Source organism: Leminorella grimontii ATCC 33999 = DSM 5078 (genome assembly GCF_000439085.1).
Taxonomy (GTDB): domain Bacteria; phylum Pseudomonadota; class Gammaproteobacteria; order Enterobacterales; family Enterobacteriaceae; genus Leminorella; species Leminorella grimontii.
Map to the genome: position 1 here is coordinate 1 of NZ_AUUA01000015.1, position 57,671 is coordinate 57,671.

Consider the following 57,671-nt stretch of genomic DNA (forward strand, 5'->3'; position numbering starts at 1 on the left):
TTCTACTTCCGTACGACTGACGTGACAGGCACCATCGAACTGCCGGAAGGCGTAGAGATGGTAATGCCAGGCGACAACATTCAGATGACCGTAAGTCTGATTGCGCCGATCGCAATGGACGAAGGTCTGCGCTTCGCAATCCGCGAAGGCGGCCGTACCGTTGGTGCGGGCGTTGTCGCCAAGATCGTCAAATAAGATTGACGTAACGGGCTTTAAAAGGGCATCATTTGATGCCCTTTTTCAACGTTGCAAAAAAAAGAACCTATCTCATCAGGTTTTTTGACCGAAATTCTTATTAGAAACGGGTCTGAGAATCAGGGTGAGATAGGCTCATATCTTACGGCATAGCTGTGATATAGCTACGATTAGATGCCGAAGATAAGGGCGTTCGGCTTGGTTGCTCTGCTATAATGCGGGGTAAAGTTTATTTAAGTCATAATGACAGGTTGGTTTATGAGTGCGAATACCGAAGCTCAAGGAAGCGGTGGAAAACTGGATACCGTTAAGTGGATTATCGTCGCCGTGCTGGTGCTTGCTGCGATCGTCGGTAACTTTTTGTATCGGGAATACAGCGTTCTTCTGCGCGCAACGGCCGTCGTTGTCGTTATTGGGATAGCCTTCGTCATTGCGATGCTTACGGCAAAAGGCAAGGCGACGCTCGAGTTTGCTCGCGCCGCGCGCATTGAGATGCGCAAGGTGATCTGGCCCACGCGTCAGGAAGCCCTGCACACGACGCTTATCGTTGCCGCCGTAACCGTCGTTATGTCTCTGATCCTGTGGGGGCTGGATGGTATTCTGGTCCGTTTGGTCTCATTTATCACTGGCCTGAGGTTCTAAAATGTCTGAAGCCCCTAAGAAGCGTTGGTACGTGGTTCAAGCATTTTCCGGTTTTGAAGGCCGCGTCGCCCAGTCCCTGCGTGAGCACATCAAGCTGCACGAAATGGAAGATCAGTTTGGCGAAGTAATGGTGCCGACTGAAGAAGTTGTAGAGATTCGCGGCGGCCAGCGCCGTAAGAGCGAGCGCAAGTTCTTCCCTGGCTACGTGCTGGTGCAGATGGCGATGAACGACGCGACCTGGCACTTGGTGCGCAGCATTCCTCGCGTGATGGGCTTTATCGGCGGCACGTCTGACCGACCCGCGCCTATCAGCGACAAAGAAGTCGACGCTATTATGAACCGCCTGCAGCAGGTTGGCGACAAGCCGAGGCCGAAGACGCTGTTTGAACCGGGTGAAATGGTTCGCGTTAACGACGGTCCGTTTGCTGACTTTAACGGCGTGGTGGAAGAAGTTGACTACGAGAAGAGCCGCCTGAAAGTATCCGTTTCTATTTTTGGTCGTTCAACGCCGGTCGAGTTGGACTTCAGCCAGGTAGAGAAAGGCTAAACCGTCATCGGTTAATTTAAAGTCGACGCGCCAAGCGTTGACCTCTTGAAAGAGGTGCGAAGTTATTTTATAATTTCGCGCCTTTTATTTTTTTGTTTTTTATAAACTGAATCGGGGAGCCTCTACGAGGCGCTATAACCCAAACTGAGGAAATCTCAATGGCTAAGAAAGTCCAAGCCTACGTTAAGCTGCAAGTTGCAGCCGGTATGGCTAACCCAAGTCCGCCGGTTGGCCCCGCTCTGGGTCAACAGGGCGTTAACATCATGGAATTCTGTAAGGCATTCAACGCTAAAACTGACAGCATTGAAAAAGGCCTGCCGATCCCTGTTGTTATCACCGTTTACGCTGACCGTTCTTTCACCTTCGTAACCAAGACTCCTCCTGCAGCCGTTCTGCTGAAGAAAGCTGCTGGCATCAAGTCTGGTTCTGGTGTACCGAACAAGACCAAAGTGGGCACTGTAACCGCGGCTCAGGTTCGCGAAATTGCTCAGACTAAAGCAGCGGATATGACGGGTGCTGACATCGACGCCATGGTGCGTTCGATCGAAGGTACTGCGCGTTCCATGGGCCTGGTAGTGGAGGGTTAATCGATGGCTAAGCTAACCAAGCGCATGCGCGTTATTCGTGAAAAAGTTGATGCAACTAAGCAGTATCCGATTACTGAAGCCGTTGCGCTGCTAAAAGAACTGGCTACCGCCAAGTTCGTTGAGAGCGTCGACGTAGCCGTTAACCTCGGCATCGATGCTCGTAAATCAGATCAAAACGTACGTGGTGCTACCGTACTGCCGCACGGCACCGGTCGTTCCGTTCGCGTTGCCGTATTTACTCAGGGCGCTAACGCTGAAGCAGCTAAGGCTGCCGGCGCTGAACTGGTAGGTATGGAAGATCTGGCCGATCAGATCAAGAAAGGCGAAATGAACTTTGACGTTGTTATCGCCTCTCCGGACGCAATGCGCGTTGTTGGCCAACTGGGTCAGGTTTTAGGTCCTCGCGGCCTGATGCCGAACCCGAAAGTCGGCACCGTAACTCCGAACGTTGCTGAAGCGGTTAAAAACGCTAAGGCCGGTCAGGTTCGTTACCGCAACGACAAGAACGGCATCATCCATACCACTATCGGTAAGGTTGACTTTGACGCCGTTCAACTGCAAGAGAACTTAGAGTCTCTGCTGTCCGCGCTGAAGAAGGCTAAGCCTTCTACCGCTAAAGGCATCTTCGTTAAGAAGATCAGCCTGTCCACTACTATGGGCGCGGGCGTGGCTATCGATCAGGGCAGCCTGAGCGCAGCAGCGAACTAATTCACTGCTTTACTACGGGGCTGGATTCGTCTAGAATTTAGCCCCTTAGATTTTCCGGTTGGAGCCTGGCCTTATCCAGGCCTCCGTCCAAGACCGCAGGCGTATGGCGACATACTTAATTACGCGTTCTTTTTTAAAAAGAACAACGGCCTGCGTAGACGGTGAGAGAGCCTAAAAATGTCTTTTAAAGAAATTTTTGCTGGATTCTACTCACCGTGTTTCAACGCCCGCTTCCTAAACGCCTTTGGGAACTAAGGTTCGGGTGAAAAGTGAGTTCCGGGAATTTTCCCGGCTTAATCCAGGAGCAAAAAGCCAATGGCATTAAATCTTCAAGACAAACAAGCGATTGTTGCTGAAGTGAGTGAAGTAGCCAAGGGCGCGCTGTCTGCCGTCGTTGCGGATTCCCGTGGCGTTACCGTAGACAAAATGACCGAACTGCGTAAAGCAGGCCGTGAAGCTGGCGTTTACATGCGCGTTGTTCGCAACACGCTGATGCGTCGCGTCGTTGAGGGTACTCAGTTCGAGTGCCTGAAAGACACGTTCGTCGGTCCAACCTTAATTGCATTTTCTCATGAGCATCCGGGCGCTGGCGCTCGTCTGTTCAAAGCGTTCGCTAAGGACAATGCAAAGTTTGAGGTTAAAGGCGCAGCCTTTGAAGGCGAGTTTATCCCAGCGGCCCAAATCGACCGCCTGGCAACTCTGCCAACTTACGAAGAAGCTATCGCGCGCCTGATGTCGGCCATGAAAGAAGCCTCTGCAGGCAAACTGGTCCGTACTCTTGCGGCACTGCGCGACAGCAAGCAAGCGGCTTAATCGCCACGTTGTATTTGCTAACGTATAAACTACTTTCTACATTCAGGAATAATGATTATGTCTATCACTAAAGAGCAAATTCTGGACGCAGTTGCAGAAATGTCCGTAATGGACGTTGTTGAACTGATCTCCATGATGGAAGAAAAATTCGGCGTTTCTGCTGCCGCTGCCGTAGCTGTTGCTGCTGGCCCGGCCGTTGAAGTTGAAGAAAAGACTGAATTCGACGTCATTCTGACCAGCGCTGGCGCTAACAAAGTAGCTGCTATCAAAGCAGTTCGTGGCGCGACCGGTCTGGGTCTGAAAGAAGCGAAGGATCTGGTTGAAGCAGCTCCTGCAGCCGTTAAAGAAGGCATCAGCAAAGATGAAGCTGAAGCTCTTAAGAAGTCTCTGGAAGAAGCAGGCGCGACCGTTGAGGTCAAGTAAGACTTTTTTCCAGTTTGCAGCCTGACTTAAAAGGCTGATGGCTGGTGACTTTTTGGTCACCAGCCTTTTTGCGCTATAGGGTGTCAGTGGGATTTCACACTGTTTGTCCACTGAACAACCCCAATATTTCTTTCTATTGACGACTTAATATACTGCGTCCCCTGCTTTGAGCTAACGGCCTAAGTACAAGCGCAATGAAATGATTTAAGAGTAATAGAAATGAGTATTGCGGAGGTTTTCTCCGCCTCCGATCGAAGTAAATAGTGTTCGTATGAAGATGAAGAGCTGCCCCTGTTCGGGCGGGCGGCATGGGTCGACTTGTCAGCGAGCTGAGGAACCCTATGGTTTACTCCTATACCGAGAAAAAACGTATTCGTAAGGATTTTGGCAAACGTCCGCAGGTTTTGGACGTTCCATACCTTCTTTCAATCCAGCTTGACTCGTTCCAGAAGTTTATCGAGCAAGATTCGGAAGGCCAACACGGCCTGGAAGCAGCATTCCGCTCCGTGTTCCCTATCCAAAGCTACAGCGGCAGCTCTGAGCTGCAGTATGTCAGCTATCGCCTCGGTGAACCTGTATTCGACGTCAAAGAGTGTCAAATCCGCGGTGTCACCTTCTCTGCGCCTCTGCGCGTGAAGCTGCGTCTGGTCATTTACGATCGTGACGCGCCGGCGGGTACCGTAAAAGACATCAAAGAGCAAGAAGTCTACATGGGCGAAATTCCGCTCATGACCGATAACGGAACGTTCGTGATTAACGGCACTGAGCGCGTTATCGTTTCCCAGCTGCACAGAAGCCCGGGCGTGTTCTTTGACAGCGATAAGGGCAAGACCCACTCATCGGGCAAGGTGCTTTATAACGCACGCATCATTCCTTATCGCGGTTCCTGGTTGGACTTTGAGTTCGACCCGAAAGACAACCTGTTTGTCCGTATTGACCGTCGCCGCAAGCTGCCAGCGACGATCATTCTGCGCGCCTTGAACTTTACCTCAGAAGAAATTCTGGGCCTGTTCTTCGACAAAGTCGTCTTTGAAATTCGCGACAACAAGCTGCAGATGGAGCTCGTTCCTGAGCGCCTGCGCGGTGAAACGGCTTCTTTTGATATCGAAGCCAACGGCAAGGTCTATGTAGAAAAAGGCCGCCGTATTACCGCTCGCCATATCCGCATGCTGGAAAAGGACGGCATCGACAAGATCGAAGTGCCGACCGAGTACATCATCAGCAAGGTGGCCGCGAAAGACTATATCGATGAAGCCACCGGCGAAATCATTTGCCCAGCCAACATGGAGCTGACGCTGGATCTTCTGGCCAAGCTGAGCATGGCGGGCCACAAGCGCATCGAGACGCTGTTTACCAACGATCTCGACCACGGCGCCTATATGTCTGAAACGCTGCGCGTGGATACCACGACCGACCGCCTGAGCGCGCTGGTCGAAATCTATCGCATGATGCGCCCAGGCGAACCGCCGACGCGCGAAGCGGCTGAAAACCTGTTTGAGAACCTGTTCTTCTCGGAAGACCGCTATGACCTTTCTGCGGTAGGCCGCATGAAGTTCAACCGCTCTCTGGGCCGCGACGAGATCGAAGGTTCCGGCATTCTGAGCAAAGAAGACATTATCGACGTCATGAAAAAGCTCATCGGTATCCGTAACGGTATCGGTGAAGTGGATGACATCGACCACCTGGGCAACCGCCGCATCCGTTCCGTCGGCGAAATGGCCGAGAACCAGTTCCGCGTAGGCCTGGTTCGCGTTGAGCGCGCGGTGAAAGAGCGCCTGTCTTTAGGCGATCTGGATACCCTGATGCCTCAGGACATGATCAACGCCAAGCCGATTTCGGCGGCGGTGAAAGAGTTCTTCGGCTCAAGCCAGCTGTCCCAGTTTATGGACCAAAACAACCCGCTGTCAGAGATTACGCACAAGCGTCGTATCTCTGCCCTCGGCCCAGGCGGCCTGACGCGCGAACGCGCGGGCTTTGAAGTTCGAGACGTTCACCCGACCCACTACGGCCGCGTGTGTCCTATCGAAACGCCTGAAGGTCCGAACATCGGTCTGATTAACTCTCTGTCCGTGTACGCACAGACCAACGAGTACGGCTTCCTCGAGACGCCTTACCGTAAGGTGACTGACGGCGTTGTGACCGACGAAATTCATTACCTGTCTGCCATTGAAGAAGGCAACTTCGTTATCGCTCAGGCGAACTCCAACCTGGATGACGAAGGCCACTTCATTGAAGACCTGGTTACCTGCCGTAACAAGGGCGAATCCAGCCTGTTCAGCCGCGATCAGGTTGACTATATGGACGTTTCGACCCAGCAGGTAGTTTCCGTCGGCGCCTCGCTGATTCCGTTCCTTGAGCACGACGATGCTAACCGCGCCCTGATGGGTGCGAACATGCAACGTCAGGCGGTTCCGACCCTGCGCGCCGACAAGCCGCTGGTAGGTACCGGTATGGAGCGCGCCGTTGCCGTTGACTCGGGCGTTACTTCTGTCGCAACGCGCGGCGGTACCGTTCAGTACGTCGACGCATCTCGTATCGTTATCAAAGTTAACGAAGACGAAATGATGCCGGGCGAAGCGGGCATTGATATTTATAACCTGACCAAGTACACCCGTTCCAACCAGAACACCTGTATCAACCAGATGCCGTGCGTGGCGCTGGACGAGAAGGTTGAGCGCGGCGACGTGCTGGCCGACGGCCCGTCTACCGACCTCGGTGAACTGGCTCTGGGTCAGAACATGCGCGTAGCGTTCATGCCCTGGAACGGCTACAACTTCGAAGACTCCATTTTGGTGTCCGAACGCGTGGTTCAGGAAGACAGATTTACCACCATCCACATTCAGGAACTCTCCTGCGTGTCTCGCGACACCAAGCTGGGGCCTGAAGAGATCACCGCTGACATCCCGAACGTCGGTGAAGCAGCGCTCTCCAAGCTGGATGAATCCGGTATCGTTTACATCGGTGCGGAAGTGACCGGCGGCGACATTCTGGTCGGTAAGGTAACGCCGAAAGGTGAAACCCAGCTGACGCCGGAAGAGAAGCTGCTGCGTGCAATCTTCGGTGAAAAGGCGTCTGACGTTAAGGACTCCTCGCTGCGCGTACCGAACGGCGTATCCGGCACCATTATCGACGTGCAGGTATTTACCCGCGACGGCGTAGAGAAGGACAAGCGTGCGCTTGAAATCGAAGACATGCAGCTTAAGCAGGTAAGAAAAGACCTGACGGAAGAGCTGAAGATCCTCGAAGCTGGCCTGTTTGCCCGTATCCACGACGTGCTGGTCGCCGGCGGTATCGAAGAAGAGAAGCTTTCCAAGCTAACCCACGACAAGTGGCTGGAAATCGGCTTAAGCGACGAAGAGAAGCAAAACCAGCTGGAGCAGCTGGCCGAGCAGTACGACGAGCTGAAGTCCGAGTTTGAGAAGAAGCTGGAAGGCAAGCGCCGCAAGATCACCCAGGGCGACGACCTCGCACCGGGCGTGCTGAAGATCGTCAAGGTCTATCTGGCCGTTAAGCGTCAGATTCAGCCGGGCGATAAGATGGCAGGCCGTCACGGTAACAAGGGCGTTATCTCTAAGATCAACCCGATCGAAGATATGCCTTACGACGAGAACGGCACGCCGGTCGACATCGTACTGAACCCGCTGGGCGTACCGTCTCGTATGAACATCGGTCAGATCCTGGAAACTCACCTGGGTATGGCTGCAAAAGGCATCGGCGACAAGATCAACGCCATGCTCAAGCAGCAGCAGGAAGTGGCCAAGCTGCGCGAGTTCATCCAGAAGGCATACGATCTGGGCGATACTACCCGTCAGACCGTAGACCTCAACACCTTCAGCGATGAAGAAGTGCTGACGCTGGCTGAAAACCTGCGTAAGGGTATGCCGATAGCGACTCCGGTGTTTGACGGCGCCAAAGAGAAAGAAATTAAAGAGCTGCTGACGCTGGGCGGCTTGCCGACCTCAGGTCAGATCACGCTGTTTGATGGACGTACCGGTGAGAAGTTTGAGCGTCCGGTTACCGTTGGCTACATGTACATGCTGAAGCTTAACCACCTGGTTGATGACAAGATGCATGCACGCTCTACCAGTTCTTATAGCCTGGTTACTCAGCAGCCGCTGGGTGGTAAGGCGCAGTTCGGTGGACAGCGCTTCGGTGAGATGGAAGTGTGGGCGCTGGAAGCCTATGGCGCAGCGTACACGCTTCAGGAGATGCTGACCGTCAAGTCCGACGATGTCAACGGCCGTACCAAGATGTACAAAAACATCGTGGATGGCAACCATCAGATGGAGCCGGGCATGCCCGAGTCTTTCAACGTATTGCTGAAAGAAATCCGTTCGCTGGGTATCAACATCGAGTTGGAAGAGGAATAAGTTCCTCATACCGTAAGCCCCGGTTCGCCGGGGATGGTTGCAGGTACAGGGGCGCTTAACCCCTTAAACGATAGTTTCATAGTTTAAGACAGGCTTAAGCGCCCAACAGGTTTAACTCCGACAGGAGCCGATCCGTGAAAGACTTACTGAAGTTTCTGAAAGCGCAAACCAAGACCGAAGAGTTTGACGCCATCAAAATCGCGCTGGCTTCGCCAGACATGATCCGTTCTTGGTCTTTCGGCGAAGTGAAAAAGCCGGAAACCATTAACTACCGTACGTTCAAGCCTGAGCGTGACGGTTTGTTCTGCGCCCGTATTTTCGGGCCAGTAAAAGACTATGAATGCCTGTGCGGTAAGTACAAGCGTTTAAAACATCGCGGCGTTATCTGTGAGAAGTGCGGCGTTGAAGTGACCCAAACTAAAGTGCGCCGTGAGCGCATGGGCCACATCGAGCTGGCGTCTCCGACCGCCCACATTTGGTTCCTCAAGTCGCTGCCGTCTCGTATCGGCCTGCTGCTTGATATGCCTCTGCGCGACATCGAACGCGTGCTGTACTTCGAATCTTACGTTGTGGTCGAAGGCGGCATGACCAACCTGGAAAAGCGCCAGATCCTGACCGAAGAGCAGTATCTGGACGCGCTGGAAGAGTTCGGTGACGAATTCGACGCCAAGATGGGCGCCGAAGCTATTCAGGCTCTGCTCAAGAACATGGATCTGGAGCAAGAGTGCGAACAGCTGCGCGAAGAGCTGAACGAAACCAATTCAGAGACCAAGCGTAAGAAGCTGACCAAGCGCATCAAGCTGCTGGAAGCGTTCATTCAGTCCGGCAACAAGCCTGAGTGGATGATCCTGACCGTGCTGCCGGTGCTTCCGCCGGACCTGCGTCCGCTGGTTCCGCTGGACGGCGGCCGCTTTGCGACTTCTGACTTAAACGATCTGTATCGTCGCGTCATTAACCGTAACAACCGCCTGAAGCGCCTGCTGGATCTGGCCGCGCCGGACATCATCGTGCGCAACGAAAAGCGCATGCTGCAAGAAGCGGTCGACGCCCTGCTGGACAACGGCCGTCGCGGTCGTGCGATCACCGGCTCTAACAAGCGTCCGCTGAAGTCTCTGGCCGACATGATCAAAGGTAAGCAGGGTCGTTTCCGTCAGAACCTGCTCGGTAAGCGCGTTGACTACTCCGGTCGTTCTGTAATCACCGTAGGTCCATACCTGCGTCTGCACCAGTGCGGTCTGCCGAAGAAAATGGCGCTGGAGCTGTTCAAACCGTTCATCTACGGCAAGCTTGAGCTGCGTGGCCTCGCCACCACCATCAAAGCCGCCAAGAAGATGGTTGAGCGCGAAGAAGCCGTCGTTTGGGACATCCTGGACGAAGTTATCCGCGAACACCCAGTACTGTTGAACCGTGCGCCAACCCTGCACCGTTTGGGTATCCAGGCGTTTGAACCGGTTCTTATCGAAGGTAAAGCCATCCAGCTACACCCGCTGGTTTGTGCGGCGTACAACGCCGACTTCGACGGTGACCAAATGGCCGTTCACGTACCGCTGACGCTGGAAGCACAGCTGGAAGCGCGTGCGCTGATGATGTCTACCAACAACATTCTGTCTCCGGCGAACGGCGAGCCTATCATCGTTCCTTCTCAGGACGTTGTTCTGGGTCTGTACTACATGACCCGCGACAAGGTTAACGCCAAAGGCGAAGGCATGGTGCTGAACGGGCCGAAAGAAGCCGAACGCGTTTATCGCGCCGGCCACGCCGAGCTGCACGCTCGCGTTAAGGTTCGCATCACTGAATACGTGAAAAACGCCGAAGGCGTAATGACGGAAAAAACCGGCCTGGTGGATACCACCGTTGGTCGCGCCATCTTCTGGATGATCGTGCCGAAGGGGCTGCCTTATTCCATCATTAACCAGGCGCTGGGCAAGAAAGCCATTTCCAAGATGATTAACACCTGTTATCGCATCCTGGGGCTGAAGCCGACCGTTATTTTCGCTGACCAGACGATGTACACCGGCTTTGCCTACGCGGCGCGTTCAGGCGCCTCCGTTGGTATCGACGACATGGTGATCCCGGCTAAGAAAGCGGAAATCATCAACGAAGCCGAAACCGAAGTTGCGGAAATTCAGGAGCAGTTCCAGTCCGGTCTGGTGACCGCGGGCGAACGCTACAACAAAGTTATCGACATCTGGGCTGCCGCCAACGAGCGCGTAGCCAAGGCGATGATGGAAAACCTCTCTTCCGAAACGGTGATTAACCGCGACGGCGAAGAAGAGAAGCAGGTTTCCTTTAACAGCATCTTTATGATGGCTGACTCCGGTGCTCGTGGTTCTGCCGCTCAGATCCGTCAGCTGGCCGGTATGCGTGGCCTGATGGCGAAGCCGGACGGCTCCATCATCGAAACGCCGATCACCGCAAACTTCCGTGAAGGTCTGAACGTACTCCAGTACTTCATTTCAACTCACGGTGCGCGTAAAGGTCTGGCGGATACCGCGTTGAAAACCGCGAACTCCGGTTATCTGACTCGCCGTCTGGTTGACGTGGCTCAGGATCTGGTGGTTATCGAAGACGACTGCGGCACCTATGACGGCATCATCATGACGCCGGTTATCGAGGGCGGCGACGTTAAAGAGCCGCTGCGTGAGCGCGTACTGGGCCGCGTTACGGCCGAGGACGTGCTGAAGCCTGGCACTGCCGACATTCTGGTTCCGCGCAATACGCTGCTCAACGAGAAGTGGTGTGACCTGCTGGAAGAGCACTCTGTCGACATCATTAAGGTGCGTTCTGTCGTTACTTGTGACACCGATTTCGGCGTGTGCGCCAACTGCTATGGTCGTGACCTGGCGCGTGGCCACATCATCAACAAGGGTGAGGCCATCGGCGTTATCGCGGCACAGTCCATCGGTGAACCGGGTACCCAGTTAACCATGCGTACGTTCCACATCGGTGGTGCGGCATCGCGTGCTGCGGCTGAATCCAGCATTCAGGTGAAGAACTCAGGTAGCCTGAAGCTGAAGAACGCCAAGTTCGTGGTTAACGCAGCCAACAAGCTGGTTATCACCTCTCGTAACACCGAGCTGACGCTTATTGACGAGTTCGGCCGCACCAAGGAAAGCTATAAAGTGCCTTACGGCGCAACGCTTGCCAAGGGCGACGGCGCAAACGTCACCGGCGGTGAAATGGTCGCCAACTGGGATCCGCACACCATGCCGGTTGTGGCTGAAGTCAGCGGCTTCATTCGCTTCACCGATATGGTTGACGGCCAGACCATCACCCGTCAAACCGACGAATTGACCGGCCTGTCCTCTATCGTTGTTCTGGAAGGCGCCGAGCGTACCGGCAGCACCAAGGACCTGCGTCCGGCGCTGAAGGTTGTCGACGCTAAGGGCGATGACGTGCTGATCCCTGGTACCGACATGCCGGCTCAGTACTTCCTGCCGGGTAAAGCGATTATCCAGCTGGAAGACGGCGTTGAAATCAACCCGGGCGACACGCTGGCGCGTATTCCGCAGGAATCCGGCGGTACTCGCGATATTACCGGTGGTCTGCCGCGCGTTGCCGACCTGTTCGAAGCGCGTCGTCCGAAAGAACCCGCAATCCTGGCTGAAGTCAGCGGCGTGGTTTCCTTCGGTAAAGAGACCAAGGGCAAGCGTCGTCTGGTGATCACGCCGATGGACGGCAGCGAGCCGTACGAAGAGATGATTCCGAAGTGGCGTCAGCTTAACGTATTCGAAGGCGAACTGGTCGAACGCGGCGACGTGATTTCCGACGGTCCGGAAGCGCCGCACGATATCCTGCGCCTGCGCGGCGTTCACGAAGTGACTCGTTACATCGTGAATGAAGTGCAGGAAGTTTATCGCTTACAGGGCGTTAAGATTAACGATAAGCACATTGAAGTTATCGTTCGTCAGATGCTGCGTAAGGGCACCATCATGCATGCAGGCAACACCGAGTTCCTGGAAGGCGAGCAGGTGGAATACTCCCGCATCAAGATCGCCAACCGCGCTCTGGAAGCCGAAGGCAAGCTGGGCGCAACGTTTGCTCGCGATCTGCTGGGTATCACCAAGGCCTCTCTGGCGACCGAGTCCTTCATCTCTGCGGCATCGTTCCAGGAAACGACCCGCGTGCTGACGGAAGCCGCCGTTGCCGGCAAGCGCGATGAACTTCGTGGCCTGAAAGAGAACGTCATCGTTGGTCGTCTGATCCCGGCGGGTACTGGCTATGCCTACCACCAGGACAGAGTCCGCCGCCGTCATGCGGAAGACGTGACCTCTGCGCCGCAGGTGAGCGCGGAAGAAGCGTCGGCTAACCTGGCTGAGCTTCTGAACGCAGGCTTGGGCAACAGCGACGACGAATAATCGACGCAGGCCTTTAGGCTAACGCTGTGACAGACAAACGCCGATCGAGGCTATCGATCGGCGTTTTTTTTATTTGTTATCGTGGATAAAAAAGCGCCGTCCGTGAAGGGCGACGCTTTTTGTCATTTAGCCTTGAAGGTCGAATTAGTGTGAAACGCTCCCTGATGCACCGTAGCCGGTCTGTGAGCGGATGAACTGCGGGTCGAACAGCAGCCTTTCCTGGACGGCGTTTTCCGACGTGTCAGTAATCGAGAAGAACCAGGTGCTGACGAACGCAATCAGCATTGAGAACAGCGCCGGGTACTCATAGGGATAGATAGGCTTCGCGTGTCCGAGGATCTGCACCCAGATAGTCGGCCCTAGGATCATCATAGTGACGGCGCTCACAAGCCCCAACCAGCCGCCGACCATTGCCCCCCGCGTCGTCAGCTTTTTCCAGTACATGGAAAGAATGATGATGGGGAAGTTACAGCTGGCGGCGATGGAGAAGGCGAGTCCGACCATAAAGGCGATGTTTTGCTTTTCAAACAAAATGCCCAGCCCAATGGCGACGAAGCCGAGCACCACGGTGGTGATTTTAGAGACCTTAAGTTCGTCTCGCTCGGTGGCGCTACCCTGCTTAATCACGTTAGCGTACAGGTCGTGAGATACCGCCGACGCTCCTGCCAGCGTTAATCCCGCGACGACAGCCAGTATGGTGGCGAAGGCGACCGCAGAGATAAACCCTAAGAAGAAGCTGCCGCCGACGGCGTTAGCCAGGTGAACTGCCGCCATGTTGGTGCCGCCGATAAGCGCTCCGGCGGCGTCTTTGAAGGCCGGGTTGCCGCCGACTAAGAAAATCGCTCCAAAGCCGATGATAAAGGTCAATATGTAGAAATAGCCGATAAACCCGGTGGCGTAGAACACGCTTTTACGCGCTTCCTTCGCATCGCTGACGGTAAAAAAGCGCATGATGATGTGCGGCAGGCCTGCGGTGCCAAACATCAGCGCCAGCCCGAGCGACAGCGCCGAGATGGGATCGGAAACCAGCCCGCCGGGGCTCATGATGGCGCCGCCTTTCGGACTCACCTTAATCGCCTGCACGAACAGCTCGTTAAAGTTGAAGTTGACCGACTTCATCACCATGATGGCCATAAAGCTTGCGCCCGACAGCAAAAGCACCGCTTTGATAATCTGTACCCAAGTGGTGGCCAGCATGCCGCCGAACAGGACGTACATCACCATCAGGATGCCGACCAGAATGACCGCCACGTGGTAGTTAAGGCCGAACAGCAGTTGAATAAGCTTCCCTGCGCCAACCATCTGCGCTATCAGATACAGCGCTACCACCACCAGTGAACCGCAGGCGGAGAGGGTACGGATCTCTTTTTGCTTCAGGCGATAAGAGGCGACGTCTGCAAAAGTGTAGCGCCCAAGGTTTCTTAATCGCTCGGCGATGAGAAACAGGATAATGGGCCAACCGATGAGAAAGCCGATGGAGTAAATAAGGCCGTCGTAGCCTGAAGTGTATACCAGCGCGGAAATGCCTAAAAACGACGCGGCGGACATAAAGTCGCCCGCGATCGCCAGGCCATTTTGCAGGCCGGTGATCTTACCCCCGGCGGTGTAATAGTCGGAGCGAGAGCGGGTTCGCTTTGAAGCCCAGTAGGTAATGTAGAGCGTCAGGCCGACGAACAGCACGAACATCACGATGGCTTCTACGTTCAGCGGCTGACGTTTGACTTCGCCGTTAACGGCTTCGGCCAGCGCTAAAGGGGCGTTTGAGAGCGCAAGCAGCGCAAGGAGCAGGCGGCTTTTCATTGGTGGGCCTCGTTCAATATCTGGGCGTTAAGCTCATCGAACTCACGGTTAGCGCGATAAGTGTAAATGCCGGTTAAGACAAAAGAAGCAACGATCAGGCCCATACCGATAGGAATGCCCCGCGTGATGCTGGAACCTTCGGTTAACGGGGTGCCGAGCCACTGGGGCTCGAAGGCGATGAGTAGGATAAAGCCGACGTAGAGCGCCAGCGTAATGGCCGACAGCGTCCAGGCAAAGTTGTCGCGTCGGCGCACCAGTTCTTTAAAGCGAGGGTTACTTTCAATCCGTTGATAGATCTGTTCGTTCATAGGAGTATCTCCTGTGAGATAGACTCGCCATACTTCAAGCCGCAGACGCGTTGACGGCAAACGTTACTCGACCTATCCGTGGGACTTGCCCCTTTTTCAGGGGCAGCGTCTGGCGCCGTTCAAACGCCGACGGCGTTTGTTCTACAGCTCGAATTATTTAGAGTTAAACGGTTGAATATCGCCGCGCGAGGCGGCGAAGACTATGATGCCGCTTTCATTGCCGCTTTTTCCTGTAGCAGCTTTTCTACGACGCCGGGATCGGCAAGCGTAGAAGTGTCGCCCAAATTGCTGGTGTCTCCGTCGGCGATTTTCCTGAGTATTCGACGCATGATCTTCCCTGAACGCGTTTTAGGCAGGGTCTGCGTCCAGTGCAGAATGTCTGGTGTAGCAATAGGACCAATTTCTTTACGCACCCATTTGATGACTTCGTCATAAAGCTCATCGCTGGGCTGTTCGCCGTGGTTTAGCGTGATGTAGGCGTAGATAGCCTGTCCTTTGATGTAGTGAGCTATGCCCACCACCGCCGCTTCGGCGATTTTAGGATGGGAGACCAGCGCCGATTCGATTTCAGCGGTGCCTAGCCGGTGGCCGGAGACGTTTAATACGTCGTCGACGCGCCCGGTGATCCAGTAGTCGCCGTCTTCATCACGCCTGGCGCCGTCGCCGCTGAAGTAATAGTTTTTGAATGACGAAAAGTAGGTTTGCTCAAAACGTTCATGGTCGCCAAACAGCGTCCGCGCCTGCCCCGGCCAGGAATCGGTTATCACCAGGTTGCCCTCGCAGGCGCCGTTCAGTATTTTCCCGTCGTTGTCTACCAGCGCCGGCTTAACGCCGAAGAACGGCTTGGTGGCCGAGCCCGCCTTCAGCTCGGTGACGCCGGGCATCGGCGTAAGCATGAATCCGCCGGTCTCCGTTTGCCACCAGGTGTCGACGATCGGACATCTACCGTCGCCGATAGTGTAGTAGTACCACTCCCAGGCTTCGGGGTTAATTGGTTCGCCGACGGAGCCCATAATACGCAGGGAGTCGCGGCGGGTGCCCTCAATGGCAAGGTCACCCTGAGCCATCAGAGAGCGAATGGCGGTCGGTGCGGTGTAGAGAATGTTGACCCGGTGCTTGTCGACGATTTGCGACATGCGGTTAGGGCCAGGCGACGTCAGCAGCCCTTCAAACAGCAGGGTGGTCGCTCCGTTGCACAGCGGGCCATAGAGCGCATAGCTGTGGCCGGTTACCCAGCCCATATCGGCGGTACACCAGTAGATCTCGCCGTCGTGGTAGTCGAAGACGTATTTGAACGTCAGGGCTGCGTAAACCAGATAGCCGCCGGTGGTGTGCAGCACGCCTTTGGGCTTCCCCGTAGAGCCGGAGGTGTAGAGAATAAACAGCGGCGTTTCCGCCGGGAGTTCGATCGGCGGGCAGTCGTCCTCTTCCCGCTCAAGCAGCTCGTGCCACCACAGGTCGCGATGTGGATGCCAGGCAATCGCTCCCCTGGTTCTTTGGAATACAATAGTGTGTTCGACGCTTTTTACGCCTGGGTTAGCCAGCGCGTCGTCTACATTCTTTTTCAGCGCAATGGTTTTACCCGCGCGCAGACCCTCGTCGGCAGTGATAACCAGTCTGGCGCTTGAGTCTATGATGCGCCCGGCGATGGCTTCAGGGGAGAAGCCCGCGAAGATAACCGAATGGATAAGCCCCAATCTGGCGCAGGCCAGCATGGCGACGGCGGTTTCCGGCACCATCGGCATATAGATAGCGACAACGTCGCCCTGTTTGAGGCCGAGTGACTTAAGCACGTTGGCGAAGCGGCATACGCGCTGGTGCAGCTGGCGGTAAGTGATAGTTTGAGTTTGTTCACCGCTATCGCTTTCCCATATAATCGCCGTCTGTTCGCCGCGTTCGGCCAGATGCCTGTCCAGACAGTTAGCGGACAGGTTTAGCGTACCGTCTTCAAACCAGCGGATGGAGACGTTTCCCGGCGCGAAGGAGGTATTTTTTACCTTCTGGTAAGGCTTCACCCAGTCAACTATTTTTCCCTGCTGGCGCCAGAACTCATCGGGAGTCTCTACCGACTGCCGATACATCGTCTCATACTGCTGCCTGTTTATCAGCGCATTGTCCGCAATGGATGCAGGAACGGGATGTTTATGAACAGTGCTCATTATTGACCCCTCAAAATTGTTAACATTATGTAATGTAGTTGTTGAGGAAAAATTGCGCACTTTTTATATCTCTTTTTTGAGCGGAGGATCACGCTTCGTCTTAGAGGATAATGGCAAAAGGGTCGATAAGCCGCAGATTATTCGAACTAAAGGACTGGCATCACCAATAATGGTGGACTTTTATGCTGAATCGATATTTTAGGCTTCAACGCGTCCAGCAGGTCAGGGTGAGGCCTAACATTATGAATAAAAAAGCGTTTAGTCTGAATGTATAGAGAATGACCGTGATGTATGCAAATTAGGCAGTCGAAACGTTGAATAGGGAAAAATTTCGCCATATCGTAATTTTTATATCCGGTTTTCGGCCGTTGGGGCAAAAATCTTTATCTAAGATAGAATTTATTAATTAAGGGACATTTTTAGCCCTATTCTACACTTAATAGGTATATCAATATTTTGACAATGAAAATCTTATATTCATTTTAAAAATTAAACAGTTAATCTATATATTCCAACGTAATTTCGCTAAGAAACATAAAAAACATAAACGGCAATTTGATTAAATATTAATCTATTGTTTTTACAGGCAAGATGGCCGATAACCTCCCTATTTAGTAGTGTTTTCATCTGAATTGCATCCATTACGTAAAGAAAAATGTAATTTTGCTTCATAAAATGCTAAAAAGAGCGTCTGCGGTTTTTTATCTGCAGATTTTTATCCATTAAGAAATTAGGAAGAGGAATACATATTCAAAGAGCATGACGCTCGAAAAAGAGAATGCCTGATTGACAGGCGGCGCCCGGTCGTGGGCGTTAAATGAAAGTGAAGGAAATCAAGTCATATGAATGGTTTTAAAATTACCCTAGCCTGGCAGATCCTCATTGCGCTGATTCTTGGAGTTATTGTTGGCTCCGTTATGCATGGATCGGACTCTGTCGACTGGCTGGTCATCAACTTCTTTAAGCCTGCGGGCGATATCTTTATCCGCCTTATTAAAATGATCGTTGTGCCTATCGTGGTCTCCACGCTGGTAGTCGGCATTGCGGGCGTAGGCGACGCGAAAAAGCTTGGCCGCATCGGATTGAAAACCATTATCTACTTTGAAATTATCACCACCGTCGCCATTATTATCGGCCTGACGGCGGCTAATGTTTTTCAACCCGGTCACGGTATTGATATGTCTCAGCTGAGCGCGGTGGACATTTCTCAATATAAAGCGACGACCCAAGAGGTGCAGAGCGGCGCCCATAGCCTGGTGATCACCATCATGTCGCTCATTCCCACCAACATCTTTAAGGCTCTGGCGTCTGGCGAGATGCTGCCTATCATCTTCTTCTCGGTGCTGTTTGGTTTGGGGCTGTCCTCGCTACCCAAGGAGACGCGCGCGCCGCTGCTGAACGTGTTTAAAGCGATGTCTGAGACGATGTTCCGCGTGACGCACATGATCATGCGCTACGCGCCCGTCGGCGTTTTTGCGCTGATCTCCGTGACCGTCGCTACCTTCGGTTTCTCGTCGCTTATACCGCTGCTAAAGCTGGTCGTGCTGGTTTATGCGGCCATCGTGTTCTTTGGGCTAGTGGTGCTCGGCGCCGTTGCGCGCCTCTGCGGCCTGCGCATCTGGACGCTTATCCGCATCCTGAAGGACGAACTGATCCTGGCTTACTCTACCGCCAGCTCCGAAACGGTGCTGCCGCGCATTATCGAAAAAATGGAAGCCTACGGCGCGCCGAAGGCGATTACCGGCTTCGTGGTGCCTACCGGCTATTCGTTTAATCTGGACGGCTCTACGCTTTATCAGAGCATTGCGGCAATCTTTATCGCCCAGCTGTACGGCATTGAGCTGTCGCTAATGCAGGAAATCACGCTGGTGCTGACGCTGATGGTGACCTCCAAGGGCATTGCCGGCGTTCCGGGCGTATCCTTCGTTGTGCTGCTGGCGACGCTGGGCAGCGTGGGTATTCCTCTCGATGGCCTGATGTTCATTGCCGGCGTCGACCGCATCATGGACATGGCCCGTACGGCGCTGAACGTGGTCGGCAACGCGCTGGCGGTGCTGGTTATCGCCAAGTGGGAGCGCCAGTTCGATGAGAAGAAGTCTCGCGAATACGAGCAGGAGATGCTGGGCAAAGGCCGCGTAGAGGCTGAGGCCTGATGGATTAACTTCTAGGTTTTCTGTGACAAAAAATGAAACCCCGCTCTTGCGGGGTTTTTTTATGCCCAACGTTTTTCGGCGTGAGTGATAGTTTAAATCTTAGAAAAAAGCGTTGGATCTTTCATTCATGCGCAAGTAATATGAACATTCGTTCAAATTGAACGATTGATCAACACTGAAGGGGTAGGGGAGAGCGTACCGATGTCCTATATGGCAAAAGACGAACGTCGCGCGGCGATCGTTGAAGCGGCGACCACCGTGGCGCTTCGAGATGGACTCATGAATATCACCACCCGAAAGGTGAGTGCTGAAATGGGCGCCGCAACGGGGATTATTCATCACCACTTTTCGTCGACGGCCGAGCTGAGAAGAGAGGTGTTTCAGCACTTTTGCCAACGGGAACACCGACGCGCCTGCGAACGAATTCAGGGCCTGACGCCCGCAGGGCAGCTCCTTTCGCTGTTGGACTATTCAGGAAGTTCGGCGGACGACCCCGACTCCCGGCTCTGGAACGACGCCTGGACGGAAGCGGTACGCGATAAGGCGTTTGGGCAGGCCTACGCGCAGTCGCTGCAGGCGCTGCATGAAGAGACGGTTCGCATCATCGAAGAAGGATGCCGCAGCGGCGCGTTCTGCCCCGCTCTGAACATCGACGACGTTTCGGCCAGAGCGTGGCGCCTGATGGCCATAGGTTTTGGCGTTATTTCCATGTTTGACATCAGTGCGGACATCCTGCTGCCGGCGACGGCAGCGAGCCTGCTGAAAAACGGCATTATCAATGAGCTTGGCGCCGATCCTGCGTCGTTTTAAGGCTCAAACAAGACATCACTGTAGGTGAAATATGTTATCAGATACGCGCATAGGGGCGCTTTTCGCCCGTTATGCCGTTCCGGCGCTGATCGCGATGCTTGTGAGCGGCACTTATCAAATCATTGCTGGCTTTTTCGTTGGCCGCTATATCGGCAGCGACGGGCTGGCGGCGATTAACCTCGCCTGGCCGATGGTTGGCGTTCTGCTGGCCGTGGGCCTGATGGTAGGCATCGGCATCGGCAGCCACGTGTCCCTTTCCCGGGGCGCCGGCAAGGGGAAACTAGCGGCCGCCTATATTGGCCAGCTTCCTTTGTTGATTATTATCCCTGGCCTGCTGCTAAGCGTGGCGCTGTTCTACGGCGGAAGGGCGATGCTGGCGCTTCAGGGAGCAGAAGGGCGGGTGCTTGACTATGGCCATGATTTTCTGAACGTTATTGCCTTTGGCGCGCCGCTGGTGCTCGGCAGCATTGCCGTGCCTTACCTGATGCGTAACCTGAACGCGCCGCGTCTGGCGACGACGTTTATGGTCATCGGCGCGCTAATGAACATTGCGCTGGACTACCTGTTTATCGTCATTTTAAAAATGGGGCTGTTCGGCGTGGCGCTGGCGACGCTGATTGCCGAGTCCACCGCGATGGTGCTGGCGCTGTGCTACGTTTTTAGCCGACGCAGCCCGGTTCGCATCGCGAAGAGCGATTTCACGACTCGCGGCGATCTGTGCTGGAAAATCTGTAAAAACGGCTCATCGAGCCTGTTTATGTACGTATATATCAGCGTCATCATTGTTGCCTATAACTTTATGCTGCTTAAGCACGGTGGAGCGATAGAGGTGGCTGCATATGCAATCGTTGGCTATTTGCTGACGTTCTACTACCTGCTGTCAGAAGGGCTGGCGCACGGCATGCAGCCGCTGGTGAGCCGCTTTTTTGGCGCCAGGGACGTCGCCTCGACCGGCAAGATTTTGAGGCTGGCTTTGATGTACAGCGTGGGCGGAGGGATTGTCTATACGCTGGCCATGCTGCTGTTTCCAACGGCGTTCTCCGACTTCTTCGCAGGCGACGATCGCGCGTTGTCTGAGGTGACGGCGGTTGCTATCCGCCTGTCTCTGTTCATGCTGTTTACACAGGGGTTCTTCGTTATCACCGAAGCGTTTTTCCAGTCTATCGGCGAAGGGCATAAGGCGCTGGTCATCACTATCTGTAATATGGTGATTCAGCTGCCGTTTCTGTTCATTTTGCCGCACTTTTGGGGCGTTAACGGCATCTGGCTCGCGATGCCAATATCGGCAGTCGTGCTGGCTGTACCGGTCTTTTTCCTGCTGCTTAAGCAGATAAGGCTGATTAATCGTCGCGCTATGCCTATCGAGACGACTGTTTAATCGTCAACGAGTTCGATGTGGTAGGTGCCTTTACCTTCCTGCTTAGCTCGGTACATGGCCTTATCTGCGCTGGAAAGCAAGGCTTCCGGCGTAAGGTTTTGCGTATTGCGGGCGATAACGATGCCGATGCTAAGGCTCAGTCTGACGGGGATGCCGTTAATTTCCCTCTGTTCGGCCAGCTTCTTAAGCAACCTTTGGCTGATGGTTTTTGCTACCTCAATAGGATTGTCCGGATGTGTTAGCAGGATAGTAAATTCGTCCCCCGCCAGCCGCGCGGGGATGTCTTCCAGCCTCACTGCTCCGCTGACGATGGTGGCGACGTTTTTTAATACCCTATCGCCAAAGTCGTGGCCGTAGACGTCGTTAAACTGCTTAAATCCGTCCAGATCGAGGAAAAACAGCCCAATCCAGGGATGCATATCGCCATCCTGGAGGTAGGCGTTGAGCGTATTGAGAAACGAGCGGCGGTTGGGCAGGCCGGTGAGAATATCGTGGGAGGCTTCGAAAATCAGCGTCTCCTGCAGCTGTTTGAGTTCGGTGATGTCTAGCGAAAGAATGTAAAACTCGCTCTGTTCTCTATCGTTATGAGGGATGAGCGTTGTCTGGACGTGCTTGATCCCCTGGCGCGTCATCAGCTTGTTTTCAAACGCGACGCGCTGGCCGTCAATCACCCGACTTAAATAGGCTTTGGAGCGTTTAAAGCTCTCCTCGCCGATAACCTCCGGCATGTATTTACCGACGGCGGAAAAGCCGAACCAATCTTCGTAAGTTTTGTTGCTGAAAGTGTAGTGAAGATTGTGGCTGACGCAGCTGATGAGCGCCGGTACGTTGTCGGTAATTTCTTTCAGTCGTTCTTTTTCGATATTGAGCAGGGTTTCTGCCTCGATGCGCTGTTCCACCTCTTCGTGAATCAGGTGCAGCGTGTTTTCCAACTGTACGGTGCGTTGCTTAACGCGGGCCTCTAATTCGTTGGTCAGCTTGCGAAGCTCGGTTTGGGCCGCGACCCTTTCGTCGATATCAACGATGACGGCGATAAAGTGGTGAGGTTCGCCCTGACGGTTTTTTACCAAAGAGACGGTCAACAAAATCCAGAATGCGCTCTCTTGACTGTTTATATAGCGTTTTTCAATGGAATAGGTTTCTACTTTACCGGCCAGTATTTCTTGCATCATGTGCAGGTCGGACTCCAGGTCGTCGGGATGGGTGATTTCCTGGAAGGTTTTATGCAACAGCTCATTCTCGCGATATCCGAGCAGGGCGCAGAGCTTGGGATTGACCCGCAGCCATTCTCCGTTTAGCGCGACGCTCGCCATGCCGACGGCCGCCTGATTGAAGGTTTGCTCGAACATTGATTCCGTCGTGCTGAGCGTATCCTCTACGGTTTTGGTGTAAGTGCTTTCCTGCAGGCTGTGGAAATACTGCTCGACCAGCTTGGCAAAGTCGCTCAGGTTGTTGATGTCTTTTTCACTGAAGCTGCGGGGCTTGGTGTCAATGATACAGAGCGTGCCGAGTGCGACACCTTCCCGTGAATGGATTTGGCAGCCTGCGTAAAACACCAGGTGAGGGTCGTCAACAACCGGTGGAATATCGTGAAATCGGGGATCTTTTCGTAAGTCGGGCACGACCAGCGTGCTGTTTTGCAAGATGGCGTGGCTGCACACGGATATGTCTCTCGGCGTTTCGTGCAGGTGGAGGCCAAAACAGGATTTAAACCACTGGCGATCCTTATCTATCAGCGTCACCAGCGCGACCGGCACGTGAAAGAATTCGGCCGCCAGCCGGGTTATGCGATCCAGCCGCTCGGAGGGCGGCGTATCCAGAATGCGTAAAGCGTTTAGAATATTCAGACGTTCCCGTTCGTTATCGGGGAGCCGGGCGGGTATCATTCATGCATTCTCGTCACTTTAACTGTTAGTGCCTAAAAGTATAGTGCAAACAGGGGTATTTTCACGGATGCGCCTTCACCCCTCCTGCAAAATGAAAATTTACTCTTCTTCAATGATTTTATAGGTTCCTCGACCGTTGGCCTTAACCTGGTACATAGCCTTGTCCGCTTGAGAAATCAGCCACTCAGGCGTGACGTCCGGCGCGTTTTTCTTGATGATAACGCCGATGCTCATGCTCAGATTAACGGGCGTTTCTCCAATGCGCTTGATGCTCGCCAGCGTTTTTAGCAGCCGCTCACAGATGTCGGTGACCACGTGGCGGGGATGGCTGTCTCCGTGGAGCAGGATCGTGAATTCGTCGCCGGCAAGCCGGGCGGCGATATCGGTTGAGCGAACGGCATGTTTTAGCGTTTGGGCGACGGTTTGCAGCACGCGATCGCCGAATTCGTGACCGTGGTTGTCGTTAATGGCCTTGAACCTGTCTAGGTCCATAAAAAACAGCGCGATCCACTGTGACTTTGCGCTTGGCAGCAGCTGCTGAAGAGATTCCATAAAGGCCCGACGATTAGGAAGGCCGGTTAGGGCATCATGGGATGCCTTTACGATAAGGGAATCCTGTAAAGACTTAAGCTCGGAGATGTCCAGCGACAGTACATAAAATTCTCCGCGAGACGGATCGGGGTTGGGGATCAGGGTTGTCTGTACGTGCTTCAAACCTTCTTGCGTGACGAACTGATTTTCATAAACAACTTTTTCACCCTTCATCATCGAAGACAGGTAGCGCTCGGCCAGCAGGAAACTGTGTTCTCCCACGACCTCTGGAACCCGCTTACCGATAATTTCCTGCGGTGGGATATTAAACCAGTCGCTGTAGGTTTTATTGGCGAAGGTGTAATAATAGTCATGATTGATGCAGCTAATTAGCGCAGGGACGTTATCCGTGATTTCTTTTAGGCGGTTTCTTTCAATATTGAGAAGCTCTTTAATTTCGTTGTTTTTTTCCACCTCTGCGTTCATCATGCGGAGCATGATTTCCAACTGCTCGGTACGATCTTTTACTCTGCTTTCCAGCTCGCCGGCCAGCTTCTTAAGCGCATTCTCCATTTCCACTTTTTCGTTGATATTAACGACGGCGGTAATAAAGTGGCTGGGATTATGCTGCGCGTCGCGCACTAAAGACACGCTGAGCAGGATCCAAAATACGCGGCCCTTCTTGTCGATATAACGTTTTTCGGTGGTGTAGGTTTGAATGCGGTCGTTAAGCAGGTCGTCAATCAGCTCAAAGCCAATATGAAGATCGTCAGGGTGCGTCACGTCTTGAAAGGTTCGGCTAAGCATCTCATCTTCAGTGTAGCCCAACATGTCGCACAGCTTGCCGTTGACCTTAAGCCACTTGCCGGACAGCGAAACGTTGGCCATTCCCACGGCGGCCAGGTTAAACGTCTGAATGAACATTGATTCGCTGTTCGTCAGGCTGTTTTCTATCGACTTGAGGCGACGACCTTCTTCCTGATAATGAAAATAGCGCTCTATAATTTTAGCGAAATAACGGAAATGTTTTTCATCTTCGTTGCTGAATTCATGCCGTTTTATATCAATCAGAGACAGCACGCCGAATATATTTCCATTTTTGGTGTAGATAGGATGACCCGCGTAAAATATAAGCCCGGGAGCGCCCGTTATAAAGGGATGATTACAATAATCAGGAGCCTCTCTCAGATCGCAAATGATAACGGGATCCTTATTGGAGAACATGTTTTCGGCAACGGTGTGATGTTTATTTTCTTTTTTCTTATTTTGATTAAAAAAAGAGTGTTCCCAATGGGACTCGTTATCTGTTTGAGTAATTAATGCGGCCGGTACGTGAAAGTGATCGGCTATCAGGCTGGTTATATTATAAAGCTCTTCGGAATTTGAAACGTTTAGCGTTCGAACGTTAGAGCTTAGCGCGCTTGCGCCTTTCTTTAATAGCGTAGGGATCATCCTTGTACTCTTGATAGAAGATGAAGTTATCAAGAGTATAAGGCAAGAATCTTATTAGCTGTTATAAATTTCCGATCAAAAATAGAAATTATCTTTTATTAAAAATAAGATGATAATCCAGTTTTTAATAGCATAAAAATAGCTAAGCTTAGCACGACGGAAATTAGCGTGTTTCGAATAAACATTGCCAGCAATATAGAAAAAATCGCGCCGATAAAATAAGGATTAAGCGGGATGTCTCTAAAGCCGCCGTCGTTTAAAAATATAATCGGTGCGCAGATAGCCGTTAAAATGGCCGGTATCGAGAAACTCAGCAGCTTTTTAATCACCGGGCTTAGCTTAATAGGCAAGCTGGGCTCGAGAAAAACGTAGCGATTGAAGAAAACGACCAGCGCGGTAGAGATAATAATTACCCAAATCATGCCTTTTCTCCAATAGCAAGTGACGTAATTAACCCGGCGAACATGGCGATGACGCCTGAAATAATCAAGGAGCTCGGAACCTGAAAATAGCCCAGAACGACCGACAGAATCAGTGCGGTGAGCACACAGACCAGCGTGGGCAGGCTTTTTATCAGGGGAACGACAATGACGATAAAGGTTGCGGCGATGGAAAAGTCTAAGCCGTAGCTTCCCAAATCCTCTATCTGCGTAGCGGCTACGGCGCCGGCCAGCGTTGAGGCGAGCCAGAATAGATAAAAGAACAGCCCGATCCCCAGTGCGTACCAACGGTCAAAGTTTTTCTCCCGGCGCTCGCCTATCAGAGCGAACAGCTCATCCGTCAGTAGAAAACCCAAAATCAGACGCCAGCGTAGCGGCAGCGGCGCAATGCGTTCACGCATCGTCAGGCCGTAGAGCAGGTGCTGTGACGAGATAAAAAAGGCCGAAATAAGGATAGCAACGAGCCCTGAACCCGCTTTAATCATGCCCATGGTGGCCAGTTGGGTCGCGCCGGCAAAGATAATGGCCGACATTCCAACCCCCTGCGCCGCCGTAAGCCCGGTTTCAATCGCCATTGAGCCGGCTAACAGGCCCCATGGCAAAACGGCCAGGCTCAGCGGCAGTATAGCGATACAGCCTTTAACAAAGCTGAGCCAGGGAGAATGAGGAGGGTTTGTGTCTGACGTAAGTTCACTCATAGTTAGCGGCCTGTTTCCTTTTTTATTTTTGTGAGGGAACTCACCATCTTGAATGAAATTATGCTATTCGCCAAGCGCAAAGGGAGCATTTTCTCTACCTCTTTAGCTATTTTTCATTTAACAGACGAAACGGGTTTGAGGAATTGTTGACTGTGAGTCAATTATCTTATGCGATTATTGTGGTTTTTCCGTTCAATAGGGCGAGTAGAATAGAGCCTAATCCATTCAGCGGCGCTTGGCCGCAGACTCTTTCTTATCGGACGGAACAATATTATGAGCAACGTTTTAATCGTCAACGGCATGAAAAAATTTGCCCACTCTAACGGCGAACTGAATATGACTTTACACCGCGCGGCGGTTGAAACGCTGCAAGGGTTGGGCCACAGCGTAAAAGAAACCATTGTCGACCGCGGCTATGAGATCGAAGAAGAGATCGAAAAGTACCTGTGGGCCGATACCGTCATCTATCAACAGCCCGGCTGGTGGATGGGCGCGCCGTGGATCCTGAAAAAGTACATTGACGACGTGTTTACCGCCGGGCACGGTCGCCTGTATGAAAACGACGGGCGTACGCGTTCTGATGACGCTAAAAAATACGGTTCCGGCGGCCTGATCCAGGGCAAAACCTACATGCTGTCCGTAACCTGGAACGCGCCGGAAGAGGCGTTTACCGATCCAGAACAGTTCTTTGAGGGCGTCGGCGTTGACGGCGTCTATCTGCCGTTCCATAAGGCCAACCAGTTTTTAGGCATGTCGCCGCTGCCGACTTTCCTGTGCACCGACGTGATGAAGCGTCCTGATGTGGAAAACAACCTTAAGCGTTTGAATGAGCACCTGACGAAGGTATTTGGATAAGTAGGCGAAATCTGCTTTTTAAAACGGTCATTTTTTAATGACCGTTTTTTTACCCACGCGTTAAGATAGGCGTTTCACCGTTGGAACTGGGGGCCGTCGTATGCAAAGTGCGCTTGGGCAAGTAAAGTCGGTTAAACAGGGATACTGGCGAAGCCAATTTTTGCCGCACGTGGAGCTGCGCTCGACCTATCAAAGCCGCGTGGGGTACGGAGAGCATCTCCACCGGGCGTTTTCCATCGGCGCTATTCTTGAGGGACAAACCTGCGTACGCTACCTCGGGCAGGAAAAACGAGCCCAGGCCGGAGAGCTGGCGCTGATTGAACCCGGCGCTGCGCATAGCTGTAATCCGATAGGCGAGCAGGCCCGAAGTTATCATATGCTCTATATTAACGCCGACTGGTGCCTTGAGCGCCTCTCTTCCCTTTTAGATTCGCGGGTTGAACGCCTGCGCTGTTCCTGTTTTTCTATAAACGATCCCGCCCTGTTTTCACGCTACCTGTCGCTGGTCGATGCGCTGATGCAGCGAGAGCCGCAGGCTTGGGAACGTGCGCTTGCGGCGTTTATAGACCCATTGATGCTTCGCTACTGCTCGCCCGACTTACCGTCGACGGAACGCGGCGCGGTTCGTTTTATGCGCAGCCGTCTGCAGGAAAGCCTGTCGTCGCCGCCAACGCTTGCCGAACTGGCGAACGATCTCAGCCTTCGGCCTGAAACGCTGATCCGCGCCTTTTATCGAGAGGTCGGCATGACGCCCCATGCCTATGTCAACAGCCTGCGCATCGAGTGGGCAAAGTCGCTGCTTAAAGAAGGGGAAAGCATTGCCGATACGGCGCAGACGGTAGGGTTTAGCGATCAAAGCCACTTTCACAAGCGCTTTGTCGCCGCGACCGCCGCCACGCCGGGGCAGTATCTGCTTAATATACCCTAAATAATTCTAGTTGTAGGAAGGCGGCAAGGGAGTGACAAATTCGTCGGGAACGAATTTGACCAGCCGAAGGCTGGCCTCCGGTGAGAGGCAGGAGCCTCTCATTAATCCCCAGGAGCTTACATAAGTAAGTGACTGGGGTGAACGACAAATCTGTCTGGAACAGATTTGAACGCCGTTTGCGGCGGCCCGCAAGGGCGAGGCCCATGGATGGGCCGAGTATTTACAGCCAACGCATCTACAACTTGAAGTATGACGGGTATAGATCAATTTTTGACAATCCATAGCCCTCCCTCGAAGGCTAAAGTCTTTCCGGTGTTTCACAACCGGATAGGACCTTATGATAAACGAATGGTTACCGTCGGCGTTTCTTCCGCTGGCGCTGGCGCACGGCGTTGCGCTTTTAAGCCCTGGCCCCGACTTTTTTCTGTTGACCGGCTACGCGATACGCTATCGGCTTCGCGGCAGCGCGTTCATCTGTTTAGGCATCGCGCTGGGCAACGCAGTTTATATCGCTGTAGCCATCGTCGGATTTCGCAGCGTTGCCGGCGCACAGGGGCTGTTTACGCTAATTCAGGCGGCGGGGGCGCTCTATTTGCTTTATATTGGAACGCAGCTGCTGAAAAGCCGCCCCGGAGAACTTACTCTCAATACGGCGTCAGGCGGCGTTTCAGCCTTCAGGCAGCTGGCGCTTGGGCTCGGGTCATCGCTGCTGAATCCTAAAAATGCGCTGTTCTATATGAGCCTGATGACCTCCATACTCGGAAGCCAGGTAACGCTAACACAGCAGATTGGTTGCGGTATCTGGATGTTTTTCGCCGTGCTGCTTTGGGATCTGCTGGTGGCGTCGGCGATTGGCCTTCCTGTCGTACAAGAACGGCTTGGACGCTGGCTACACTGGATAGAGCGCGGCGCGGGCGCTGTTTTAGTCGCAATGGGGCTGGGCCTGATGGTTGATATTGCCATAACGTAATGACGTAAACCGGTTAAGGAGCAAACAATGCCAAAACAAACGCTGTCGTGGTGCTGGTCGCAGCCCGGAGAGCCGGACTCTCTGTCTTTGAGCCATACCGAACTCCCCGAGCTCGGTGGCGATGATATCGTTGTTGCCAATCGGGTCATCGGCCTGAATCCCGTCGACTGGAAGTTTATCGCTCAGCCTTTTAACCTCTGGGAGCCGGGACATATCCCCGGCGTCGATGGAATGGGGACCGTTGTGGCGCTGGGCGATCGCGTGCGCCATCTGCGCATCGGCAGCCGCGTTTGTTACCATACCAACCTGCGTACGAACGGCAGTTTTAGCCATCATACCGTGATTTCCGCCAAGGCGGCGATCCCCGTTCCTGAATCCGTAACCGACGAAGCGGCGGCCGCGCTTCCCTGCCCAGGGCTGACGGCATGGCAGGCAATGAAAAAGGCGCCGGACCTTAAGGGTAAGCGCGTTTTGGTCAGCGGCGCGGGCGGATCCGTGGGCTCAATACTGACCCAGCTGCTGATTGAGCAGGGCGCCCTGGTTTACGCCACAGCTAGCGAGATTAATCATGCGCGGCTTGGGCATTGGGGCGTCGTTGCGGCGTTCGACTACCGTCAGAGCGACTGGCGGCAGCAGCTGCGTCAACAGTTGGGCTCTCACGCGCTGCACGCCGCGTTTGATATGGTTAGCGGCGAACATGCCGCCACGCTCGCACCGCTTCTTGGTTACTATGGCCACCTGGTTTGCGTGCAGGATCGCGTTAGCTCATCGCCCGTCGGTGCGTTTACTACCTGCCTGTCCCTGCATGAGATCGTGCTGGGGGCTATGCATCAGCACGGCAGCGACGCCCAGTGGGCCGAACTGGTTCTGGCCGGGCAGGGGCTTTTGGAGAGCGTCTCTCGCGGCGCGTTGACGCTGCCGCCTTTTGACGTCAGCCCGTTTGACGCGCTGCCGGAAAGCCTGATGCGCCTTAAGCGTAACGATCGCGCGCTTAAATATCTGATTAGAATAGAGTCATAGTGTTAAGCAAGGAAAAGAACGACTAATGGAACTCCTCTTTTTAGGCACCGGCGCAGGGACGCCGTCCAGGCTGCGCAACGTGAGCAGCGTTGCGCTGACGCTAACGGATGAAGGCGGCTCGGTCTGGCTGTTTGACTGCGGCGAAGGCACCCAGCACCGGATCCTGCGTACCGCCATAAGCCCGGGTAAGATTGAGAAAATATTCATCACTCACCTGCACGGCGACCACATCTTTGGCCTGCCTGGCCTGTTGACCAGCCGCTCCATGCTTGGCACGAACGGCGCGCTGATGCTCTATGGGCCAACGGGCATTAAGGCCTATGTGGAAATCGCGCTGGCGACCAGTGCCTCCTACTTAACCTACCCGCTGGAGATTGTGGAGTTTGAACCGGGCGTTATCCATCAGGACGACCGGTTTTGCGTCACGGCGCTGCCGTTAAACCACGTAGTGCCCAGCTTTGGCTATCGCATTGAGGAATCGGACCGGCCAGGTTCGCTTGACGCCGCGCGCCTCAAGGCCGCAGGCATTAGGCCGGGGCCGCTGTTTCAGCGCCTGAAAGCGGCAGAGCGCGTTCAGCTTGACGACGGTAGAATTATCGATGGGCGGGACTTTCTGGGGCCCTCGATTAAGGGGCGAAAGGTGGCGATTTTTGGCGATACGGCGCCGGCGGAAAACGCCTCGCTGCTGGCAAACGGCGTAGATCTCATGGTGCACGAAGCGACGCTGGAAGCCTCCATGGCGGAACGGGCCAACGGGCGTGGGCATTCGACTACCCGCCAAGCCGCGCAGGCGGCAAAAGACGCCGGCGCCAAGCGCCTTATCGTTACCCACCTGAGTCCGCGCTACGGCAAAGAAGATGAGGAACGCCTGCTTGAGGAATGCCGTACGGTTTTTCCCAATACGGAAATGGCCGCCGACCTGACGTCGTTTACGGTATAACCCACGGATTTTTTATGAAGAATTGTTAGAGCTAACTTTTTAACATTATACTGGAAACAGTGTTCCAATTTTTCTGAAACGAAACCCGAAACAGGTGGCAGCGCCATGGCGGCAGAGGATTTAGATAAACAGCCGGATTCCGTCTCTTCCGTGCTGAAAGTGTTTGGCATTTTGAACGCGCTGGGCGATGAGCGCGATATCGGCATTTCCGAGCTGGCGCAGCGGGTAATGATGTCAAAAAGCACCGTCTATCGTTTTTTGCAGACGATGAAAGCGCTGGGCTACGTTAGCCAGGAAGAAGAAACGGAAAAGTACTCGCTAACCCTCAAGCTGTTTGAGCTGGGCTCGAAGGCGCTTGTGCACGTCGACGCGATCCGCTATGCCAACGGCCCGATGCGCGAGCTTTCGCGGCAAACTAAAGAGGCCATCCACCTCGGCGCGTTGGATGACGACGCCATCATCTACATCCACAAGATAGACTCGCAGTACAATCTGCGCATGTATTCCCGCATCGGTCGCCGTAATCCCGTTCACTCCACCGCGATCGGCAAAGTGCTGATGGCCTGGTGCGAGCCCGGCCTTCGCGAGGATACGTTGGCTAAAATTACCTTTAGTCCCGGAACCGGTAAGGCCGTTCAGAGTAAGGAGGCGTTGCTGCCCCTGCTGGAAAACGTGCGGGCGCAGGGGTATGCCGAGGATGTAGAAGAGCAGGAGGAGGGCGTGCGCTGCATCGCGGTGCCGGTGTTTGACCGCTTTGGCGTCGTAAACCTGGGCCTAAGCCTCTCTCTGCCGACGGTTCGCTTCAGCGAAGAGGGCAAGCCTGCACTGATTGCCTTACTGCACGCGGCCGCGCGCAACGTATCGTCACAGCTGGGCTATCACGACTACCCGTTCTGAACGGCGCTTCATGCCGGCTTCACACGTGTCGTATAACTTCCTCGTCTATTAATAAACGGGGAGATTTACAATGGACTGTTATGACGTCGCCATTATTGGCTTAGGCCCGGCAGGCGCAACGCTGGCGCGATTGCTGAGTGAGAAACTTAGGGTTATCGCGCTGGACAAAAAGCGCGCAAGTGGAAGCGAAGGATTTCAAAAGCCCTGCGGCGGACTGCTGGCGCCGGACGCACAGCGCGCCTTTATTCGCTTTGGGCTTAACCTGCCGACCAGCGTTATCGCCAACCCGCAGATTTTCAGCGTCAAAACGCTGGACACCCAGACCGGCATTACCTGTAACTATCAGCGCAGCTACATCAACATCAATCGCCACGCCTTCGACCTGTGGATGAAGTCGCTGGTGCCCGAACGCGTGGAAGTCCATCATGATACGCTGTGCAAGCGCCTTGAGCGCACGGATGAGGGCTACCATGTGACCTTTGTAGAAGACGGCGAAGAAAAGCGTATCCACGCTCGCTATCTGGTCGGCGCCGACGGCGCTAACTCGATGGTCCGCCGCTATCTCTATCCCCGGCATGAAATTCGCCGCTATCAGGCTATCCAGCAGTGGTTTGAAGATAAACATCCCGTCCCGTTTTACTCCTGTCTGTTTGATAACGACGTGACGGATTGCTACGCCTGGAGCATCAGTAAGGACGGCTACTTTATCTTTGGCGGCGCGTTCCCGATGAAGGAGGGGCGCGAACGCTATGACATGCTGAAAGAGAAGGTGGAGCTCCACCGTTTTACCTTTGGCACCGCGTTGAAAAGCGAAAAGTGCACCGTGCTGTGCCCGTCCGGCTGGCGAGACTTCGTCTGCGGCAAAGACGACGCGTTTTTGATTGGTGAAGCGGCGGGCTTTATCAGCGCCAGCTCGCTGGAGGGAATTAGCTACGCGCTAGACAGCGCGGAGCTGCTGAGCCGAATATTGAATAAGGGCGGAACGTCTTTGAATCCGTCCTACCGAAAGAGCACGTTCAGGCTGAGGCTCAAGCTGCTGAGCAAGGTGTTCAAGGCTAGAATTCTGACAACGCCATGGTTACGAAAGCTTATTATGAAAAGCCGAATCAGCCACATTGAGCAGGCGTCAGCGCGTTAGGTTCTCCGCGTATAGTGATGAGGCACGGTCTGGAACGCGTTGTCAGGCAATATCGGAAATTAGAGGTCAGGCAAGGTTTTTATATCGGGCAGCGTGTACATTCTCGACATCTTAATCCTATATAACCGATTGATTGAATGGAGTTTATGCTGATTATGAACTTAAAGTGTGTAATTCTCGACGACTATCAGAACGTTGCACAGACGATGGCGGATTGGTCGACTCTGGAGGGGAGCGTAGACATCTTTTCTCTAACCGAACATATTGACGATGAATCGCAGCTTGCCGAGAAGATTGGCGACTGCGACATTGTCGTTATCATGCGCGAGCGCACTCCCTTCACCGCTTCACTGTTTGCCCGACTGCCAAAGCTTAAGCTTCTGATTACCTCGGGCATGCGAAATGCTTCTATCGATCTGAAAGCGGCCAGTGCGCAGGGTGTGACCGTATGCGGGACGGCGAGCGGCTCAGAGCCGCCGATGGAGCTCACCTGGGCGCTAATTTTAGGGCTGGCGCGTCACGTCGTGCAGGAAAATAACGCTTTTCGTCAAAGCGGGCCGTGGCAGAGCAGCGTGGGCATGACCCTGAGCGGAAAACGCCTTGGCCTGCTGGGATTGGGTAAAATTGGCGGACGCATGGCGCAGGTAGCCAACGCGTTCGGCATGCAGGTATCGGCCTGGAGCCCTAACCTGACGGCAGAGCGCGCTCAGGAGTGCGGCGCTCGGCTTGCGGAATCAAAAGAGGCGCTTTTGAAAGAAAGCGATATCGTCTCTATCCACCTGGTGCTGGGGGAACGCAGCCGCGGGCTGATTGGTCGCGATGAGCTCAATATGATGAAGCCGAGCGCCCTGCTCATTAACACGTCGCGCGCCGCGATTATCAACCAGAACGCACTGATTGACGCGTTAAGGGAAAACCGCATCGCAGGCGCAGGGCTGGACGTATTTGATATCGAGCCGCTACCCAAAGAGCACCCTTTGCGCACGTTGCCTAACGTGCTGGCTACCCCGCACCTTGGTTACGTAGCGGACAGCAACTACCGGGGATATTTTGAAGGCGCGGTTGAAGATATTCAAGCCTTCCTTGCAGGCGCCCCCGTTCGACAGCTGAAGTAAAACCATTAGCCATTTTTCGTTGGAGGCTCCGTTATGGCGGCGCCTCTGACGATAATATGGAACATTGGGCGCTTTAAGAATAAAAGGGTTATTTCTTGACCTCGGGGTATTATTCAACGCATTCTTATCCGGACGGATAAAAATGAAAGAGAAGATAATATCCATCAGTGATGGATGAATTTTTTCTAATTCGTGTATAATCCGGAAATATTTATGCCTATTTTATATTTCTCTTGGGGGGATAAATGAAAAATAGTGATGAGTCGGTACAAAAAGTCACAAAAGGCGCAGCGATTACTCAGGAAATATTGGACGCTCTGGCGCAGAAGTGTGCCGAGAAATATGCCGCGGTAAAGGATAATGTTACTATTAGTGCCGATATGAGCGATGAGACGCTGCGTAAAATTGCGCCTACGACCAACGATATTGCAGAAAGCTGCATTATTAACGTTTATCAAGCTCGCTACTATCTGCTTAAGCTGATGGAAGAAGGGCTGGTGTTAAAGACCGGCGTGAAGAAAGGATATCCTCTGCACTGGTGGCTGCTGGGCTCCGAGAAGCGGGCGTAGTTACAGCTACGTTGACGGTTCTTTCTCTCTTATTGTTGACTATTAGCCTGCGTATTTTTTAGCGTAGGCGATGATATTATCTCGTCGTTTGTCAATTAGCGGAAAGCCTTCGTTCACCGCGTTGACATCGGCCAGTATCGCTATATCTGTTAGTTTCAGTTCTCTTTTTCCGTATGAAACTCCGCCGTTCTCTCGCTGCGTTATATGCCTTTCTCTCTTTAAGTTACAATACGCATAAATATTATTTTTAATTAGCCTATCTCGTTTAAGGGATTCTATTACGCTGACGGGATTTTTATTTATGCCTGTTGCTAAGTATATTTAAAGTGGGACTAAAGTCTCGTTTGTTATTTCAGAAAACTCTTTTAGGCCTTACTTTGACATAAATGGCAACGGCGCAAAGAAGCGTTGCATGCTAGGATTACTCATCGCTTACCGCACCAACAGCGTCCGACGCGCTAAGCTTTATCTTTATCGCCAACGGCGTTTGGCTGTGAAAAATAAAGAGGTCTGAGATGGAGTCCCTGATTTGTTATAAAGAAATGCCCCGCTGGAGTCGTGAAACGATCCCCGATGCGTTTATGCAACAGCACAATACTCAAGCCGGCACCTGGGCTAAGCTTACCGTCTTTCGGGGCGATATGGCGTTTGCCATGCTCAATGAAGACGGAACCGAAACGGAACGCTTCGTTTTTTCTCCTGAAAGCCAGCCGCCGCTCGTCGCGCCGCAGGCGTGGCATCGGATTGTATCCTGCTCCCCCGATCTGGACTGCCAGCTGGCTTTCTACTGCCAGCCGGAGGACTATACCCAGAAGAAGTACGGTATGACGAAAACGCATTCCGAAGTGATTAACGCCGTGCGCTACGTTGAGCCCTGCAAAGCGCTGGATCTTGGATGCGGCTCAGGGCGCAACGCGCTTTATCTCAATAAGCTCGGATTTGACGTTACGGCGTATGACAAAAATGAGATGAGCATTCAGGCGATTAACGACATTATCCAAGCCGAGTCGCTAAACGGCCTGCGGGCGCAGGCGTGGAACATCAATGAACAAGACATTACCGAGCGCTACGGCTTCATTTTCTCAACCGTCGTTTTCATGTTCTTAAACCGCGATCGGGTGCCCGAGATTATTCGCAATATGCAGGAAATGACGGAGCCGGGCGGCTATAACCTGATCGTTTCCGCCATGTCGACGCCGGACTTTCCCTGTCCGATGCCTTTCTCATTCACCTTTTCTGAGAACGAGCTGAAAGAGCGCTATGAGGGTTGGGAAATCGTCAAATACAATGAAAACGTGGGAGAGCTGCACAAAACGGACGACAGCGGGCAGCGGATCCGATTGCGCTTTGCTACGCTGCTTGCGAAGAAAACCGTCTGATTTCCCTACTAGGGAGTTACGGGACACACTCTAGGGCACAGCCTAAAGCGGCGTTGCGATAGGGAAGGTGAATAGGGTACTCTGACTTGGATAATCTCTATGGGGCGTTTAGCTTGGTCCCGTTCTTAAAAAAGATATGGAGGAAACATGCGGATTCAATGGTTACTAGGCACTACGGCAGCGCTGCTGTTAGCCGGCTGTAGCAGTACTAATACGCTTACCGGCGCGGGCCAACAGGTACGGCTCGTGGACGAGCAGCCCGGAGCTCAGTGTCAGCTGCTGGGCAGCGCCGAAGGCCGCCAAAGCAATTGGATGTCTGGCGTAAACAGCGAGTATGATTCTTTCCAAAGCGCAACTAACGATCTGCGCAACAAGGCTGCGGCCATGGGCGGAAACGTGCTTTATGGCGTAGTGAGCGAAAAGCAGAACATTCTGTCCGATCTTGCACCGATGGATACTAAGGTTGTTGGGCAGGTTTATAAGTGTCCTTAACGGACAGATTTACCTCTCCGCTCCGGCCTATCGGCCGGAGTGCTGCCGTCTAAGTACGGCGTTTCTTTTATGATATCTTCACTTTTCGAAAAAACCTCCTTGCTTGAATTTTGACCAGTCATTGGCTGCGTGCATGATTTTTTAAAAAATATTTAAAATAATTAGCGTGTTATCAATTCATAAGATGAATGGCTCTTCTTCGCTATCTGGATAAAATAGAGAAAAAAATCACATATTTCTAATAATTAGAAAATTATCAGGGTTAATATAAGATAAAGATATGTCATGAAATAGTCATTTACTGTTTCGCTCTGTCGTTGATAGCGCCAATACGTCGTATCCGTTGTGTTGTTTATTTGGTTGAAATCATATGATTTATATGAAATTAATTTTAATTGGCTAATTCTTTATTATCTTATTTATTCTCAATTTTAATTTTTATTAACAAATAAGATAAGAATTACTAAGGATAAGCTTAAAGGGTGTCATAAAAAATCGCCTTACCATGTTTTATAGAAAATAATTAAAAAATAATTTTCTCGATGATCTGATTTTTATTTCATATTTTATTTTCTTTGTTCGTTACCAATTAAATTTTTTAGTGAAGGAATAATAGAACCTGTCAAAGTTAACAGGTATGAATAGATACTCTGGTCTGATATAAAATCCGCAAAATAGTCATTTAGTGAAGGTTAAATTTCATACAAAACCTAGGCGAAAAGAAGGTTGACGTAAGGAATCTATTATTAGCGCTGGTCTGTTTATTAGTGAAATTAGCAAAGAAAGCCACTGTTATTGACCATGAGGGGCTCCCTCATCCGAGATAGGTCGGGTATTTCAGGGTATTAAAGCATAAGGAAATAGGGATCGTAGTCGTGGTGTGTTTTACCTATAAGGAATCAGGAAAAAAGATATGGCCGATAGTTTTCAAAATGAAGTCCCTGCCGCACGCGTAAATATCAAGCTGGATCTCCATACCGGCGGCGCACAGAAAAAGGTTGAACTGCCGTTAAAGCTGTTAGTCATGGGAGATTATAGTCACGGTCAGGAGAATCGTCCGATCGCTGAAAGAGAAAAGATCTCTATTAACAAAAACAACTTTAATGCGGTATTAGCCGATCTCAATCCTAAAGCAAAGCTGACAATTAAAAACACGCTTGCCGGCGACGATTCTGAAACTAACGTCTCACTTAGTTTTAAAGACATGAAAGATTTTGAACCGGAGCAGGTTGCTAAACAAATACCCGCTTTGCGCTCACTTCTCGCTATGCGTAATTTGCTGCGTGACCTTAAATCCAACCTGTTGGATAACGCCACTTTCCGCCTGGAGCTGGAGCGTATTTTAAAAGACGAACAATTATCCGATGAGCTGCGCGCTGAATTAGCCGCTATTGGCTCTCTGCCGGGCGATGGCTCCGCGCAATAACGTCTTTTTTCAATACGTATTTTAAGAAGGATTTTTTATGTCTACGCAAAACGTGAGTTCCGCAAAAGCGGGCAGCACTACGGTAAAAGAAAACGGCGGCGTCTATCAGTCGCTGTTTGACAAAATCAACCTGACGCCGGTCGCTCAGTTTGACGATCTGGTTAAGTTTCAGGACAACGACGCGCTGGCGGAAGCTTCTGCCGACGAACGCGTCACGATGGCGGTTAACGTCTTTCTGAACATGGTTCAAAAGTCTGCCCAGAAGGTGGACAAGCTGGACAAGAGCCTGCTGGACTTCCACATCAGCCAGATCGATAAGCAGCTCAGCGAACAGCTGGACGCCATCATGCATCACCCTGAGTTTCAGCAAATTGAGTCTGCGTGGCGCGGCCTGAAGTTCCTGGTCGACCGTACGGACTTCCGTCGCAATGTGAGAATCGAAGTGCTGGACGTCTCCAAAGAGGCGTTGCAGCAGGACTTCGAAGATGCGCCGGAAACCATCCAAACCGGTTTCTATCGCCATACCTACATTCAGGAATACGACACCCCCGGCGGCGAGCCGATCGGCGTAACTATCTCTAACTTTGAGTTTGGCCGCGGCCCTCAGGACATCGCCCTGCTGCGCAACGTTTCCAAAGTCGCCGCCGCTGCGCACATGCCGTTTATCGCCTCCGTAGGCCCGGCGTTCTTTGGTAAAGAAACAATGGAAGAAGTGGCGGCCATCAAGGATATCGCCAACTATTTCGATCGCGCCGAGTACACCAAGTGGAAGAGCTTCCGCGATACGGACGATTCGCGCTACATCGGTCTGACCCTGCCTCGCGTACTTGCGCGTCTGCCTTACGGCCCGGACACCGTGCCGGTGCGTAACTTCAACTACGTTGAGCAGGTGAAGGGGCCGGATCACGATCGCTACCTGTGGACCAACGCCTCGTTCGCGTTTGCCGCCAACATGGTAAAAAGCTTTATCCGCAACGGTTGGTGCGTTCAGGTGCGTGGCCCGCAGGCGGGCGGCCTGGTCGACGACCTGCCGATCCACCTTTACGATCTGGGCACCGGCAATCAGGTGAAGATCCCGACCGAAGTATTGATTCCGGAAACCCGCGAGTTCGAGTTCGCAAACCTTGGCTTTATCCCGCTGTCGTTCTACAAGAACCGCGACTACGCCTGCTTCTTCTCCGCCAACTCGACTCAGAAGCCTGCGCTTTACGATACCAAAGAAGCAACGGCCAACAGCCGCATCAACGCGCGCCTGCCGTACATCTTCCTGCTGTCTCGTATCGCTCACTATCTGAAGGTCATTCAGCGTGAAAACATCGGCGCGACCAAAGATCGCCGCGTGCTGGAGCTTGAGCTGAACACCTGGATCAACAATCTGGTGACGGAAATGACCGACCCGAGCGATGAAGTTCAGGCGTCGCATCCGCTGCGTCAGGCGAAAGTGCTGGTTGAGGACATTGAGGACAACCCGGGCTTCTTCCGCGTGAAGACCTTCCTGGTGCCTCACTTCCAGATCGAAGGTATGGATATCAACCTGTCTATGGTGTCACAGATGCCAAAGGCCAAGGCGTAATCCCCCCGGGATCTGGAGTCTGCAACAATGAAGATCCACCGCCCGCTATGGACTGAAGGCGCCTTTTTGTCGCCGGAACAGTTCCAGCAGCAAAGCCGATGGGAAGCGTTCAGCAACGATCAGGTAGCCAGACTCGGTCTGGCTAACCCCTGGGGCGTCCAGCGCGCGACGTTTGACCCTCAGGCGCTGTCGCTTAATCGGCTCCATGCGGAAAGCCTGAGCGTCCGTCTTCCCGACGGCACCTGGATTGATACCGACGTGTCGGACGCTTTACCGCCGGCTCGCGACCTGCGGCAAAGCGTCCCGGCCGATCGCAGCTCCATAGTCGTGCTGCTTGGTCTGCCGCTGCTGCATGCCAACGGCGGCAACTGCCATCAGGATGGCGCACATTCCGAAAGGCCGCTGCGCTATCGTCAGGAGTGGGTTGAGGTGCAGGACCTGTTTGGGCAGGGAAATGAGTCCATCGCCGTGGAGCGCTATGCGCTCACGATGCTGTTCGACTTTGAAGAGCAGGGCGACTACCTCACCTGCCCCATCGCGCGCCTTAAGCGCGACGCGAACGGCGTATTCACCGTTGACGCTTCGTTTCTTCCGCCGATGCTGAATCTGACCGCCGCGGGCGGCGTTTTGACTCAGCAGCTGGACATGCTGTGTACGCAGGTGCAGGCCAAGCGCCAGCGCCTGATGGGCATGCGGCGAGAGCGCAATCAGCAGATGGCGGAGTTTGCCGTAGCGGACGTTTCGCTGTTCTGGCTTTTGAACGCGCTTAACGGCCACGAGCCGCTGCTGAAGTTTTTACAGCAGTATCCGGCATCTCATCCTGAGCGCCTTTACCAGCAGCTTTCGTCGCTGGCCGGCGCGCTGTTGACGTTCTCTCTTGAGCACGACGTTGAGGCTATTCCCGCCTATCAGCACAAGCAGCTTAATCAGGTTTTTCCGCCGCTGTTTCGATTGATTAGCGAACTGCTGGAAGCCAGCCTGCCGTCGCGGGTCATCGCCATCGAGCTTATTCACGATCGCGGCACCCGCTGGTCGGGCCGCCTGCAGGACGTCCGCCTGACGGAAGACGCCGATTTCTTCCTGTCCGTGCGTTCGTCCATGCCTGCGCACCAACTGCTGGAGCTGTTCCCGCTGCTGTGCAAGGTAGGCTCTCCGGACGACGTCAGTCAGATAGTCAACTCGGCGCTTTCCGGTATTCCTCTCAAAACGCTCAGCCACGTGCCGGCAGCCATCCCGCTGCGTCTGGACAACCAGTACTTTGCGCTGGACTTAGCTCACCCGGCTGCGGCCAGCATGTTGGCCGCCCGCTGCTGTGAGTTTTATGTTCCCCGTTCGCTGCCGGACGTTTCACTGGAGCTTTTTGCGGTACTTAAATCATGAGTCAAAGCAGTCAAACCGTTTCCATTGACGACCTGTTGCGCGACGTCGCCCTGACCGTCGTCCACCTGCGGGCGGGCGCCGTCGTCGAGAAGGGCGAGGTTCTCTACAAACGCTGCGTGGATCAAATCACCGAGCTTCGCCAGCGCCTGACGGAGATGCAGTACGACGCCGCCGTGATTGACGACGTGAGCTATGCCGCCTGCGCGCTGCTGGATGAAACCGTTCTGCAAAGAAGCAGCGACGAAGGCTATGAAGTGTGGCAAGGGGTGCCGCTGCAGGTGACGTTTTTCAACACCTATCAGGCGGGGGATACGCTTTACGAACGCATTCGCGAGCGCATTCGCCATCCTGAGGGAAGCCAGCTGGTGCTGGCCTGCTACGACCGCGTGCTGGGACTGGGCTTTCAGGGCCGCTATCAGTCGCAGCCGCAGGGCGAGCGGGAAGCGCTGGTGATGGCCGTACGCGATTTGCTGCCGAAAGCCTCAAGCTCAAACGGCGGTTCTTTGCTGAACGCCTTCTCCGGCGGAAAAGGAACGTGGCGCGGCGCCTCTCTGCTGTTCTGGACCGGCGTTTCGCTGGTGGCGGTGACGGCGCTGTATTTTGCGCTGCGCTACCACATAGACAGCCTGCTTTCACAGCTGGTGCAAGGCGCGTAGCAACATAGTAAGAATACCGAGCCCGGCATTCTTACTGCGGCCGGCGTAAAGACGCGGAGCGTTTTTAAAGACAAAGAGGGGCAAGGAGCGCCCGTCGGCGCGGTGAGGATCCCGTTCGGAAACAGGCCAATCGACGTGGGATTAAAACTAAGGATGTAAAAGTGGGTGATTACCCTTGGCGAGTCCAGCTGCTATACGCCACGTGCCTGTGTTTGGCGCTGCTGCTGTTCTTCCTACCTCTGCCTGCGGGCTGGGTAGTTATAGGCTGTGTGCTGACGCTTTTAGTCAGCGGTTACAAAGGGTGGCGCACGCATCGGTATGCCAAACAGGTCAAGCACGTATCTCCCTGGCTCGATTCGCTGGAAGAACGGCTTGAAGCACTGCCGGAGCGCCTAAGGCGCCGACTGCCGGTTATTTTAGTCACCGGCGATGCAACGGCGGACTACTTTCCCAATGGGGAAACCGACCGGATAGCGGTCACCGGCAAGGGGATATGGATAGCCGTACCGGCAATGGGCGAACTGGCCCTGACGGCGGATGCGTTGAGCGGCCGCTGGCCGGAAACGGCGGGAAGGATCGGAGTGATGTTTACTCTCTCTCCTGAACACCACACAACGGCAGCGGCGCTGCTGGGATATTTACAGACGTTTCGCCAGTCGTGGGCGGATGCGAGCAGAACCAGCGGCTATCGGCTGCCGAGCTATTTGGCCGTAAACGCCGAGCTGGGCGCCCCGTCAGTAGAACCTCAGTGGTTCTGGTGGACGGAGCAAGAGGATATCCGCCTGTTGGACAACGCGCATACCGAGCTTGAAGCGTGGCGTCATCAGGGGGAAGGGCAGCAAAGCTGCCAGCGCGAAAGCCTGGCGGTCATGCTTAAAACGCTGCGGCGCTGGCTTAATGAGAACGTTCTGGAGCCGCTTAGCGACAAACGGTTACCGGTTCCCCCGTGGACGCCGGGGGCGGTAGCGTGCCTGAACGCATCGAGCGGCGGTAGCGCCGGCGGTGAAGAAAGCCTCTGGCGAAGCCATCTTGGCAAGCTGACGACGCTAGCTCTGCCTCTTGCTGAAAACGCTTCTTCGTTCAGCCTGCCGGAGCCGCTGGTCAGCAATATGCCGGTCAGCTGCCCGATGGCGCCCAAAAAGCGGGCGCTGTGCCACGCGTTGACGTTTACCGCGCTGTTTGCTGCCGTAGCCCTGTGCTCATCGGCCTATAACAACGTCGGGCTGCTTGAGAGCCTGGGAAGAGACCTGTCGGCCTATCACCGCATTCCGATGGAGAGCTATGACGACAAGTTGGAAAGCCTGAAGGTGCTGAAGGCGGACCGCGCGCTGCTGGATAAATACTACCGCGAAGGCGAGCCGGAGCGCTTAGGCGTAGGGCTCTATGCCGGAGCGAGAATGATACCGCCGCTGGACGTCGCCATTATGGCCTATCGTCCAAGGCCGCCGCCGCCGCCGCCGCAGATTGTGGTGGAAGCGCCGAAGGTGGTGCGGTTAGACAGCATGTCGCTGTTTGACACCGGCAAGGCGACGCTCAAGCCGGACTCCACCAAAGTGCTGGTGGATGCCTTAATCAACGTTAAGGCCAAGCCGGGATGGCTGATTTTGATTGCGGGCCATACCGACGTGACGGGCGACGCCGAGCGCAATCAGGCACTGTCTTTAGCCAGAGCGGAAGCGGTCCGCGACTGGATGATAGAGACCAGCGATATTAATAAAACCTGTTTCGCCATTCAGGGGTACGGAGCTACAAAACCCATTGCCGATAATGCAACGGCCGAGGGAAGAGCGGCTAACCGCCGAGTGGAAATCAGTCTGGTGCCGGATGCGTCCGCCTGTCGGTCGACGTCTGAGCCTCAGATATCTCAAAAAAACTAAGGAGAGAGTAATGGCAATTCCTGCATACCTGTTTATCAAAGACGATGGCGGCGCCGACATTAAAGGTTCTGTCACGGTTCAGGGACGTGAAGGCAGTATCGAAGTGGTTGAGTTTGAGCACAAGCTCCACATTCCTACCGACGGCAACACCGGCAAGCTGACCGGCACCCGCGTTCACGCGCCTTTGAAGTTCGTCAAAGAAGTCGATTCTTCTTCTCCGTACCTGTACAAAGCGGTTTCCACCGGCCAGACCCTGAAGTCTGCCGAAATCAAATGGTACCGCATTGATGACGCAGGTCAGGAAGTTGAGTACTTCAACACCATGATGGATACGGTAAAAATCGTTTCCGTTAAGCCGGTGATGTACAACATCAAGGACGCATCTAAAGAGCGTTATAACCACCTGGAAGAAGTGGAAGTCCGCTACGAAAAAATCACGTGGACCTACAAGGATGGCAACATCATCCATTCCGACAGCTGGAACGAAGGCCGCGGTTAATCCCGGTCGCCGGGGCGCGCCAGGCGCTCCGTTAGCTAAAAACGTCGGCGAGTTCTCGCCGACGTCACTCTCAATCCCACTTATTCATATTGTTATCTGTACTCGTTGAGCAGGGAGCCCCAATGATCTCCGATCCTTCCGTTTTATTACGCCGACTCAATCCATACTGCGCCAAGGCGCTGGAGGCCGCGGCCAGCCTGTGCCAGACCCGCGCCCACCCGGAAATCACGCTAGAGCACTGGCTGTTGAAGCTGCTGGAGCAGGGCGCAGGCGATCTGACGGTGATTGCCCGCCGCTACGAGCTGGATCTGGACGCCGTTTGGCAGGCGCTGCTCAATCAGCTAGAAAATTTACCCCATACCGTACAGCAAAAGCCGGTGCTGTCGGGCGTTGTGCAGGAGCTGCTAAAGTCGGCCTGGCTCATCGCTTCGTTAGAAAACCGCGTAGAATCCGTTCGTTCAGCCCACATCTTGCAGGCGCTGATTGACAACCCGCAGTGGCTGAAGGCGCGTGACGCCTGGCCTCTGCTGAGCGTTTCACAGGTGCAGCTCCAGCGGCTGCTGCCGATATTGGACGAGCTGTCCGATGAAAATCCGGCCAGAGTCAATGCGCCACAGTACGAGGCAGCCGAATCCGTCGACAGCGCCGCCGCCGCCGTTGCGTCGCCGCTGGCGCCAAAAGTTGCAGGCGCGCCAAACGCCTCCGCCCAGCCGACGGCCCTCGACCGCTTTACCGTCAACCTGACGGCGCGAGCCAAAGAAAGCAAAATCGACCCGGTGTTCGGCCGCGACGTAGAAATCCGCCAGATGGTGGACATTCTTTCCCGCCGCCGTAAAAACAACCCGATTCTGGTCGGCGAACCGGGCGTGGGCAAAACCGCGCTGGTTGAAGGGCTGGCGCTGCGCATTGCCGAAGGCAACGTGCCGGACAGCCTCAAGCCGGTCAATATTCACGTTCTGGACCTGGGATTGTTGCAGGCAGGCGCGGGCGTAAAGGGCGAGTTTGAGCAGCGCTTGAAAAACGTTATCGACGCCGTTCAACAGTCGCCGACGCCGATTTTGCTGTTTATCGACGAAGCCCATACCATCATCGGCGCCGGCAATCAGGCCGGCGGCGCTGACGCCGCTAATCTGCTCAAGCCGGCGCTGGCGCGGGGCGAGCTGCGCACTATCGCCGCGACCACCTGGTCTGAATACAAGCAGTACTTCGAGCGCGACGCCGCTCTGGAGCGCCGCTTCCAGATGGTGAAAGTCGACGAGCCGGACGACGACACCGCCGCACTGATGCTGCGCGGCCTGAAGTCGCGCTACGCCCAGCACCACGGCGTACACATTCTCGACGAAGCGGTGCGCTGCGCCGTCGCGCTTTCTCGCCGCTACATCACGGGCCGTCAACTGCCGGACAAGGCTGTCGACCTGCTCGATACCGCTTCCGCGCGCGTACGCATGAGTCTGGACACGGTGCCGGAAGAGATCACCCTGCTGGAAGCCAGGCTGTCGGCGCTGGAATATGAAGACGTCGCCCTGAAAGAAGACCGTGAGCTGGGCGAAAGCGTAGACCGCTCTCGCCTGGAGGACATCGCCGCTGAAAAGGCGGCGGTGGCCGAGCAGATTGAGGCGCTTAACAAGCAGTTTGCCGAAGAAAAGGCCATCGTTGAACGCCTGATTGCCCTGCGGGCAAGCAAGAAAGAGCAAGAGGCCGACGGTGGTGTAGAAGAAGCGAATGAGATCCGCGAACTTCAAGAACGCCTGCACTCCGGCTGCGGTGGTTCACCGCTGCTGTCGCTCGACGTCGACGCCCGCACCGTCGCGGGCGTTATCGCCGACTGGACCGGCGTACCGCTGGAAAGCCTGATGAAGGACGAGCAGAGCAACCTGCTGTCGTTGGAAAGCGAGCTGGCGCAGCGGGTTATCGGTCAGGACGAAGCGCTGATTTCTCTGGCCCAGCGTCTGCGCGCCGCCAAAACCGGCTTGACGCCGGAGCAAGGGCCGCTGGGCGTATTCCTGCTGGTGGGGCCGTCCGGCATCGGTAAAACCGAAAGCGCGCTGGCGCTGGCGGACCTGCTGTTCGGCGGCGAGCGCTCTCTTATCACCATCAACATGTCGGAATATCAGGAAGCCCACACCGTTTCCCAGCTTAAAGGCTCGCCGCCGGGGTACGTCGGCTACGGCCAGGGCGGCGTTCTGACGGAGGCGGTGCGCCGTCGTCCGTACAGCGTCGTGCTGCTGGACGAAGTGGAAAAAGCGCACCGCGACGTGATCAACCTGTTCTATCAGGTGTTCGATCGCGGCTTTATGCGCGACGGCGAGGGGCGGGAAATCGACTTCCGCAACACCGTCATTTTGATGACGGCAAATCTAGGCAGCGACCAGATGGTCGCGCTGCTGGAAGCCCAGCCGGAGTCGCCGACGGCTCTGCTGCACGAGGCTATTTATCCGATCCTTCGCGATCACTTCCAGCCCGCGCTGCTGGCCCGATTCCAGACGGTTATCTACCGGCCGCTGGGCGCAGAAGCGCTGCGCAAGATCGTGGCGATCAAGATGGGCAAAGTGGCCGAGCGCCTCCAGCGCCACTACGGCATTGAGTTTAACGTACAGGAAAGCCTGTTTGACACGCTGGTCAGCGCCTGCCTGCTGCCGGACAGCGGCGCGCGCAACATCGACAGCCTGCTGAACCAGCAGATCCTGCCGGTGCTGTCGCAAACGCTGCTAAGCCTTCAGTCCCAACAGCGCCGGGCCAAGGCGCTTTCGCTTGGCTATAGCGAAGAAGAGGGGATAACGCTGGACGTGGTTGAGCAGGGCGTTGAAGCGGCGGCGGTTGAGCACGTTGGCTGAATACGTGCGCTTCCGGTCGAACAGGACAGTGATTAAAGCACATTGCAATTTCGGCCGGAATATCCGCTGAAGTCGATTAAAACGGTTCGTCAGTAGCCTCAGCCGCAAATAGCGGCCTGAGGCCAGACAAGGAGTAAAGGAATGAAAGACCAACTGATAAGCAAGGGCAAGGCGCTTTTGGACGAGCAGCTGTCGGCCTACGGGCTGGGCGGGCTGTTTGGCGGTGGAGATGGAAACTCGAGCGGCGGTACCGGCGGGGCGACGCCCGCGTCGGACGGCATGAACCGCTATCAGTTGGGGATAGACGGCGTAAGCGCGCGGCTGTCTATTTTGCGCATTGAGGGGCATGAGCACCTAAGCGAACCGTGGCGCTACGTGGTGCAGTTCACCGCGCCCCACGGGCTTTCGATGTCGCAGGTATTGAGCAAGAGCGTGGCCATCGCGCTGGCGCCCGGCGGCGTAAGCGACCTGATGAGCGGCGCGTCGGGCTTAAGCAACGAGCTGATGTCGGCGTTCAACGCCTTTGGCGGGATGTTCGGCGACAAGATTGGTCAGGCGTTTAATGCGCCGATAGGCGGCTTTTCGGTTAACGGCATTATCCAGATGGCCAGCCGGGGCGCGTCTATCGCCGGTCGGGTTAGCGGCGCCGCGGGTAAGATTGGCGGCATGGTGGACGGGCTTGGCAGCGCTGCGGGTGCGGTCGGCGGGCTGGCCGGTAAGGCGTCGAGCCTGCTGGGCAGCGTCGGCGGCGCGTTGGGCAAGGCGGGTTTGGGGCTGTCGTCGCTGACGTCGATGGTCGGCGGGGCTGCCGGCGCTCTGGGGCTGGGCGGAAGCGGCGGTGAGACCCGCGCGCTCTACGGTGTGGTGACGTCGTTCAGCCAGCTGTCTTCTTCCGGCGATGAGGCCCGCTATGAGGTGACGGTCAGCCCGCGCCTTCAGCTGCTGGACAACACGCGCGGCAGCGCCATCTACCAGAACCAGACGGTGCCGCAGGTGGTGGAAGAGGTGCTGCGCAAGCACGAGCTCACCGGGGTGGACTTCCGCTTCGAGCTGGCTGAGACCTATCCGGTTAAAGAGTACCTGACCCAGTGGGAAGAGAGCGACCTGACGTTTATCCGCCGCCTGCTGGCGGATTCGGGCATCTGGTTCCGCTTCGAGAGCCACGCGGAGCACGGCTGCGACGTAGTGGTGTTCGGCGACTCGGTGCAGCAGTATCAGGACGGCCCACAGGCCAGTTACCGTCAGCCAACCGGCAACAACGACGGCGGGCTGGAGGCGGTGTGGGACATGTCCGTCGCGCGCAAAACGGTGCCGCAAAGCGTGCTCACGCAGGACTACAACTACCGCGCCGCCCAAACGGGCATGCAGTCGGAGGTGAACGAACAGAAGAAGGACGTCACCACCCGCGGGCGGCACTACCTGTACGCCGAGCACTATCGCGACCGGGGTGAAGTGGCGCAAAGCGGCAACGAGCAGGACGACCTGCTGGGCCAGTTTAGCAATACGCTGGGCGGTCTGGGAGACCTTCCGGGTATCAGCCCGGGCGTCAGCCAACTGAGCGGCATCGCCGGTTCGGTGAGCGGCGCGATTGGCAACGTGAAGGGCACGTTCGATGGCGCGGCGGGCAGCGTTACTGGCGCTATCGGAAGTACGGTAGGCGGATTTACCGGCGGGGCGTCGGGCGTGGGAACCTCCCCGGTCGGCTTTGCCGGCGGCGGCTCTGGCGCCAGCATGGGCGACATTGCGGGCAGCGTGGCGGGCTCGGTAGGCTCTGCCGTCAGCTCGACCGCCAGTTCCGTCGGTTCAACGGTGACCGGCGCGGCAAGCGCTATCGGCGGTGCGGTCACGGGCGCGGCGCAGGGCATTGCCGGTCAGGCGCAAAGCATGATGAACGGCATCGGTTCCGGCGCCAGTGACCTGATGGACAAGGGCTCGGACCTGCTGAACAAATTTGGCGGTGATGATGCGGACGACGCGAGCGAAAGCGGCGAAGAGAGCCAGGAGCCGGAAGGCGTAGGCCAGGGCGCGTGGTACGCCAAGCTGCGCCATCAGCGGCTGATGACCGAACAGATTACCATTACCGGCAAAACCACCCTGTCCCATCTGGCCCCCGGCCAAATTTTAACAGTGAACGGCTCGCCGATAGCGGAAGCGGGCGGCGGCATTCTGATTGTGTCGGTAGAAAGCATCGGCGACCGCCAACAGGCCTACCAGCTGACGTTCACCGGTATCCCTTACGACGCCATGCGCCCCTACCGGCCCGAGCTGCTGGCGTGGCCGACTATCGGCGGTACGCTACCGGCCAGAGTCACCAGCCCCGGCAACGACCAGTACGGCTATATGGACAGCCACGGCCGCTACCGGGTGAAGATGGACTTCGACCTGAACGACTCATGGCGCAAGGGTGAAGAAAGCCTGTGGATGCGCCGGGCGTCGGTCTACGCGGGTGACACCTACGGCCTGCACTTCCCGCTGATTGACGGCACCGAGGTTGCCATCGCCTTCATCGGCGGCAACCCGGACCGCCCCTACATCTCCCACGCCATGCACGACTCCCGCCACCCGGAGTTGGTCACTGCTGCCAACCACAAGCGCAACGTGATACGCACCCCGGCCAACAACAAGCTGCGGATGGACGACGAGCGGGGTAAGGAGCATATCAAAGTTGCGACGGAGTATGGGAAGACGCAGCTGAATATGGGGCATTTGGTGGACTCTGAGCGCAAGCAGCGGGGAGAAGGGTTTGAGCTGCGGACGGATGAGTGGGGGGCGATAAGGGCGGGGAAGGGGATTTTTATTAGTGCGGATGAACGATATCAGGCAAAAGGTGATTCCAGCGATATTTCAGAGGCTTTCGGCCGGTTAGAACAAGCTATGGGGCAGATGAAGGCCTTGGCTAACGTTGTAGAGCAGGCCCAGGCGCGAATTGCTGATTTAGAAACTCAACAAAAGTTGAAGGATCAGCAAATAGCTGATTTGAAACAATCCGTCATTTTGCTTTCAGCTCCTGCAGGTATCGCGTTAGTTTCAGGAGCAACGCTTCAGCAAAGCGCTATGGAAAACCAGGTGTCGACAGCTGGAAAGAATATGGATATTGGTGTTGGAGAGCATTTTACTGTCGCTGCGGGACAATCATTGAGTTTGTTTGCTGGTGCTGAAGGAATGAAGTTATTTGCCGGCAAGGGTAAGGTTGAACTTCAAGCCCAAAGCGATGATATGGGATTGCGCTCTAAACAGAATATGCTAATTAATAGCACGGATGGTAAGGTTGAAATTGTTGCATCTTCATCCCTGCTGTTAAACTGTGGAGGGGCTTATATAAAGATCGCGAACGGAATGATTGAGATGGGATGCGAAGGAAATATTATTCATAAAGCGTCTGCCGTGCAGCAGCAGGGGCCAGCAAGCTTGAATGTTGTTTCTGCAGCGTTACCTGAAGCGGGATGTGGTCGCTCTTTACAGCAGGCATCAGAGGAAGGGGCGGCCTTTGCGTAATAATATTAATAATGATCTGTTTAACAGACATAAAAGAACGTTGCTTGAGAGATTGAATGTTTATCCAAGTGATAAAAAATATATATTATTAGATCCCTGTGCTGTTGGTGAGCCTGATGATATCTTTTCAAATGTAGCTGAAAAATGCCCAATACCTATTTATTATCAGGATATGGCATTAACTCGCCGTCCTTATTTATTGGAAATAAAAGATGATGAGGCGGGCGATTCTCTTTTAGATGCCAGCATAAGGCTTGCTATTTCTGAAACAATGAGGGATAGGTCTGATCCTAGCCGCTTTAGATGCATGTGTGCTTGGCTAACCAGTTCAGATGATATTAATCTTTTATCGGAAAAATTAGCATTAAAGAGTATTATAAAACAAGGTGATGGCAATGAAACTTTATTTAGATTCTACGATCCACGTATTATGGATTTGCTTTTAGAGATTCTTCAACCAGCGCAGTTTTCTAATGGATTGTATCGACTTTCAGGTTGGTTTTGGCTATCGCGTGAGTCAAAATTATGTTCTTACCCAATTTCCGTAGTAAAAACAAATGCGCCAGTTTGGTATTTAACTAAGGAGCAAAAGAAAAGCTTATCTCGTTCAACTTGGATTAATATCTGTCTGGATAAACAGTTCATATATCCGAATGTATATATAAATAAGTTAACTGTATCTGAACTAGATGGACTTCTTAGCTATATTGATAATAATTATGGCATCGATGAAAAAGATGATGCTATAACTTATGCTCATTATATTATGACTAAATCCCGTAATATTGATAACCATCCGGAAATTAAAAGATTACTTAATGAATGGGATAAAGAAAACGAACTCTTATCCGTATTGTTGGGGAATGTTGAGCAAAGAGTTTGGGATGAAATGACTGATTACTAATAATGCTATTGGAAAATTATAATGTCTTGGCCGATTCCTGATTTTTTCGTTATTAAGAAACCCTCAGAGATAAGATATTGGGTTTGGGGTAGTGTTTATATCCTTCTGTCTTTCTTGAGTTGTTTTTTCTTGTGGTTCTTTCTTAAAGAAAATGCAGATAACTATATTATTTATATTTCAGTGCTAGTTGGTATAGCTCTTGCTCTAGGAATATCACTAGGCGTGAGGATATTCATTTATGATAATAATTTAATGAGATATACCGCATGGGAACAACAGAGACAAGAGGCAAAGAGAGAGTGGAGTCGATGGGCAACAAAGAGAGTAGCAGTTATTGCCAGCGAAGTTATTACTCCGAAAATACATTTGGACAAAATATTGGCTTCAGATGAAAAGGAAAACCTATTTATCGAGGAAGGGAAAGCATTACCTCTCTTGCTAATATCCGAATTAGGATTAAAGTCCAGATATGAACAGGCATTAGAATGGCTATTGTTTTCATTGAGGGAGAAACTTAATGTTGCAATGGAAAGGAATAGTTTAGATGTTTATTTTTTAGCCGAAGAAAAACACAGTGAACCTTTAAGACACAGTATGGTTAACTCGTGGAAATTAACCGGGCTGAAGGAGCGTTATCGGCTGCATATTTTGACGAATCCAATATCATGTAATGATCTTATTGATTCGGTGCTTGCTTCTGAACGAAATACTACTCCACTACTGGTCATCTCTTGTCAGTTTTCTTTATTGGTTACTGAGTTTATTTCAGCTATCTTTCTCTGTGGAGAGCTTTGTGCTAAGGATATGGGTATTGTACCGATAGCTTACGTAGAGCGACCTATGCCAACAGATGAGAGTAATATTGGAACTGATATAGGTATCATGAAGTTTTATGGGCAGCTTTCGTCGGAAACGCCTCCATTATTATTGTTTAATCAGGTCTCTGGAGATGCTCAAGCGCAGGGGATATCCGCTTTATGTAGATTGAATAATAACCATGAAATGAATAGTACAATGATTATTGATTCTATACTTGGAAAAACTGGAAATTTGTCAGAATGGCTTTGCTTGGGATTAGGTACTAACTTGGTCTATTCATTAGGTAAGCCAAATATACTAATAACGGGATGCTGTGATGGTTCTCTTTCAGTTATTTCTATAATACAAGAAGAGAAAACTGAATCATAACTGATGGAATAGAAATTATGAGCTGCAGTGCTAGCGTAAAAGGAAGACGAGTTATAGTTGTGGGAGACAAAACTACAACGGGAGGGACTGTTATATCTGGTGCTACAAATGCTGTGTATCGACAGGTTCAGCAGGCAAGAAAAGGCGATAAAGTTTATTGTCCTCAATGTAATGAAATTGGCGTTATTGTCGAAGGATGTAATGAGCTCTTGAATGCAGGTACTCCTGTTGCATTACATGGGCATATTGTTTCGTGTGGATGCTCTTATGGTAATAATAGACTTATAGCAGGCTCCTCTTGACCTTCTTCTCTTCAAGCGTCAAGAGAAACGGATATAGATAAAATGTAGATAGAATAGTCTGTGTAAAAACAATGGAGCTATTAAGACCTCGGTTATTTCTATGAATGAATGTTTTTAAAGGTATCCTATGAATGAGAATATAAAAATACGGTTTGAGCGAGTCGTTCGCTGTCGCTCAGTAAAGCTATGGCATTGGTTTATGGTCGCGATTGGTGTAATGATTGTTCTGTCAATGTTTTTTTTGGATAGGTATCGAGGATATGGCGTTGAATATATTCTGGATAGCTATGGTGTAAAATATAAAAATAGCGGCGTGATTTTTTATGGCGGCAGCAGCATTTTTATTACTTTATTGTGTATCGGTGGCATAACCCAGATTTTCTTATATTGCTATGTTTTTTTTATGGAGAAAAGTCGCTTTATTTCACAGATGGGCCTTAGCTTGTTGGCATTTTTTCTATTAAGTGTGTTGTCATTTATTTATATTCCTCCTACGGCTAATTTTGAGATGACAGTTTACCATAAAGACGCGACTTCTTCTGAATATGCTTGGGCATGGCCAGGACACGAGGGAATAAAAATTGTTCCCATAAGTATTAGCCAGAATGATAGGGAATCCAAAAAGTTATATATAAAGGAAGGCGGCGTGTCACAATATTTCTACTGTGTTACCTATTATTATCGCTGGTCGGCATCTATTCAAATAAAAGAAAACGTATGGCGAAAATACTTTTTATGGGATTTTGAAAAAAATGGAACGCCAGATACCTGTAAGAAATTAACAGGTGAAGAATTAGATAAATTATCCAATGTCAATATAAAAAATGCATTAACACTTTAGTTTTAATAAATAAATTATCTTAATTGATTGATAATAAGGATGTTAATCACTATGAGTAAAGAAAATTGCGAAGTCTGTAATAAGACGGGAATATCTATTCTACCCGTTCGCTATAGCATTGCCCCTAAAAATGATCTGACGCCAAAAATACCCACGCCGCTGCAGGGCGGCATAGTTCAGCGTAATCTAGGGACGGCAGATTATTTATTAAGGTCCCTTACCAGTGGATATCTTTATCTTTATAGTGATACGTGTTTTGGTAGTGAGAAATGGCGCTCCTTTGTTGTGGACGTTGACGGGTGTTTACATCCTCAGGGGAGCGTTGAGTCCACTAAAGACAATCCCAGTGAAGTCCCCAGAATCCGTGATGATGAAACCTGTGTGAAAAGTGGCGATCTCTATCCTGCCAAAATTTTGGCATTTAAAGATGGTAACAAATTCCCAGAGAGTGGCGAGATATGGTTAGCCTATTCGCATCATAAGTGGACACCGGCGGTGTGCTGGAAATATGAATGTGATGAGAAGTTAAGAAAGGAAAGGATGCGCTCTTTTATTGTCAGTGAGGCGCGAACTGGAAGCGTTACTAGCAGGAGCTTGGCAAAAGCCGATGTCGCCAGCGTTGCTGCAGTATTAGAGTTTGCCCCTCTGGAACAAAAGAATGCGGTTAAGGAACACCTAAAGGCAATACCGGAAAGCCAGGAGCCGCTGGAGGTTGAGTATGACGCACAGGCCATGGTTGATGCGTTGGATAAGTCCGGAAAATCCTGCTCTTCGTCAGCGCTGATTATTGCTCTGCCCGACCCGATAGGTATAACCGCGGATTTGAACCACTACCGTAACTTTTATGCGGCGGACTTGTTGGGAAAATCAAGCTTTGACAATCAGGAGAAAAATGGTAAAGCCATTTTGGCTAATACAGTTAACGCAATATTGGAGCAGGTAGATAAGGCGGCTAAAGATGATTCAATTTTTGGACATTTTTATGACCGAGGTAGATTTGAAAAACATTTGAACCTAAAGAAACTTCAGGTTTCATTAGAAGACTATGATCTTCTAAATATTAAAAGAAAATATATAGTAAAAATAAGCAGTGATTATTCTGAATGGCTTATTTCTCCTGAATGGAAAAGTAGCCAAGCACAAGAATTTGATGATAAGAATGAAAATAGTGACCAGAATCATCAAGAGTGGATTCTGCAGTGCATTATCGGTTCAGGAGAAACAGAAAAAGAGCAAAAGGCTTGGCTTGACTGCATTAACCGAAACGTTAAGCCGGAGGAAAACTGGCTGCTCAGGCTGCTGTTTGGGCTGGATACTGAGCTGATCGCTAACGTTAATGACCTGCGGAGCAAGGTCAGCATTAGCAATGTGATTGAAGAAAATCAAAAAACGATCGTGGAATTCTCCGATAAGGTCTATCAGGCAATGGCGGACATTTTTGCCAGTGCTAACGCCCTTAGAGGAAGAGTTCGGGCTCATAGAGACGTGCTTGGGCTGATCGTTTCTGTCGAAAAGCAGCTGGCTTGGTTATACAGAACTAACCCGAAAGCCTATGTTAACGTTGTTGGGGACGTAGCGGTTAGCCTGATGGGGACCGGAAATTATAATATTGAGCCATACCGGTATCTCGGTACGGCAGATCAAATAGAGATCGTATTGCGAAGCGGCGGCGATCCCGGCATTAAACCACATACCCCCATCAGTGCCGTGAACGATAGGGAAATTTATCGCTGTAGACCAGGGTATATGGCTGAGTACGATGCAAAGCTATCCCAAAAGGTGGGAAGGGACGTTATCTATAATCCTCCAGTGGGGAAGGGGCAGCGCCTACAGTTTGCCGCTTTTCTTGTTACCGAAAGCTATGCCCATAACGATGGGTTTGACGGAATGAAGGCCTCTTATCGGCAGATGCTAAATCTGGACACCGTAGGTCCCAGCCCCGACCCTCAAATAAACGCCTGGGGCAACATAATCAGCAAAGGAAAGGCTGCGGGCGGCGCGGCGTTCAACGGGATAATAAACTTTTTCTTAATAGTCAGTTCCTTTAGTGCGATGGAAAGCCTTCGAAGCGATAAAACGACCGACCCTGAAAAGGCCAAACAGACAATGGTTCTTTTCTCCAACGCATTAGCATTTGCAGCGGGAACCATAAATATCAAGATAGCGATAGAAGAATTTCGGGGCATCGCCAACCCGAGTCGGGCCGCTTTTAGCGCTGCGGCAACCAAGTTTAATATGGTGAGCTCACTTATTACCGTAGCGCTGATTAATAATGATGTGAATGAGAAGTTGGATCGGGACGACCTTGATTCCGCTTGTTGGAGTATGTTAGAGCTTTTCTGCGTTGTAGCTGGTATTTGGGTAGGGATTGCTGCCGCTGAAGCGTCAGGAGTTGTACCGGGGGTAGGATGGGCGCTTGCGGGGCTGATCTTGATTGTTATTGGCGCTTATGCGGCTATAGCTGCGTATGCAACTAACGATCTGGAACGTCTTGACTTGGAATATTGGTTAGATAACGGTTCATTTGGGCTTAGAAACCTGACAAAGGGTAAATATCTATTAAGAAACCCGTTTAGATCTAAAGGAAAGGGAGAGAGCAATTATACGGTTAAAGAGTTTACAGGTTTTGATGAGGAAATGCGGGCGCTGTATTTAATTCTCTTTACTCCTAGCGTACGGTCTTCATTGAATTCTCGCAGCGGTGGTTCAGACTGGGGATATAGTACAACTATTTATGAAAACGATTATGTGATAAAAGTGCCCAGCTATCGTGATAATACTAAAGTTAGCGTTAGGTTGGGCTTTATTAGTTCTAAAGATGAAGAGGACGTTCTGGTCGAGTACTCTCTTGATAATGGAACTGAAGAGATCAAAATGATTACACAATCCACGAAGTTGCTTGCTTCTGCTACTCCCAAAATAAGTATAGATAAAGATAAATCATTTTTAACGGTTTCCGGCCGAGTTAGTTTAATGTCTGACGTTGGCAGTAAGCTAGATGTCTCTGCTTCCAAATTGACTGTGGGCTATTATCCCATGGTTGACTCATCTCCTGATGTTGATGTCGGGATAGTTATGAAGAAGGAATTGGATAGTGAGCAACTGAGTTATGATTAAATTTTTTCTATACAATCACTGATTGAGAGTTAATAAATGAAAGAAAATATTGAATATAAATTTAATGATATAACCCGGAAGCGCTCTTTTAAGCTGTGGGTGATAATAATTGCTTTTTTAAGTGTGGCCACTGTATTGTCATTGCTCTTCCTTGATAATTATAGATCTTATTATATTGAATACTTCATAAACAATAACAAAGTTAAGTATGAAAATAATGGTGTTGTATTTTATGGAGGAAGTAGCATTTTTATCACTCTGCTAGCTATTGGTGGTTTGTCATTGCTGCTGATGGTCTTATATTCGATGGCCTTTAAAAAGAGCGGGATGATATCTCAAATGGGGATGTCTCTATCCGTTTTTCTCATATTAAGTCTCACTTCCATTTTTTTTGCTCCTCCTACAGCGAATTTTTCAATGACGATTTATTATAAAGACTTGATATCTTCAGAGTATACTTGGGTGTGGCCAAGAGAGGGGGGCAGAGTTTCAACTATTTTAACAGATACATGGATGGGAAATAAAAATAAAATGAGACTATATGTTAACGACAATGGAGGGTATTTTAACTGTATAGATTATCATTATAGCTGGATTGGTTCTTTGCAAAAGAAGGAATCGTTATGGCCGATATATATATCCAGGTTAAAAAATGAGAGAGCTATAGGCAATTATTGTACCCCTTTAAGTGATAAGGATGTGGTTTCTTTATCTAAAAAGGAAAAAGATATGGCAAGGATATTTAAATAAAAAGGGTGTATAAGAAATGAGAATGGAAAATAATAATATAATGAGGTTACATTCTGTTAAGTTATGGTGTAGATTTACCATTTTCTTAGGCGTAGTGGCTGCGCTATCAATAATATTTTTTAAATACTATAGACGGTATGGTATTGAGTATGTTTCTAATATATATGGTAGGAAGCATGAAAATGCCGGCATAATCTTGTATGGTACTAGCAGTATCTTTATGACGCTACTGTGCATAGCTCTTTTATCATTAGCGTTTTTGTTTATC

45 protein-coding genes (1 of these 45 running past the window's edge) are annotated in these 57,671 nt (G+C 52.6%); 38 read left to right on the forward strand and 7 right to left on the reverse strand.

The features are described 5' to 3' along the window. The 9 genes from G544_RS20720 to rpoC form a co-directional block, all read left to right on the forward strand. Nucleotides 1-195: EF-Tu C-terminal domain-related protein (locus tag G544_RS20720; RefSeq protein WP_036024235.1), on the forward strand; the 195-nt coding region annotated here is incomplete at its 5' end. 258 nt (nt 196-453) lie between these two features. Further along, complete coding sequence (gene secE, locus G544_RS0114860) at nt 454-837, forward strand: preprotein translocase subunit SecE (RefSeq protein WP_027275335.1); 384 nt, start codon at nt 454-456, stop codon at nt 835-837. Nucleotide 838: 1 nt separating this feature from the next. Then, nucleotides 839-1,384 (forward strand): transcription termination/antitermination protein NusG, encoded by a 546-nt coding sequence (gene nusG, locus G544_RS0114865; RefSeq protein ID WP_027275336.1) that lies wholly within the window; start codon nt 839-841, stop codon nt 1,382-1,384. Nucleotides 1,385-1,542: 158 nt separating this feature from the next. Beyond that, nucleotides 1,543-1,971: a 50S ribosomal protein L11 gene (gene rplK, locus G544_RS0114870; RefSeq protein WP_027275337.1), complete on the forward strand. Its 429-nt coding sequence runs from the start codon at nt 1,543-1,545 to the stop codon at nt 1,969-1,971. 3 nt (nt 1,972-1,974) lie between these two features. After that, nucleotides 1,975-2,679, forward strand: coding sequence for a 50S ribosomal protein L1 (gene rplA, locus G544_RS0114875; RefSeq protein ID WP_027275338.1), 705 nt, complete (start codon nt 1,975-1,977; stop codon nt 2,677-2,679). Between the two features lie 315 nt (nt 2,680-2,994). Beyond that, entirely contained in the window at nt 2,995-3,492 is a 498-nt protein-coding gene (gene rplJ, locus G544_RS0114880) for a 50S ribosomal protein L10 (protein WP_027275339.1), read from the forward strand. Nucleotides 3,493-3,549: 57 nt separating this feature from the next. Further along, on the forward strand, nt 3,550-3,915 hold the full coding sequence (gene rplL, locus G544_RS0114885; protein ID WP_027275340.1) for a 50S ribosomal protein L7/L12: 366 nt from the start codon (nt 3,550-3,552) through the stop codon (nt 3,913-3,915). Nucleotides 3,916-4,256: 341 nt separating this feature from the next. Continuing rightward, on the forward strand, nt 4,257-8,285 hold the full coding sequence (gene rpoB / locus G544_RS0114890) for a DNA-directed RNA polymerase subunit beta (RefSeq protein ID WP_027275341.1): 4,029 nt from the start codon (nt 4,257-4,259) through the stop codon (nt 8,283-8,285). Between the two features lie 134 nt (nt 8,286-8,419). Beyond that, the gene (rpoC, locus tag G544_RS0114895; protein ID WP_027275342.1) at nt 8,420-12,643 is read left to right on the forward strand and encodes a DNA-directed RNA polymerase subunit beta'; all 4,224 of its coding nucleotides are present in this window, start codon (nt 8,420-8,422) and stop codon (nt 12,641-12,643) included. A 144-nt stretch (nt 12,644-12,787) separates the two neighbouring features. Here the strand turns inward: rpoC and G544_RS0114900 are convergent, their stop codons facing one another. The 3 genes from G544_RS0114900 to acs form a co-directional block, all read right to left on the reverse strand. Next, on the reverse strand, nt 12,788-14,443 hold the full coding sequence (locus G544_RS0114900; protein WP_027275343.1) for a cation acetate symporter: 1,656 nt from the start codon (nt 14,441-14,443) through the stop codon (nt 12,788-12,790). Continuing rightward, on the reverse strand, nt 14,440-14,751 hold the full coding sequence (locus tag G544_RS0114905; protein WP_027275344.1) for a DUF485 domain-containing protein: 312 nt from the start codon (nt 14,749-14,751) through the stop codon (nt 14,440-14,442). Before G544_RS0114905 ends, G544_RS0114900 begins: the two co-directional genes overlap by 4 nt. A 200-nt stretch (nt 14,752-14,951) precedes the next feature. Beyond that, nucleotides 14,952-16,910, reverse strand: a complete 1,959-nt coding sequence (acs, locus tag G544_RS0114910; protein WP_027275345.1) for an acetate--CoA ligase — start codon at nt 16,908-16,910, stop codon at nt 14,952-14,954. An 842-nt stretch (nt 16,911-17,752) separates the two neighbouring features. Here acs and gltP point away from each other — a divergent pair. The 3 genes from gltP to G544_RS0114925 all read left to right on the forward strand — a co-directional run bounded on the left by gltP (nt 17,753) and on the right by G544_RS0114925 (nt 21,251). Beyond that, nucleotides 17,753-19,063 carry a glutamate/aspartate:proton symporter GltP gene (gene gltP / locus G544_RS0114915; protein ID WP_027275346.1) on the forward strand — a complete coding sequence of 437 codons (1,311 nt, stop codon included), beginning with the start codon at nt 17,753-17,755 and terminating at the stop codon, nt 19,061-19,063. Nucleotides 19,064-19,264: 201 nt separating this feature from the next. After that, a complete protein-coding gene (locus G544_RS0114920; RefSeq protein WP_027275347.1) occupies nt 19,265-19,873 on the forward strand; it encodes a TetR family transcriptional regulator in 609 nt (202 codons plus the stop codon). A 31-nt stretch (nt 19,874-19,904) separates the two neighbouring features. Next, nucleotides 19,905-21,251: an MATE family efflux transporter gene (locus G544_RS0114925; protein ID WP_027275348.1), complete on the forward strand. Its 1,347-nt coding sequence runs from the start codon at nt 19,905-19,907 to the stop codon at nt 21,249-21,251. On the opposite strand, the gene G544_RS0114930 is transcribed toward G544_RS0114925, so the two are convergent. From G544_RS0114930 to G544_RS0114945, 4 genes are all read right to left on the reverse strand, one after another. Beyond that, nucleotides 21,248-23,137 (reverse strand): diguanylate cyclase domain-containing protein, encoded by a 1,890-nt coding sequence (locus tag G544_RS0114930; RefSeq protein ID WP_027275349.1) that lies wholly within the window; start codon nt 23,135-23,137, stop codon nt 21,248-21,250. The genes G544_RS0114925 and G544_RS0114930 overlap by 4 nt on opposite strands. Before the next feature lie 99 nt (nt 23,138-23,236). Then, on the reverse strand, nt 23,237-24,748 hold the full coding sequence (locus tag G544_RS0114935) for a diguanylate cyclase domain-containing protein (RefSeq protein ID WP_338043270.1): 1,512 nt from the start codon (nt 24,746-24,748) through the stop codon (nt 23,237-23,239). A 470-nt stretch (nt 24,749-25,218) separates the two neighbouring features. After that, a complete protein-coding gene (locus G544_RS0114940; protein ID WP_027275351.1) occupies nt 25,219-25,542 on the reverse strand; it encodes an AzlD domain-containing protein in 324 nt (107 codons plus the stop codon). Next, complete coding sequence (locus G544_RS0114945) at nt 25,539-26,258, reverse strand: AzlC family ABC transporter permease (RefSeq protein ID WP_027275352.1); 720 nt, start codon at nt 26,256-26,258, stop codon at nt 25,539-25,541. Before G544_RS0114945 ends, G544_RS0114940 begins: the two co-directional genes overlap by 4 nt. A gap of 273 nt (nt 26,259-26,531) precedes the next feature. Here G544_RS0114945 and G544_RS0114950 point away from each other — a divergent pair, with 273 nt between their 5' ends. From G544_RS0114950 to G544_RS0115075, 26 genes are all read left to right on the forward strand, one after another. Then, entirely contained in the window at nt 26,532-27,113 is a 582-nt protein-coding gene (locus G544_RS0114950; protein ID WP_027275353.1) for an NAD(P)H-dependent oxidoreductase, read from the forward strand. Nucleotides 27,114-27,213: 100 nt separating this feature from the next. Further along, entirely contained in the window at nt 27,214-28,041 is an 828-nt protein-coding gene (locus G544_RS0114955; protein WP_027275354.1) for a helix-turn-helix transcriptional regulator, read from the forward strand. Nucleotides 28,042-28,378: 337 nt separating this feature from the next. Continuing rightward, nucleotides 28,379-29,011, forward strand: a complete 633-nt coding sequence (locus G544_RS0114960; RefSeq protein WP_027275355.1) for a LysE family translocator — start codon at nt 28,379-28,381, stop codon at nt 29,009-29,011. A gap of 27 nt (nt 29,012-29,038) precedes the next feature. Then, nucleotides 29,039-30,031, forward strand: coding sequence for a zinc-binding dehydrogenase (locus G544_RS0114965; protein ID WP_027275356.1), 993 nt, complete (start codon nt 29,039-29,041; stop codon nt 30,029-30,031). 25 nt (nt 30,032-30,056) lie between these two features. Beyond that, entirely contained in the window at nt 30,057-30,971 is a 915-nt protein-coding gene (gene rnz, locus G544_RS0114970) for a ribonuclease Z (protein WP_027275357.1), read from the forward strand. A gap of 105 nt (nt 30,972-31,076) precedes the next feature. Further along, nucleotides 31,077-31,868: a DNA-binding transcriptional regulator KdgR gene (kdgR, locus tag G544_RS0114975; protein WP_027275358.1), complete on the forward strand. Its 792-nt coding sequence runs from the start codon at nt 31,077-31,079 to the stop codon at nt 31,866-31,868. A gap of 70 nt (nt 31,869-31,938) precedes the next feature. After that, nucleotides 31,939-33,006: an FAD-binding protein gene (locus G544_RS0114980; RefSeq protein WP_027275359.1), complete on the forward strand. Its 1,068-nt coding sequence runs from the start codon at nt 31,939-31,941 to the stop codon at nt 33,004-33,006. Between the two features lie 155 nt (nt 33,007-33,161). Then, a complete protein-coding gene (locus tag G544_RS0114985) occupies nt 33,162-34,121 on the forward strand; it encodes a D-2-hydroxyacid dehydrogenase family protein (RefSeq protein ID WP_027275360.1) in 960 nt (319 codons plus the stop codon). 245 nt (nt 34,122-34,366) lie between these two features. Then, the gene (locus tag G544_RS20725) at nt 34,367-34,690 is read left to right on the forward strand and encodes a FaeA/PapI family transcriptional regulator (RefSeq protein ID WP_036024239.1); all 324 of its coding nucleotides are present in this window, start codon (nt 34,367-34,369) and stop codon (nt 34,688-34,690) included. 515 nt (nt 34,691-35,205) lie between these two features. After that, nucleotides 35,206-36,069 carry an SAM-dependent methyltransferase TehB gene (gene tehB / locus G544_RS0114995; RefSeq protein WP_027275361.1) on the forward strand — a complete coding sequence of 288 codons (864 nt, stop codon included), beginning with the start codon at nt 35,206-35,208 and terminating at the stop codon, nt 36,067-36,069. Between the two features lie 147 nt (nt 36,070-36,216). Beyond that, complete coding sequence (locus G544_RS0115000) at nt 36,217-36,561, forward strand: DUF4156 domain-containing protein (protein ID WP_027275362.1); 345 nt, start codon at nt 36,217-36,219, stop codon at nt 36,559-36,561. A 913-nt stretch (nt 36,562-37,474) separates the two neighbouring features. Continuing rightward, the gene (tssB, locus tag G544_RS0115005) at nt 37,475-37,987 is read left to right on the forward strand and encodes a type VI secretion system contractile sheath small subunit (protein WP_027275363.1); all 513 of its coding nucleotides are present in this window, start codon (nt 37,475-37,477) and stop codon (nt 37,985-37,987) included. Between the two features lie 37 nt (nt 37,988-38,024). Beyond that, a complete protein-coding gene (gene tssC / locus G544_RS0115010) occupies nt 38,025-39,560 on the forward strand; it encodes a type VI secretion system contractile sheath large subunit (protein WP_027275364.1) in 1,536 nt (511 codons plus the stop codon). 27 nt (nt 39,561-39,587) lie between these two features. Next, entirely contained in the window at nt 39,588-40,940 is a 1,353-nt protein-coding gene (gene tssK, locus G544_RS0115015; RefSeq protein ID WP_027275365.1) for a type VI secretion system baseplate subunit TssK, read from the forward strand. After that, the gene (gene tssL / locus G544_RS20730) at nt 40,937-41,596 is read left to right on the forward strand and encodes a type VI secretion system protein TssL, short form (protein WP_051155785.1); all 660 of its coding nucleotides are present in this window, start codon (nt 40,937-40,939) and stop codon (nt 41,594-41,596) included. The genes tssK and tssL overlap by 4 nt, the downstream gene beginning before the upstream one ends. A gap of 161 nt (nt 41,597-41,757) precedes the next feature. Continuing rightward, nucleotides 41,758-43,473 carry an OmpA family protein gene (locus tag G544_RS20735; RefSeq protein ID WP_051155786.1) on the forward strand — a complete coding sequence of 572 codons (1,716 nt, stop codon included), beginning with the start codon at nt 41,758-41,760 and terminating at the stop codon, nt 43,471-43,473. Nucleotides 43,474-43,483: 10 nt separating this feature from the next. Continuing rightward, nucleotides 43,484-43,972, forward strand: a complete 489-nt coding sequence (locus tag G544_RS0115030) for an Hcp family type VI secretion system effector (RefSeq protein ID WP_027275366.1) — start codon at nt 43,484-43,486, stop codon at nt 43,970-43,972. Nucleotides 43,973-44,094: 122 nt separating this feature from the next. Then, nucleotides 44,095-46,806 (forward strand): type VI secretion system ATPase TssH, encoded by a 2,712-nt coding sequence (gene tssH, locus G544_RS0115035; RefSeq protein ID WP_027275367.1) that lies wholly within the window; start codon nt 44,095-44,097, stop codon nt 46,804-46,806. Between the two features lie 141 nt (nt 46,807-46,947). Then, nucleotides 46,948-50,301 carry a type VI secretion system Vgr family protein gene (gene vgrG, locus G544_RS21405; protein ID WP_027275368.1) on the forward strand — a complete coding sequence of 1,118 codons (3,354 nt, stop codon included), beginning with the start codon at nt 46,948-46,950 and terminating at the stop codon, nt 50,299-50,301. After that, nucleotides 50,294-51,205 (forward strand): DUF4123 domain-containing protein, encoded by a 912-nt coding sequence (locus G544_RS0115045; protein ID WP_027275369.1) that lies wholly within the window; start codon nt 50,294-50,296, stop codon nt 51,203-51,205. The genes vgrG and G544_RS0115045 overlap by 8 nt, the downstream gene beginning before the upstream one ends. A gap of 21 nt (nt 51,206-51,226) precedes the next feature. Next, nucleotides 51,227-52,393, forward strand: coding sequence for a hypothetical protein (locus G544_RS0115050; RefSeq protein ID WP_027275370.1), 1,167 nt, complete (start codon nt 51,227-51,229; stop codon nt 52,391-52,393). A 17-nt stretch (nt 52,394-52,410) separates the two neighbouring features. Then, nucleotides 52,411-52,695, forward strand: a complete 285-nt coding sequence (locus tag G544_RS21800; RefSeq protein WP_071783402.1) for a PAAR domain-containing protein — start codon at nt 52,411-52,413, stop codon at nt 52,693-52,695. Between the two features lie 127 nt (nt 52,696-52,822). Further along, a complete protein-coding gene (locus tag G544_RS0115060; protein WP_134389225.1) occupies nt 52,823-53,536 on the forward strand; it encodes a hypothetical protein in 714 nt (237 codons plus the stop codon). A gap of 51 nt (nt 53,537-53,587) precedes the next feature. Then, entirely contained in the window at nt 53,588-56,653 is a 3,066-nt protein-coding gene (locus G544_RS0115065; RefSeq protein WP_027275372.1) for a T6SS effector BTH_I2691 family protein, read from the forward strand. A 36-nt stretch (nt 56,654-56,689) separates the two neighbouring features. Continuing rightward, on the forward strand, nt 56,690-57,403 hold the full coding sequence (locus G544_RS0115070; protein ID WP_027275373.1) for a hypothetical protein: 714 nt from the start codon (nt 56,690-56,692) through the stop codon (nt 57,401-57,403). A 22-nt stretch (nt 57,404-57,425) separates the two neighbouring features. Continuing rightward, nucleotides 57,426-57,671, forward strand: the beginning of a protein-coding gene (locus G544_RS0115075) for a hypothetical protein (protein WP_036024245.1). The gene runs 474 nt beyond the window's last position; only the first 246 of its 720 coding nucleotides appear in the window; the start codon lies at nt 57,426-57,428; the stop codon falls past the right edge of the window.

Coding starts and splice junctions, on each gene's coding strand:
- secE (WP_027275335.1), top strand. CDS start 454: ATGAGTGCGAATACCGAAGCTCAAGGAAGCGGTGGAAAACTGGATACC.
- nusG (WP_027275336.1), top strand. CDS start 839: ATGTCTGAAGCCCCTAAGAAGCGTTGGTACGTGGTTCAAGCATTTTCC.
- rplK (WP_027275337.1), top strand. CDS start 1,543: ATGGCTAAGAAAGTCCAAGCCTACGTTAAGCTGCAAGTTGCAGCCGGT.
- rplA (WP_027275338.1), top strand. CDS start 1,975: ATGGCTAAGCTAACCAAGCGCATGCGCGTTATTCGTGAAAAAGTTGAT.
- rplJ (WP_027275339.1), top strand. CDS start 2,995: ATGGCATTAAATCTTCAAGACAAACAAGCGATTGTTGCTGAAGTGAGT.
- rplL (WP_027275340.1), top strand. CDS start 3,550: ATGTCTATCACTAAAGAGCAAATTCTGGACGCAGTTGCAGAAATGTCC.
- rpoB (WP_027275341.1), top strand. CDS start 4,257: ATGGTTTACTCCTATACCGAGAAAAAACGTATTCGTAAGGATTTTGGC.
- G544_RS0114900 (WP_027275343.1), bottom strand. CDS start 14,443: ATGAAAAGCCGCCTGCTCCTTGCGCTGCTTGCGCTCTCAAACGCCCCT.
- G544_RS0114905 (WP_027275344.1), bottom strand. CDS start 14,751: ATGAACGAACAGATCTATCAACGGATTGAAAGTAACCCTCGCTTTAAA.
- acs (WP_027275345.1), bottom strand. CDS start 16,910: ATGAGCACTGTTCATAAACATCCCGTTCCTGCATCCATTGCGGACAAT.
- gltP (WP_027275346.1), top strand. CDS start 17,753: ATGAATGGTTTTAAAATTACCCTAGCCTGGCAGATCCTCATTGCGCTG.
- G544_RS0114920 (WP_027275347.1), top strand. CDS start 19,265: ATGTCCTATATGGCAAAAGACGAACGTCGCGCGGCGATCGTTGAAGCG.
- G544_RS0114925 (WP_027275348.1), top strand. CDS start 19,905: ATGTTATCAGATACGCGCATAGGGGCGCTTTTCGCCCGTTATGCCGTT.
- G544_RS0114930 (WP_027275349.1), bottom strand. CDS start 23,137: ATGATACCCGCCCGGCTCCCCGATAACGAACGGGAACGTCTGAATATT.
- G544_RS0114940 (WP_027275351.1), bottom strand. CDS start 25,542: ATGATTTGGGTAATTATTATCTCTACCGCGCTGGTCGTTTTCTTCAAT.
- G544_RS0114945 (WP_027275352.1), bottom strand. CDS start 26,258: ATGAGTGAACTTACGTCAGACACAAACCCTCCTCATTCTCCCTGGCTC.
- G544_RS0114950 (WP_027275353.1), top strand. CDS start 26,532: ATGAGCAACGTTTTAATCGTCAACGGCATGAAAAAATTTGCCCACTCT.
- G544_RS0114955 (WP_027275354.1), top strand. CDS start 27,214: ATGCAAAGTGCGCTTGGGCAAGTAAAGTCGGTTAAACAGGGATACTGG.
- G544_RS0114960 (WP_027275355.1), top strand. CDS start 28,379: ATGATAAACGAATGGTTACCGTCGGCGTTTCTTCCGCTGGCGCTGGCG.
- G544_RS0114965 (WP_027275356.1), top strand. CDS start 29,039: ATGCCAAAACAAACGCTGTCGTGGTGCTGGTCGCAGCCCGGAGAGCCG.
- rnz (WP_027275357.1), top strand. CDS start 30,057: ATGGAACTCCTCTTTTTAGGCACCGGCGCAGGGACGCCGTCCAGGCTG.
- kdgR (WP_027275358.1), top strand. CDS start 31,077: ATGGCGGCAGAGGATTTAGATAAACAGCCGGATTCCGTCTCTTCCGTG.
- G544_RS0114980 (WP_027275359.1), top strand. CDS start 31,939: ATGGACTGTTATGACGTCGCCATTATTGGCTTAGGCCCGGCAGGCGCA.
- G544_RS0114985 (WP_027275360.1), top strand. CDS start 33,162: ATGAACTTAAAGTGTGTAATTCTCGACGACTATCAGAACGTTGCACAG.
- G544_RS20725 (WP_036024239.1), top strand. CDS start 34,367: ATGAAAAATAGTGATGAGTCGGTACAAAAAGTCACAAAAGGCGCAGCG.
- tehB (WP_027275361.1), top strand. CDS start 35,206: ATGGAGTCCCTGATTTGTTATAAAGAAATGCCCCGCTGGAGTCGTGAA.
- G544_RS0115000 (WP_027275362.1), top strand. CDS start 36,217: ATGCGGATTCAATGGTTACTAGGCACTACGGCAGCGCTGCTGTTAGCC.
- tssB (WP_027275363.1), top strand. CDS start 37,475: ATGGCCGATAGTTTTCAAAATGAAGTCCCTGCCGCACGCGTAAATATC.
- tssC (WP_027275364.1), top strand. CDS start 38,025: ATGTCTACGCAAAACGTGAGTTCCGCAAAAGCGGGCAGCACTACGGTA.
- tssK (WP_027275365.1), top strand. CDS start 39,588: ATGAAGATCCACCGCCCGCTATGGACTGAAGGCGCCTTTTTGTCGCCG.
- tssL (WP_051155785.1), top strand. CDS start 40,937: ATGAGTCAAAGCAGTCAAACCGTTTCCATTGACGACCTGTTGCGCGAC.
- G544_RS0115030 (WP_027275366.1), top strand. CDS start 43,484: ATGGCAATTCCTGCATACCTGTTTATCAAAGACGATGGCGGCGCCGAC.
- tssH (WP_027275367.1), top strand. CDS start 44,095: ATGATCTCCGATCCTTCCGTTTTATTACGCCGACTCAATCCATACTGC.
- vgrG (WP_027275368.1), top strand. CDS start 46,948: ATGAAAGACCAACTGATAAGCAAGGGCAAGGCGCTTTTGGACGAGCAG.
- G544_RS0115050 (WP_027275370.1), top strand. CDS start 51,227: ATGTCTTGGCCGATTCCTGATTTTTTCGTTATTAAGAAACCCTCAGAG.
- G544_RS21800 (WP_071783402.1), top strand. CDS start 52,411: ATGAGCTGCAGTGCTAGCGTAAAAGGAAGACGAGTTATAGTTGTGGGA.
- G544_RS0115060 (WP_134389225.1), top strand. CDS start 52,823: ATGAATGAGAATATAAAAATACGGTTTGAGCGAGTCGTTCGCTGTCGC.
- G544_RS0115065 (WP_027275372.1), top strand. CDS start 53,588: ATGAGTAAAGAAAATTGCGAAGTCTGTAATAAGACGGGAATATCTATT.
- G544_RS0115070 (WP_027275373.1), top strand. CDS start 56,690: ATGAAAGAAAATATTGAATATAAATTTAATGATATAACCCGGAAGCGC.